Origin of the sequence: Pseudomonas lundensis, assembly GCF_015377145.2 — a bacterium.
Lineage (GTDB): Bacteria > Pseudomonadota > Gammaproteobacteria > Pseudomonadales > Pseudomonadaceae > Aquipseudomonas > Aquipseudomonas lundensis.
In genome coordinates this window covers 3,150,476-3,206,243 of record NZ_CP062158.2, presented here as the reverse complement: position 1 = coordinate 3,206,243, position 55,768 = coordinate 3,150,476, and the positions used below count along the sequence as shown (strand labels likewise).

The following is a 55,768-nucleotide window of genomic DNA, read 5'->3' as shown; positions in this document are numbered from 1 at the left end:
CGGCGGGGTTGAGGTGGCAGCCGGAGATATGGCCGATGGCGAAGGCCATTGTCAGTACTGTCAGACCAAATGCCAGCGCCACGCCGAGCAATCCGATGCCGACATCGGGGAAAGCAGCGGCGAGTACCGCGCTGCCACACCCGCCAAGGACTAACCAGAAAGTGCCGATCAACTCTGTGATGGAGCGTTTGAACAGGTTCATGTCAGGGTCCTGGATAGATGGCTTGATCTATCAGTGATCACTCGGTGCATCCTGCATGTTTGACGACAGAATTCCTCCGAATCCTTTTTTCATTACAGCAGGCGGCAGCGGATTTTCCATTGCCCAAAAAAAAGCCAGAGCCCTTTAAAACCGGGCGCTGGCGATGTGTTTCAGGGGGTTTACAGGAGCGGTTGGTTTGGATCAGTCGATGCCGACAAATCCCCCCGTTTGATGTTGCCAAAGCCGTGCGTACAAACCGCCGTGGGCGAGCAACTCGGCATGGGTGCCGCTTTCTGCGATGCGGCCTTTGTCCAGCACCACCAAACGGTCCATGCGGGCGATGGTGGATAGCCGGTGGGCAATGGCGATCACGGTTTTGCCTTGCATCAGGGTTTCAAGGCTTTCCTGAATGGCCGCTTCAACCTCGGAGTCCAGCGCTGAGGTGGCTTCGTCCATGATCAGGATGGGCGCGTTTTTCAGCAGCACCCGCGCAATGGCTATCCGCTGGCGCTGGCCGCCTGACAATTTGACCCCGCGTTCGCCCACATGGGCGTCAAAGCCGGTGCGGCCCTGGGCGTCGGACAGCAGCGGGATGAACTCGTCGGCTCGCGCTTTGTGCGCGGCGGCCCACAACGCGTCGTCGGTGGCATCCGGTTTGCCATACAGCAAGTTGTCGCGAATGGAGCGGTGCAGCAACGAAGTGTCCTGAGTAATCATGCCGATTTGTTCACGCAGGCTTTCCTGCGTCACTTCGGCAATGTTCTGATCGTCGATCAGGATGCGTCCGCCTTGCAGGTCATACAAGCGCAGCAACAGGTTGACCAGCGTTGATTTGCCCGCGCCTGAAGGGCCGATCAGGCCGATTTTTTCGCCAGGTTTGATGGTCAGGTTCAGGTCGCTGATGATCCCGCTGCGTTTGCCATAGTGGAAATCCACATGCTCAAAGCGCACTTCGCCGCGCGTGACGGTGAGGCGGGGCGCATTTTCGCGGTCGGTGACGGCCAACGGCTGAGCAATGGTTTGCAGGCCGTCCTGAACCATCCCGATGTTCTCGAAGATGCCGTTGACCACCCACATGATCCAGCCGGACATGTTGACGATGCGAATCACCAGGCCCGTGGCCAGGGCAATGGCGCCGACGCTGATCAGCGACTGGCTCCACAACCACAAGGCCAGGCCGCTGGTAGTGACGATCAGCAGGCCGTTCATGGCGGTTATGGTGACGTCCATGCTGGTCACGACACGGCTGGCCAGTTGAGTTTTTTCGGTTTGCTCGACGATGGCTTCGCGCGCGTACTCTTGTTCGAAGTGGGTGTGGGCAAACAATTTGAGGGTGGTGATGTTGGTGTAGCCATCGACGATGCGGCCCATCAGTTTGGAGCGCGCGTCGGAGGACACCACCGAGCGCTCCTTGACCCTGGGTACGAAGTAATAGAGCGCGCCGATATACAGCCCGATCCAGGTCAGCAGTGGAATCATCAGGCGCCAGTCCGCCTCGGCAAACAGCACCAGCGAGCTGATGGCGTAGATCAGTACGTGCCAGAGCGCGTCGACGGCTTGCACCAATGAGTCGCGCAACGAGTTGCCGGTTTGCATGATGCGTTGGGCGATGCGCCCGGCGAAATCGTTCTGGAAGAAGTTCAGGCTCTGCCTGAGCACGTAGTTGTGGTTCTGCCAGCGGATCATGCTGGTCATGCCGGGGCTCAGGGTTTGATGCACCAGCAAGTCGTGCAGGCCGAAAAAAACCGGACGAATGATCAGCGCAACCACGGCCATCCAGATCAGCTCGGTGCTGTGGACCCTGAAAAAATCAGTGTTGGGCGTGCCTTGGGCCAGGTCGATCAAGGTACTCAGGTAGCTGAACAGGGAAACTTCAATCAGCGCCGCCACCAGCCCGATCAACAGCAAGGCGGCAAAAATCGGCCAGACCTGACGCAGGTAATACAGATAAAACGCCCAGACCGTCGAGGGGGGCGCCGGGGTGGGCGGTTCGCGGAAGATATCGATCAGTTTTTCGAAGCGGCGATAAAGCATGGGCACTGACGCCCGCAGCGCGGGCTCTCCTTTCGTGGTGTGACCACTGACCCGATGAACACGCAAGGACTCAAACGTGCGAGCTGTTCCGGCAGGTGTAACAGCTCGCAGGTTTGGCAGCAGCTACGTTCAGGGGGAGCGGTCTACGCTTCCTGCAAGGCTCAATCGGTCAATCAATGCGCTTGGCAGATTTGATAACGACCGGGTCGATGGGCACGTTTTGCATGCCTTGTTTGGTGGTGGTTTGCGAGTTGACGATTTGGTCCACAACGTCCATGCCACTGACCACCTTCGCGAACACGGCGTAACCGGCATCGCGGCCCGGGTCAAGGAACGCGCTATCGGCCACGTTGATAAAGAACTGGCTGGTGGCTGAATTCGGGTTGGAGGTGCGTGCCATCGACAGCGTGCCGCGCACGTTGTGCAGGCCGTTGCTGGCTTCATTCTTGATCGGGTCGCGGGTCGGCTTTTGCACCATCTGGGCCGTAAAACCGCCGCCTTGCGCCATAAATCCTGGAATCACGCGGTGGAAAATGGTGTTGGTGTAAAAGCCGCTGTCGACGTATGCCAGAAAATTCTTGCTGCTGATCGGGGCCTTGACCGGGTCCAGCTCAATTTCTATTTTGCCGAAGCTGGTATCCAACAGCACATGGGGCGCCTTGGCCGATGCAGGCGTTGCTGCCATCAGGTTGGCGGCAAACAGCAGGGCGCCAGCGGCGAGGGCAATTTTTTTAAGCATGGGTGTGTGATCCTGAAAAAGTGGGGTGACGGTTGAAGGTCACGCAGACAGCAAAGCAGATGTCGCGAGTGTTGGACAGGATATGCCCGAATCCGGTTCCTGCCCACCGCTGTCATGCTTGCAAGGGCGCTGCAAAGGCGGCGTCGAGTGGGGCCGTGTCGAAGGTGCGTAACAACTCGACAAGAATTTGCGTCGCAGGCCCCAGCGGTTTGTCTTTGTTGGAATACAGGTAAAACACCGGGTGACGGTTGCCGCCTTGATGAAGGGGCAAGGGTTTAAGCACGCCTTCGTTGATTTCCCGCTCAATCATGTGCCGTGGCAGCCAGGCAAAGCCCAGTCCGCTGCCGACAAACGCCGCCGCGGTGGCCAGGCTGCCGACGGTCCAGCGCTGTTCAGCCCCCAGCCAGCCCATGTCGCGGGGTTGCTGGCGTCCCGAGTCGCGGATTACCACTTGCAGTTGGCTTTCCAGGTCCTGAAATTGCAACTCGCGCTGCAAGCGATGCAACGGATGGTCGGGATGGGCCACGGCCACAAACTCCACCGCGCTCAGTTCGGTGCCCAGGTAACCCGGAATGTTGAAGCTGCTGATGGCCAGATCGGCCACGCCTTCGAGCAACACTTCTTCAACCCCGGACAAGACCTCTTCGCGCAACCGCACCCGGCAGCCGCGGCTCTGCGGCATGAAGGCGGCCAAAGCACGGACCAGGCGTGCGTTGGGGTAGGCGGCATCCACGACCAGGCGTACCTCTGCTTCCCAGCCTTGCTCCATGTGGTGGGCGAGGTCTTCGAGCTGGCTGGCTTGTTTGACCAGTTGCCGGGAGCGGCGCAACAACACGCCGCCAGCCTCCGTGAGCACGGCTTTGCGCCCATCGATGCGCAGCAGTGGCACGCCGAGCTGGTCCTGCATGCGGGCCACGGTGTAACTGACTGACGATTGCGAGCGGTGCAGCACTTCGGCGGCCTGTGCAAAGCCGCCATGGTCGACCACCGCTTGCAAGGTGCGCCATTGGTCAAGGGTCACGCGGGGCGCTTTCACGATGAGTACCTCTGAGAATGAATAGATGACTGCGCTGGTAGCCACGTTGGGCCAAGGCACGTGGGCCTGATGTTCGCACCGGCACAACGATTAATAAACAACTTTATAGATAGGTTGTAGCAGGTATTTGCGCTTTTTCATCGAAGCTGTGGCCTTTAACCTTCACTCCATCGCCTTACAGCATTTAGAGATGGAGCCTACCTATCATGTCCCGTGTTCTGATCATCGAAAGCAGTGCCCGCCAGCAGGATTCCTTTTCCCGTCAACTGACCCGGCAGTTCATCAGCCAATGGCAAGCGGCGCATCCAGCTGACCTGATCACGGTCCGCGATGTGGCGCGTAACCCGGTTCCGCACCTGGATGCCAACCTGTTGGGTGGCTGGATGAAGCCTGAAGCGCAACGCAGCGAGGCGGAACAGGCATCGTTGCAGCGCTCCAACGAACTGACCGATGAATTGCTGGCCGCCGACGTGCTGGTCATGGCCGCACCGATGTACAACTTCGCCATTCCCAGCACCCTCAAAGCCTGGTTGGATCACGTGTTGCGGGCGGGTGTGACGTTCAAATACACCGACACCGGGCCGCAAGGGCTGCTAACCGGCAAAAAAGCATACGTGTTGACGGCACGGGGCGGCCTATACGCGGGTAGCACCACGGACCACCAAGAACCCTACCTGCGTCAGGTGATGGCGTTTATCGGGATCCACGATGTGACCTTTATCCACGCAGAGGGTATGAATTTGGGTGGTGACTTCCAGGAAAAAGGATTGAACCAAGCCAGATCCCGGATTTCAGAAATTGCGTGACGCCTTAATCGGCAGGTAATCGCCAGCGGGCTTAATCGCTTCATTGCTCCTTCAAGCATGCGGTTCGCGCATCGAACCTCCCTTTGCACTTTGCTTCTGAGTGCTCCAGCCCGATCAGCTTTTTAGCTGTATCGGGTTTTTTTTGCCCGGGATTTCGCTGCCGGTGGAAAACCGCTAAGGTCGCCCTCATTCCGTTGGGCGGCAGGCGAAAAGTAATGGGCTATTTATTGATTGTTACGCTGATACAGGCGTTTTCCTTCAGCCTGATTGGCGAGTATCTGGCAGGGCATGTCGACAGTTACTTTGCAGTGCTGGTACGGGTGGTGCTGGCGGGGCTGGTGTTTATCCCCTTAACTCGCTGGCGCACGGTTGAGCCGGGCTTTATGCGCGGCATGTTGTTGATCGGCGCGTTGCAGTTCGGCATCACCTATGTCTGCCTGTATTTGAGTTTTCGCGTCCTGACCGTGCCGGAAGTGTTGCTGTTTACCATCTTGACGCCGTTGCACGTGACGCTGATTGAAGACGCGCTCAATCGCCGCTTCAACCCGTGGGCGCTGGTGGCGGCACTGGTGGCCGTGAGCGGTGCGGCGGTCATTCGTTTTGACAGCATCAGCCCGGACTTTTTCAAAGGCTTCCTGCTGCTGCAACTGGCCAACTTTACTTACGCCGCCGGGCAGGTGATGTACAAGCATTTGGTGGCGCGTTACCCCAGCGATCTGCCGCACTACCGGCGTTTCGGTTATTTCTACCTGGGCGCACTGGCCGTGGTGTTGCCAGCTTTCCTGCTGTTCGGCAAGGCCCACTTTCTGCCCGACGCGCCGTTGCAGTGGGGTGTGCTGCTGTTTCTGGGCTTGGTATCCACCGCGCTGGGCATGTACTGGTGGAACAAGGGCGCTTGCCTGGTCAGCGGGGGCACGCTGGCAGTGATGAACAACCTGCATGTGCCGGTGGGCTTGTTGCTCAACCTGTTGATCTGGAATCAGCACGAGCCGCTGGGGCGGCTGTTTTTGGGTGGATTAGTGATACTCGTCGCCGTGTGGATCAGTCGCCTCGACCGCAGGCCAGTGAGCAGCTAAGGTCACGGTGACTATCCAGCATCCAGAGGAGAGCAGGGATGACCGTCAGAGTGTTGATATTGCCCGGGCTACTTGATTCAGGCCCCGATCATTGGCAATCCCATTGGGAACAGCGTTTCAGCGGCTTGAAGCGCGTTAAACAGACCGACTGGCAGACGCCATCCTGTGACGACTGGGTGCAGCGGTTGCATGAAAAGGTCACCGCCAGCCCGCGCCCGGTGGCGCTGGTGGCCCACAGCCTGGCCTGTACCCTGATTGCCCGCTGGGCACACGAACACCCGGAGGCGGCCAAGCAGGTGAGAGGCGCGTTGCTGGTGGCGCCCAGCGATACCGAAGCGGACAGTTACCCGTCAGGCACCCGGGGGTTTACCCCCATGCCCCTGAACAAGCTGCCGTTTGAGTCCATCACCGTTGCCAGCACGGACGATCCTTTTGTTGCGCTTGAACGGGCACAGGCCTTTAGCGAGGCGTGGGGCAGCAAAAGGTTGGAGACATTGGACAATGCGGGGCATATCAATGCCGACAGTGGCCTGGGGTATTGGCCACAAGGGGTGGGGTTATTGTTTGAGTTGACGGGCGATCCGCAATTCAAAACGGCAGCCGGGCACTGACAGTCCCCGCCGTGCAGGAGCGCCCGCTGGCAGCTCCTGCACGCCCGCACAGGGCGATCAGTCGTCGGCGTTGGCCGCTTCAGCCACCACCAGGGGCGTTTTGAGCTTGTTCAGCAGCCCGTTGCGCAAGTCATTGCCGCTCGGTTGCTGATACACGCTGAGGCCGAACTCCGGCATCACCGACAGCAAATAGTCAAAAATATCGCCCTGGATTTGCTCGTATTCGTCCCACACCGTGGTGCGGGTGAAGCAGTACACTTCCAACGGCACGCCCTGAGCGGTGGTCTGCATCTGGCGCACCATGCAGGTCATGTTCGGCTGAATCTCGGCATGGCTTTTCAGGTAAGCCAGCGCGTAGGCGCGGAACGTACCGATGTTGGTCATGCGTCGACGGTTGGCTGACAGCTCGGCGACGTTGCCCTGGGCCTCGTTCCAGCTCTTGAGTTCGGCTTTTTTACGCGTCAGGTAGTCGCGCAACAAACGCACTTGCTCCAGCCGCTGTTCTTGTTCATCGGTGAGAAAGCCGATTTCGGCTGCATCGATAAACAGGCTGCGCTTGATCCGGCGCCCACCGGACTGCTGCATGCCGCGCCAGTTTTTAAACGACTCGGACATCAGGCGCCAGGTCGGAATCGAGACGATGGTTTTGTCGAAGTTCTGCACCTTGACCGTGTGCAGGGTGATGTCGATGACATCGCCGTCGGCACCCACTTGCGGCATTTCGATCCAGTCGCCCACGCGCAGCAGGTCGTTACTGGTCAACTGCACACTGGCGACAAACGACAGCAGGGTGTCTTTGTAGACCAGCAAAATGACCGCAGACATCGCCCCCAGGCCCGAGAGCAGCAGCATTGGCGAGCGGTCGATCAGGGTGGCGACGATGATGATTGCCGAAAACACATACAGCAGCATTTTGGTCAGCTGCACATAGCCCTTGATCGGGCGGGTCTTGGCGTAGTTGGTGCGCGAGTAAATATCGAGCATCGCGTCCAGCAGCGCGCTGATGACCCGCGTCAGGACGAAAATGGTAATGGCCAGCGCCAGGTTGCCGAGAAAGTGGCGACCGTTGTCGCTCATGTCCGGCACCAGATTGCGCCCGAACTGCACCATCAGCGATGGCGTCAGTTGTGCCAGTCGGTGGAACACCTTGTGTTCGCGCAAGTCGTTGATCCAGTGCAGCGCCGGTTGGCGAGCGAGGATCTTGGTCACGCGCAAAATGAGGATGCGTGCAATGTGGCCGGCGATCAGCGCGATGCTCACCAGTACGATCAGGCCGAGCAGTGCCGACAGCCAGGGATGATCGTCAAGGTTGGCCCAAAGGGTCTGGAACTGAACCCAGAGTTGTTGAATATCCATAAGCGAAAACGTTACCCCAAAAGTAAATGGCTCATGGATTAGAGCATTTACAGGCGCTTTATGGGCTGACGTGGGACTAAAGACCCTAAAAAAGCAGTTGTTTCACACCGTTGGTGCAAAGAAACTCGGCCTGAGCGCTCGAAACCGTTACTCTATGCCGCTGATTTTTTGCATTTCTTCGAGGTAGCACCCGTGTTTTCCGATTTCGCCCTGCACGAACGCCTGCTTAAAGCTGTGGCCGAGCTTAAATTTGTCGAGCCTACGCCTGTGCAAGCAGCGGCCATTCCGCTCGCGCTCGAAGGGCGTGACCTGCGGGTAACAGCTCAGACCGGGAGTGGCAAGACCGCCGCTTTCGTCCTGCCGATCCTGAACCGCCTGATCGGCCCGGCCAAAATCCGCGTCAGCATCAAAGCCCTGATCCTGCTGCCGACCCGCGAGCTGGCACAGCAAACGCTGAAAGAAGTGGAGCGTTTTTCGCAGTTCACGTTCATCAAATCCGGCCTGATCACCGGGGGTGAAGACTTCAAGGTTCAGGCGGCCATGTTGCGCAAGGTGCCGGATATCCTGATCGGTACGCCGGGTCGTCTGCTGGAGCAACTGAACGCGGGCAATCTGGACCTCAAGGAAGTTGAAGTGCTGGTGCTCGACGAAGCCGACCGCATGCTCGACATGGGGTTCTCCGAAGACGTCCAGCGTCTGGTGGACGAATGCCCTAACCGCCAGCAGACCATGCTGTTCTCGGCCACCACCGGTGGTTCGGGCCTGCGTGACATGATTGGCAAGGTGCTGACCAACCCCGAGCACTTGCAGCTCAACCAGGTCAGCCAGTTGAACGCCACCACGCGTCAGCAGATCATCACCGCCGACCACAACCAGCATAAAGAGCAGATCGTTAACTGGTTGCTGGCGAACGAGACGTATCAGAAGGCCATTGTTTTCACCAATACCCGTGCCATGGCCGACCGTATCTACGGCCGTCTGGTGGCGCAGGAGTACAAGGCGTTTGTCTTGCACGGTGAGAAAGACCAGAAAGACCGCAAGCTGGCCATTGACCGCCTCAAGCAGGGCGGCGTGAAGATCCTGGTGGCGACCGATGTGGCAGCCCGTGGTCTGGACGTTGAAGGCCTGGACCTAGTGATCAACTTCGACATGCCGCGCAGCGGCGACGAATACGTGCACCGTATCGGCCGTACCGGCCGTGCAGGTAACGATGGCCTGGCGATCTCGCTGATCTGCCACGGTGACTGGAACCTGATGTCCAGCATCGAACGCTACCTGAAGCAAACCTTTGAGCGTCGCACCATCAAGGAAGTCAAAGGCACGTACGGCGGACCGAAAAAGGTTAAGGCCTCGGGCAAAGCGGTCGGCGTGAAAAAGAAAAAGACCGACGCCAAAGGCGACAAGAAGAAATCAGGCGCCAAGGCGCCTACCAAGCGCAAGATCGCCAATCGCCCGAAGACCGACGCCCTGTCGCTGGTCAGCAAGGACGGTATGGCGCCGCTCAAGCGTCGCAAGCCAGAAGCGCCGGCAGCGGAATAACCCCCCCGCAAGCGCTGTCAAAAACCCGGCCCAGGCCGGGTTTTTTTGCGCCTGTAAAACTGCGTCTGAACGTCTGTGGGGTTTGTCAGTCACTACTCATGAAGGATCTTTTATCCCACCGTACGGAGAGTGAAGCTGATGACCACTTATAACTGGACACTGATTGAGCGTCTTCTGCATGAAGTGCAAAACGGTGCTGGCGAGCCGTTCGCGCCGCGTCAGTATGCAGAGGATTACGCTGTTGAAATGGCTAATGAAGCCCAAAAACTAGGCAGTCTCGATGATTTGAAGAAATTGGCCTCGGATTATGAAGCCTTGTTGTTGAAGCAGGGCTACATCGAGCCGCGTCCCGAAGACGAAGGCGGCACGGGTGAAAATTTTGTCCTGACGGAACGTGGATCTCGCCTGCTATGCATGATCGACAGCTCAAATCCGGGCAGCGAGCACCCGATACAGGTGTTGAATGAGCAAGTGGATCCCCTTGATCCCGAGACCTTCGATAGCGTCGCCGCCAAGCCTCAAATTGCTTGAGTCACCTTGCGTTTAACGCGGGTTCAGTAAAACGCGCGCTCGGCCTTGAGGGTGACCAGTCCGTCACATTGCGCGTTTTGCCCCGAATAGGCCGAGCATTGCGTGCCGTCCAGGTTGGAGTCGCTGTAGATCAGGTTGAGGTCGATGCCCATAAAGGGGCGTGAGAACTTGATGGACCAGTCATTGAAGGCGCGCACGCTGCCGCCCTCGGCAATCGATACCGGGGTGCCGAGCTGGTGGGTGGTGTATTTCATGCTCACGCCAATGCCGAAGGGCTGATTGACGCCCAGGTCGGCAAACAGGGTGGTGTCCTGTCGATCCGGGTCATTGCTGAAGGCCGCGCCGAAGCGAGTGCCCAGAATGGTCAGCCCGGCATAGAACTGCTGGCTGTCGAGGGGGCTGAGTGCGGGGTAGCTGTAGTGAATCATCCCCAGTTCATAGCTCAGGGTCTGATCGAACGGGTGCTTGTAGCCCATGTAAGTGTCGACTTCGAGGTTGGTGCCGGGCTTGATGCCCATGGTCGGCGCCCATTGGCCGACGTACCAGCCGCTGTCGTGGGTCAGGTCCAGGCCGCCGTGGAAGGTGGAACCGGCACTGGTGGGTTTGACCAGGCCCTGTGCCATGCTGCGGCTGGGTTGAGTGGCCAGTTTGAGGTCGAAATCCCCCAGCTCGCGGGAGAAAACGTGTGCATCAACTAACGTACTGGTCAACAGGGTGCTGGCCAGTAGGAATGCCCGGGTGAGCATGGGTCCCTCCTGTATGGGCTCAGAGGCTTGATCTAGAGGCCTTAGAGGATACGGGTACGCGTCGGCCACAGGGTGCCGTTGGTCGATTTCTCGAAGATGGGGGTGAAGCAGGGGAGTACAGCTCGGTAGTCCTAGCGCTTTGTGGGCAAAGCGCAAAAGGACCAGGTCATGCGAGGGGTATTACTTTTTGCCGAGCGTGATCTGCTTGGACGGGCCGAACGTTTGACCGCTGACGCCTTTATCAATTTGCTGAATTTCGCCACCGGACTTCAGGAAGGCGGCAATTTGTGCATTGATAGAATCACTGGTTTCAACAGCAGGAGCTGGCTTTGCTTTGCTGGCGGATGCTTTTACACGCATGGCGGCTATTGACCTGTAGAAAATAACTTGGCCAGCGATAATACCTGAAAGGCTTGACAATTGCTTGTTAAATATCGGCGTAAAATAATTATCGGCACCGCTGATAATTATCGCGAACGGCTTATTAACCCGCTAACTCGCTGTTTTAATTCATAACAGCCGGGCATTTTTTAGCCTTGGGTTGCCACCGTGGAGTGGCTGCGCACTGACGAGCGGCAGCCGGAAATGCCCGTACATGCCGCTAAATCAGGCGTGGCGCAGATTTTTTCAGGCCTGGCCCTTGCCGCTTCGGTGTGCCCGCCCAAACTCGGGTAGAATGCCGCCCACGTAATGAGGGTATTGGACATGGCTTTAATCGGTCGCTACAACAGTTTGCAAGTGGTTAAACACACTCACTTTGGTTTGTATCTCGATGGCGGGGCTGACGGGGAAATCCTGTTACCCAATCGTTATATTCCCAAAGATATTCCCAGTGAAGATGAAGATTGGCTCAACGTATTTGTTTATTTAGACAGCGATGACAAGTTAATTGCCACCACTGAAAAACCAAAAGTTCAGGTGGGTGAATTCGCCAGTCTTAAAGTGGTGGAAGTTAATAGCATCGGCGTTTTCCTGGATTGGGGCTTGCCCAAGGATTTGCTGCTGCCGTATTCGGAAGAAAAACGCCAGATGAAGGCGGGCGAATACGTGGTGGTGCATGTCTATCTGGACAAACACACCCGTCGTATTACGGCCACTGCGCGTCTGGATCGCTACCTGGATAAAACCCCTGCCAACTATCAGGTGGGTCAGGAAGTCGACTTGCTGGTGGCTGAAGCCACTGACATGGGTTTCAAGGCAGTGATCAACAACAAGCACTGGGGCTTGATTCACAAGAATGAAATCTTCAAGTTCATGCGTGCAGGCAAGCAAGAGAAAGGCTTCATCAAAGAGATTCGCGCCGATGGCAAGATCAGCCTCAGCTTGCAGCCCGTCGGTCAAGAAGCCGCCAGCAGCCTGAATTCCAAGATCCTCGGCAAGTTGCGTGAACATGATGGCGTGCTCCCGGTGAGCGACAAGAGTGCCCCCGAGTTGATCAGCAGCCTGTTTGGTGTGAGCAAGGGCAACTTCAAGAAAGCCATCGGTTCGTTGTACAAGGAAGGCAAGATTACGATCCATCCGGACCGTATCGAATTGATCTGATCCACCTGCCAAGAGGGCTGTCGAGATGAGGAAAAGTGTGTGGGCGTACAGCGGCGTATTACTGGCTTTTCTGATTCTCGACGGCCTTTGGTTGGGTGTGCTCATGAGCTCTACCTATAAAGAGCTGTTCGGCCCCCTGATGCTGGCATCTCCCAATTGGGGGCCGGCAGCCGTGTTTTACTTGTTGTATGTGGCGGGCGTGGTGTTTTTTGTCGTGCGCCCGGCGCTGGCCCAGGGCAGTGCGCGCAGGGCGGCGGTCACCGGCGCGTTTTTCGGGTTGATCGCCTACGGCACCTATGACATGACCAACTGGGCCACCCTCAATGGCTGGTCGGCGCAGTTGGCGTTGATGGACATGGCCTGGGGGACGCTGTTGACCTGCCTGGCCTCACTTTCCGGTTATTGGACTGCCCGCAAAATGGCCGCGTGATGCACACGTGGTGGCCCGATGCGTTTGTTGATGGATCCAGGGTGTTGATATGAGTGTTTCGCGGCGGCCTACGGATTCGTTTGCCTTGCAAGTGATGCTGGGCCTTTGTTTGATCTGGGGCGTGCAGCAAGTGGTCATCAAAATGGCCGCTCCCGATATTGCGCCCGTGATGCAGGCGGCCGCCCGCTCGGGCATTGCGGCATTGCTGGTGGGTGTGCTGATCTGCTGCAAAGGCGGCTGGAGCCAGGTGCCTTCCACGTGGCGCGCCGGTTTGCTGGCCGGCAGTTTGTTCGGTCTGGAGTTTTTCTTCATTGCCGAAGGTCTGCAATTGACCAGCGCTGCGCATATGTCGGTCTTCCTTTACACCGCCCCTATTTTTACTGCACTGGGTGTCAACTGGCTGTTGCCCAGTGAGCGCTTGCGCCCGTTGCAGTGGCTGGGGATCTTTCTCGCGTTCCTCGGCATCGTGTTTGCTTTCGCGGGCGGCGTGTCGTTGGCCGACATGGATCGCAACATGCTGCTGGGCGATGCCTGCGGGATTTTGGCCGGCATGGCCTGGGGTGCGACGACGGTGGTGGTGCGGGGCTCGCGACTGTCTGAAGCACCGGTCACCCTGACGCTGTTTTACCAATTGATGGTCGGCTTTGTCGGGTTGTTGGTGATCGCGGCAGCCAGTGGCCAGATCAGCCACGTCAGCCTCAGCACCGTGGCGGTGGCCAGTGTGCTGTTTCAAGGGCTGGTGGTGTCGTTTTTCAGCTATTTGGTGTGGTTCTGGATGCTCAAACGTTATCTGGCGTCCAACCTGGCGGTGTTCTCGTTCATGACCCCACTGTTTGGCGTGACCTTTGGCGTGCTGGTGCTCGACGAACCGCTGAGTTTCAATTTTGTCGTGGGTGCCATTCTGGTGCTGTTCGGTATCACATTCGTCAGTGCTGAGCAGTGGTTGCGTCGGCGTCTGCGCACGCTGCTGGGCCATTGACCGATGGCATCGCCGGCCGCGGAGTCGGTGGCTGCAACATGGCGTAATGCCTTCAGTGCAACTTGCTGCCCCTGCATGAGTCAGAGTGGGGCGAGATTAGCCTAAAGTTCATTGACTTCGGGCAAGCATTGCGTAGGACTTAGGACTATTATCTGTACGAAGCGACCAAAGATTGAAGGTCGCCGTTGTCACCCCAAGGGGGATCTATGAAAGACAAACTGCAAAGCTGGCTCCATGACGTGGGCGTAGCGCTGGGCCTGATCGAGCCGCCGCTGCAACCTGTGCCGATTCCTGTCGACGAACCGCGTCGCCCCCCGCAACGCCGCCGCTAAGCTCACGCCTGCGCTCGACGCAGGGGTTGGCTGTCTTGAAAAAACGGGAGCGACCTCCGTTGTCGCACCCGCTGCCGTTGGTATTGAGCCAAACACATTCATCACCTTGCGTCGGATACTGGGGGCAGGGCGCCCGTAGGCTGACCCGTACGAAACCCGCCCCGATAACGACCAGGCCGTAGCCGATCGGCGTCTTGGCATGCAGGCCCTCCTTGTAAAAAACACCCGCGCTGTAATAAAACCCAGGCTCATGTGGCTGATGGCGCATGAACCGCTGGCCTGTTTCCTGTAAAAAGCGCCGAGTAACGGCGCCCGCGATTCAACCGATCCACGATCCACGATCCACGATCTGCTGAATGCGCAGCGCTATCCATCCTGAAGAGTTTTTGCCCCATGTCCCGAGCCCAATGCCCTCGTTGCTTGCGCCCCCAATCCCACTGTCTGTGCGAACTGATCCCACAGCTGGACAGCCGCACCCGGGTCTTGCTGTTGCAGCACCCGAGCGAAGTCAACCATGCCCTCAACACGGCACGCCTGGCCGCGCTGGGGCTGAAAAACGCCGAACTGCGGGTCGGTGAAACATTTGACGATCTGGACGTGCTGCTCAACCCGCCGGGTTATCAGGCGCGGCTGTTATTTCCGGGGGACGATGCGCAGTTGATCGAAACGCCATCGTCTTCAGAGGACAGTCAGCCGTGGTTACTGGTGGTGCCGGACGGCACGTGGCGCAAAGCGCGCAAGCTGCTGCACCTCAACCCGCTTTTGGCGCAACTGCCGCGGGTGACGCTGGCGCCGGGGGCTGTGTCGCGGTATCGCTTGCGCAAGGCACCGGGGCCAGGGGCGCTGTCCACGCTGGAAGCCATTGTGCAAACCCTGGACATTCTTGAAGCTCCCCACTCTTTCACACCCCTGCTGCGCCCGTTTGAAGCATTGATCGAGGGGCAGATTGCCGCCATGGGCCACGACACCTTCCAGCGTAACCATGGGCAGACTTAATCAGGTGCGGTCGAGGGCGAGGGCGTGTCAGGGCTTTTCGAGGGTTTTTTGCCGCAGGATGTAAAGGCTGACCAGCACGGCGCTGAGCAGCAAGAAGCCGCGCGCCCAAGGGAGCGGCACCAGGTAGCACGACACGCCAATGCTCAACCACATCAAACCGATGGCATAGACTTTGCCTTTGAGCGGGATACCGTTGCCGTCCAGGTAATCGCGTATCCACGGGCCCAGTCGCGGATGATCCACCAGCCACTGATAAAAGCGCGGGGAGCTGCGGGCGAAACAGGCGGCGGCCAATAGCAGAAACGGCGTGGTGGGTAAAACGGGGAGGAAAATACCGATAACCCCCAGCGCTACACTCAGCCAGCCGATGGCGAACAGTGTGTAGCGCAGCAACCGGGGCCGGTTGCCGGGTAAGGGGTTAGTCACTGATCTCTCAGTGATGGCGAGGCTTGAGAATCGCCGGTTTTTCGTCAGGTGCCTGGCACAACAGGTACAGGGCGGTCAGCGCTTCGGGGATCTGAACGATCATGTCGTCCATCAGGTTAGCGTCCTTGGCGATGTCTTCGAACTCCGGTTGCTCGTCGAACAGGCCCGAACCCACCATGATCGGCAGAAGCATTTCGCTGACTTCATCTTCAGCGGTTTCAAACCAGGCTGCTTCACGCAAGAAGACGCCTTCCATGAAGCCGATGCACCAGCCGCGCAGCTCGGAATCGTCCGGATCATCGCCCAGGTCAAGGTCGCAGGGCAGCTCGAACTCTTCGTCCGACGCCAGTTGGCGGGCGATGTGAGCCTTGAGCTGAACCAGTGTGGTTTCGATTTCTTCGCGCTGGGCATCATCTTTGTACTGCGGCGACTCGGAGAAAACGGCGTCGATCCACTCGCGCTCCGGGACTTCCTCGGCGCAAATGGAGAGGGCGGTCAGAAAGCCGTGGGTGGCCACGTAGTCCAGCGCCTCGTCATGCAGATCGTCAGCGTCGAGGAAGACTTGCAGGCGGGTTAGTTGCTCAGCGAAGGACATTAGGACTACCTAGAAAATATACGATGCCGAATTCTAGGCTTTCTTGAGCCCGCAGGCCAGCCGCAGGGCGCATTTGCCATCACTTCCCGGTGATCGGTCATGCAATCACAAGGCCCTGCGCAGTAGAGCGCTCGGGTATACTGCCGCGTTTTGTGATGCCCTGCGCTGGATGCAGTGCGTCCCGCGCTGTGTGCCCGGGCCCTTGAACAGGCCCGAGGCCGCGCCGGACGCCCCGCGTGCGCAGGGGTGTTTCAGCGATTTCTGGAGTTTCTATGCTCGAACAGGCTCAACGCGTACTCAAAGACATCTTCGGCTACGACAGTTTCCGTGGCCGTCAGGGTGACATCATTGAGCGCGTGGCCAGAGGCGGCGACGCGTTGGTGCTGATGCCGACCGGCGGCGGCAAATCCTTGTGCTTCCAGGTCCCGGCCTTGTTGCGTGATGGTTTGGCGGTGGTGGTGTCACCTTTGATCGCCCTGATGGACGATCAGGTTGCCACCCTTGAAGAACTCGGTGTGGCAGCCGCGTCACTGAACTCGACGCTGAGCGCCGAGCAGCAGCGTGACCTGGCCAACCGCATCAAGCGTGGCGAAGTGAAAATGCTCTACCTGGCGCCCGAACGCCTGGTGCAGCCGCGCATGATGGCGTTTTTGCAGAGCCTTGATATCGCGCTGTTCGCCATCGACGAAGCCCATTGCGTGTCCCAGTGGGGCCATGACTTCCGCCCGGAATACCTGCAATTGGGCCAGTTGGCCGAGATGTTTCCCCAGGTGCCGCGCATCGCCCTGACCGCCACCGCCGACAAGCGTACCCGTGAAGAAATCGTCACCCGCCTGCACCTGCAAAACGCCGAGCGGTTTCTGTCGAGTTTTGACCGCCCGAACATCTTTTACCGCATCGTGCCCAAAGAGCAGCCGCGCAAGCAGTTGCTGGCATTTCTCTCCGAGCGGCGCAGTGATGCGGGCATTGTGTATTGCCTGTCGCGCAAAAAAGTGGATGAAGTCGCTCAATTTCTCTGTGATCAGGGCTTCCCGGCACTGCCTTATCACGCCGGATTGCCCAGCGAAACCCGTGCATCGAACCAGAAGCGCTTTCTGAACGAGGAAGGGCTGATCATGGTGGCGACCATCGCGTTCGGCATGGGCATCGACAAATCCAACGTACGTTTTGTCGCGCACCTGGATTTGCCCAAGTCCCTTGAGGCGTATTACCAGGAAACCGGCCGCGCCGGTCGTGACGGTTTGCCGGCCGATGCATGGATGGCTTATGGCCTGCAAGACGTGGTGATGCTCAAGCAAATGCTGCAAAACTCCGAGGGCGACGAGCGCCACAAGCGTCTTGAGCATCACAAGCTCGATGCCATGCTCGCCCTGTGTGAAGAAACCCGCTGCCGCCGTCAGACCCTGCTGGCTTACTTCGATGAAGACATGCCGCAACCTTGCGGGCATTGCGACAACTGTGTCGATGGCGTGCAAACCTGGGACGCCACCGAACCGGCGCGGCAGGCGTTGTCAGCGATCTATCGCACGGGGCAGCGTTACGGCACCGGTCATTTGATCGACGTGTTGCTGGGTCGTGACAATGAAAAGGTTCGCAGTTTCGGCCATCAGCATTTGTCGGTATTCGGCGTCGGCAAAGATCGCTCTGAAGGCGAGTGGCGCACCTTGTTCCGACAGCTGGTGGCCCGTGGTCTGGCTGACATTGATATCGAGGGCTACGGCGGGTTGCGCCTGAGCGACAGCTGCCGGCCGTTGCTGCGCGGGGAAGTGACCCTTGAACTGCGCCGCGAACTCAAACCGCAAACCACGGTGCGCAGCAGTTCTGCCAGCCCGGCCAGCCAGCTGGTGCGTGGCGAAGAGCGCGAACAATGGGAAGCACTGCGGGCATTGCGCCGCAAGCTGGCCGAAGAACACGGCGTGCCGCCTTACGTCATCTTCCCCGACTCAACCTTGCTGGAAATGCTGCGCAGCCAGCCCACCTCGTTGTCCGACATGGCCAAGGTCAGCGGCATTGGTGCGCGCAAGCTGGAGCGTTACGGCGAGGCGTTCCTTGAGGTGCTGGGCGGTCAGGCCGAAACGCCGAAAGTGGTGGCCGATATTCGCCACGAGCTGATTAGTCTGGCGCGCGCAGGCATGACGCCGATGCAGATCGCCGGTCAGTTGCAGTGTTCTGAAAAGAATGTTTACACAATGCTGGCCGAAGCCATTGGCCGTCAGGAACTCTCGCTTGAGCAGGCGCTGGACCTGCCAGAAGCGCTCATGGAAGAAGTCCAGGACGCGTTCCTCGACGGTGAAGGTGAGCTGCCGAGCGTGGCCAGCATCGCTGAGCAATTCAAAGGTCGCGTGCCGGAAGGTGTGCTGTATTGCGTGCGCGCTGCCTTGCAATCGGAGTTTGAAATTTAAATCAAATCGCGATAGGTAACGTTTCAGTGACTTCAGGGTCTTGCCTATTGACAAGCTCCATGCTTAGCTGGCTAACAATTAGTTTCACTCTATTTCAGTCTAATCATTGAGTTTTTTATGCCTTTAACCGATCAACACCGTTTCGGTATGCAACTGGCCCAAATGTCTCGCGGTTGGCGTGCCGAATTGGATCGGCGCCTCGCGGGTCTGGGGTTGTCGCAGGCGCGCTGGCTGGTGCTGTTGCACCTGGCCCGTTTTGAAGGAGCGCCCACTCAGCGTGAATTGGCGCAAAGCGTTGGCGTCGAAGGGCCAACACTGGCGCGTTTGCTTGACAGTCTTGAAGCCCAAGGCCTGGTGCAGCGCCATGCGGTGATGGAAGACCGGCGGGCGAAAAAAATCGTTTTGAGTGAAACCGCACGGCCGTTGATCGGCCAGATTGAGGCCATTGCTTCGGCCCTGCGCCAGGAGTTGTTCGTCGGCATTACCGAAGAAGAACAACGCATCTGCTTGCGGGTGCATAAGCGCATCCTCGACAACCTCGAAAAAAACTGAGTAGCTGCCTTCCCTGCGGGGGCTGGCACTGTCTGCGCCAGCCCCCGCATACAGACCTTAGAACGTCTGCCCCAGATTCAAATACAGCGCCTTCTGATCATCATCGTTAAAGCCATAGCTGAAGTTGAGCGGGCCGAGCGGTGTGTCGAACCCGATAAAAACGCTGGCTGCATTGATGTAACCGCTGTCGAATTCATTGTCGTTGTTCCAGGCGCGCCCGCGCTCCAGCGAGGCCCCCGCGTACAACGGGAAATCAAACGGCAAGTACGAGCGCGGCGTCAGCCGGCGGTAGTACACGGCGCGCATCAGGCTGATGTTTTGCCCCGAGAGGGCGTCCTGACGAAACCCTGACAGTTGCCGTGCGCCGCCCAGCAGGAAGCTGGAAGTCACCACTTCAGCCTTGTCCAGCGTGCGGCCGTAGCGGCCACCCAGAATCCAGGTGTTGGGCCCGGCACTCAGCGCTTTGTCCAGATGGAATTCCCACTGGCGGTAACGATCGTCCGAGCCCAGCGCCGGGTCGAACTGACGCACGCTCAGGCCAATGTCTTCGCCTTCATGGGGGAAGTACACGTTATCCAGCGAGTCAAATGAGTACTTAATGTCATAGAAGCCTTCGTTGAAGCTGGTGCTCGGCAGGTCGCGTTCGCCAATTCTCACGTCCGCTTTACCCCACGCCTCACCAACGCCCAGACGGATCTCACCGCTGTTGCCGATTTGACGTCCCAAATTCAGGCCAAAACCGTAGCGCTCCAGTCGGTATTCGGCGATCGGGTCGTTGTCCAGAATGGCTTCGACGTTCTGTGACTGTGCATGCAGGTAGGGGGCGACAAAGTACCGCGAGCCGGCGTCCAGCGGTTGGTAGAACTCGCTATAGAGCTCTTGCTGATCGCCGATCTGCACCCGGGTCAGCCATTCGGCGCCCAAGGTGTTGATGCCGTTTACCCGGTAACTGGCGCCGATGTTGAAGGCGCTGTCGCCGCGCATGTCGTCGGACAGGTTAAGCCCCAACCGCAGGTAGTCAGTGCCGCTGCGTTTGCCGCGTGCGCTGATGACCAGGGTTCGCTCTTTGCCCTTGTGCACCACGCGGTACTGCACTTGTTCGAAGTAATCCAGCCCGTACAACGTGCCCATGTCCCGTTGCAAACGGCCCAGATCCAGCGGCTCACCCACAGGTTGGCGGATGTAGTAGCGAATCACCGAGTCGCCAATTTTCGAATCGTTTTCGATCTTGATGGCGGTGATGACCGGGGTGCGCTCTTCAGGGGCACGCGCCGCATTGAGCTGGGCATCGGAAGGTTGGCGCATACCGCTCATGCGGTTGGCCAGAACCTGGGTGGCGCGGTAGCCGGCGTCGATGATTTCCTGCGAGCGGCCAAAGTCCGTCACGCCATAACTGGCCAGCGCGGGCTGGATCAGGATGTCGTTCGGGGTCAAGGAGGCCAATTGCACTTCGGAGTTGCTGCGGGTCATCAGCGTGATGGATTGATTGAGGATGTCGAATACCGTGTTCAGTTGCTTGCGGCCGCGTAATGGCGTGCCGATGTCGACCACGATCACAAGGTCTACCCCCATTTCGCGGGCAACATCCACCGGGATGTTGTCCACCATGCCTCCGTCCACCAGCAGTTGCCCGTTGATCTCGACCGGGGCGAACACGGCCGGGATCGACATGCTGGCGCGGATCACTTGCGGAAGATGGCCTTTGCGAAACACCACTTTCTCGCCGTTGACGATGTCAGTGGCGACGGCGCGAAACGGGATCGGCAGCTTGTCGAAATCGCGCACATCACTGCTGTGTGCCAGCAGGCTTTCAAGCAGCAATGACAGGTTTTGCCCCTGAATCACGCCGAGCGGCAGGCCCAGGCTGCCATCGTCACGGAAACTCAGTTTTTGCTTGACCAGAAAGTCGCGGTCATCCTGTTTGCGCCGGAATGGCACGTCCTCGCGCGCCGGTGCATCGGACAGGGCCTCTTGCCAGTCGATGCCCAGGGCGAGCTTTTCCAGCTCTTCAATCTTGTAACCCGAGGCATAGAGCCCGCCGATCACAGCGCCCATGCTGGTGCCGGCGATGGCATCAATGCGGACACCTTGCTCCTCCAGCGCCTTGAGCACACCGACGTGGGCCAGGCCGCGTGCGGCGCCGCCCGAGAGCACGAGCCCGATTTTCGGCTGCGTTTTTTCGGCGGCAAACAGCATCAGTGGGCACAGGCAAAGCAGTAAACAACAGAGCAGGCGGCGCATCGTGAATCTCTGGGCAAGCGACAAAGGCGGCTATTATAGCGGCGCCTTTCTTTCCACGAGCTTTCCAAATCATGTCAGTCAACAAGCCGTACATTGTCATCACCTATTGCACCCAATGCCAATGGCTGCTGCGCGCCGCGTGGCTGGCCCAGGAACTGCTCAGCACCTTTGCAGACGATCTGGGGCGTGTGGCGCTGGAACCCGGCACGGGCGGGGTATTTCGCATCACCTGTGACGGCGTGCAGATCTGGGAGCGCAAAGCCGACGGTGGCTTCCCGGAGGCCAAGGTGCTCAAGCAGCGGGTGCGGGACCAGATTGACCCGCAACGCGACCTGGGGCACAACGACCGGGTTCAGTGAGCGGCGTCGAGTTTTACCGTGGCCGGGGCAGGGCTGCTGGCCAGGCGGCTGGACACCACAATCGCGATGATGATCAGCGCACCGCCCAGCAACATGCGCAGGGTCGGGGTTTCGTGGAACAACAGCCACGCCAGCGTGATGCCATACACCGGCTCTAACGCGAACACCACCGCGGCTGTGCGGGCCTTGATCACCGCGAGGCTGGCCACGAACAGGCTGTGGGCGACGCCGGTGCACAGCACGCCGAGCAGCCCGATCCACAGCCAGTCGAGCGGGCGAACGCTGCTCAGTTGCGGGGCGGCAAACGGCAGCAGGCACAGGGCAACCACAGCGTTTTGCCACATGGCCGCTTGCACGGCGGGGACGCGACCGGCATTGGCGCGGTTGTTGAGGGACAACAATGAAAACGTCAGGCCGGAGGCGATGGCCCACAACAGGCCTTCTGTGGCCTGACTGGCCAGGTCAAAACTGGGGGTGACCAGAACTAGCCCGACGCTGACCAACATCACCAGCACCCCTTCGTTGAAGTGAATGCGCTCGCGAAAAATCAACCCTTCGAGCAACACGGTAAAGGCCGGAAAACTGGCAAAGCCCAGCGTGGCAATGGCAACCCCGGCCACTTTGACCGCGACAAAAAAACTCACCCAGTGTGCCGCCAGTAGCCCTCCGCTAATCAGCAGGCTGCGGGCGTCTTTGAGCGTCAGCGAATACCAGCGCGTACGTCTGGACAGGGCGGCAAAGCCGGCGAGGGCGATGACTGCAAAGCCGGCGCGTCCCAGCACAATCACAGCGGCCGAAGCCGCCGCGAGTTTGCCGAATACGCCGGTCAGGCCAAACATCAACGCGCCGATATGCAAGGCGCCCAGGGCAGTACGCGGAGTCATCACAGTCCTTGAGTGGTATGAGGCATGGCGTGCAGTCTAGAGCGTCGGGCGAGCCGTTGTCTGTCGCCAAACGGCGATCAATTGTCGTCAGGCTCGCGGCGCAATGCGCTGGGGGACGCGCCGAACTCGCGCAACATGGCAGCCGCAAAGGCGCTTTGTGAACCGTAACCGACGCGGCTGGCCACGTCACCCACTGCCAGCGAGGTCTGGCGCAACAGGTACAACGCTTGGCGCAGACGGCGCTGGCGTACATATTCCATGGGCGTTTGCCCGCATTCGCTGATAAAGCGACTGTGCAAGCGGGCGCAGGACAAATCTGCCACCTGCGCCAGATCCGCCACTTGTAACGGGTAAGCCGCATGCTGGTCGATGTAGGCATCAAGCCTGGCAAAAGGCAGGTGTGCACGGGGGCTCTGCGCGGGCGTGTTCAAACTGGCGAGCAACAGGATCGCCCCTTGCCGGGCGATCAACGGGTCCGCGACCGGGCTGGCGGCGAGCCACTGCACCAATTGCTCCTGGCGCGGGTCGAGGGTGTGTTGGCCCGCGGTGCCCAGCAGCCGTCGGCTGGCCTCGGCGTGGCTGCCCAGCGTGTCTTTCAGCCATTGCTCATCAGGCACATCCAGCACCAGGCAGCGACTGCCTTGTGCGCTGTCGCACGCATGGTGAGCACCGGCAGGGATCACCATGACGTGCTGCTGGCGTAACAGGCTGGCGCGGCCCTCGATTTCAACATCGAGGGCGCCGGACACATTGATCACCACTTGCGCATGGTCGTGGACGTGAGCAATCACGTCTTCACGGTAGTGGCGCAGCGAAAGAATGTGCCCCATGCCGACCTCTGATCAGTGCCGCCAGAAGGCCGGGATGCACAACACGAACACGGTAATGATCTCCAGTCGCCCCAGCAGCATGCCCAGCGACAAGATCCACTTGGCTGCATCGGGCAGGCTGGCGAAGTTGCCGGACGGGCCAATGGTTTCGCCCAGCCCCGGCCCCACGCCGGACACCGTGCTGGCTGCGCCGGTCAAGGCGGTCATCCAGTCCAGCCCCAGCAGCGACAGCGCCAGTGCAATCACGCAGATGGTGATGGCAAAGAAGAACGAAAACGTCAGAATCGAGCGCACGATTTCTTCGTCGAGCCGATGGCCGTTGTATTTCTGTTTGATGACGGCGCGCGGGTGAATCAACTGATTAAGGTTGGCCTTGAGCAGGATGTACGCAACCTGAAAGCGGAAGATTTTGATGCCGCCCGCTGTCGAGCCGGAACAGCCGCCGATGAAGCCCAGATAGAAAAACAGCATCAGGGAGAAATTGCCCCACAGGCTGTAGTCGCCCAGCGCAAAACCGGTGGTCGTGACCACTGACGTCACGTTCAGCGCCACGTGACGGAACGCGTCCCACCACGGCATGTGGGTGGTCCACCACAGCCACGCACTGAGCACCAGCCAAGTCACCACCAACAGGCCGAGCAGGCCTTGCACTTGCTGGTCCTTGATCAATGCCTTGCGGTGACCGCGCAGTGTGGCGACATAGAGCGTAAACGGCAGGCTGCCCATGATCATGACGCCGATGGCCACCCAGTGCACCGCCGGTTGCGACCATTTGGCCAGCGACTGATCGGAGGTCGAGAACCCGCCGGTGGAAATGGCGGACATGGCATGGTTGATCGCATCGAACACGCTCATCCCGGCCCACCAGAATGCGAGGCTGCCGATGATCGTAATGCCGACGTAGGTCGCCACAATCAGGCGCGCCACCATGTGGGAACGCGGCATGACTTTTTCGGAGCGGTCCGAGGATTCGGTCTGGAACAGGCGCATGCCACCGATGCGCAGCAACGGCAAGATCGCTACCGCCATGCCGATAAACCCGATGCCGCCGAGCCAGTGCAGCATGGAACGCCACATCAGAATGCCGGGGGACATGGTGTCCAGGCCGCTCAGGACGGTGGAGCCGGTGGCGGTGATGCCGGACATGCTTTCGAAGAACGAGTCGGTGTAACTGATGTGCTGGGTGAGCAAAAACGGCAGCGCGGCAAAGATGCACACGATGACCCAACTCGACACCGTCAGCAGGTACATGTCACGCGGGCGCAGGTGCACTTGCTCGGGACGACCCGGCAGTACCAGCGCAAGACCGGCGACGAAGGTAATCAGGCTGGCCCACAGAAAGGACGGCAGATCGCCCAGATGGTCATAAATGACCAGGGTGAGCATGGGCACGGCCATGCTGATTGCCAACGTAATCAGGAAGATGCCGATTACAAAACCGATGATGCGTAGAGTCGGCAACGCCATGAAGTCAGCTCGGGCATGAAAGAGGGGCGCCATTCTACCTGTGGGTCTGGCTATGTAAACCGCCAGACGTTGAGGAGATACCGTTAGAATAGCCGCACATTTTCTTCAGGAGGTGGCCAATGGAGGCTCTCGACGCTTTGCTCAATCGTGTTTCTGCCCCGCGCCTGGTTGAACCGGGGCCCACGGCCGAGCAACGTGACGTACTGTTTGCGGCCGCCCTGCGCGCGCCGGATCATGGGCAATTGCGCCCTTATCGGTTTTTGAGCATCGAAGGCCAGGCGCGCAACCGTTTGGGTGAGGTTCTGGCGCAGGCCGTGCAGGCCCAGGGTGGCGAAGTGACCGAGGCTGCGCTGGATAAAGCACGTGCCATGCCGCTGCGTGCGCCGTTGGTAGTGGTGGTGATTGCACGCTTGCAGGATCACTTCAAAGTGCCCAAAACCGAGCAGTTGATTACCGCTGGCTGTGCGGCGCACGCCATTGAGCTGGCGGCCTATGCTCAAGGCATTGGCGCTGTGTGGCGCACGGGCGAGTTGTCCCATGCCCCGTTGGTCACCGCCGCGTTGGGCTTGCAAGCAGGCGAAGAAATTATCGCGTTCCTCTACCTGGGCACACCGCTTAAAGAAATGCGCGATGCGCCCAAGGTCGATACGGCCGACTACGTCCAGGTGTGGTCAGCTGCCAACTGATCGCCAGCCCCCTCGCTGAGGGGCGGCGCAGGGCTGCGTCACAGGTTGCCGTCGGGGATGAGCGGCAACTCCAGCGTGGCGATAAACCCGCCTTCGGGATGGTTGGCCACCATCAGTCTTCCGCCATGGCGTTCGGCGGCGCGCCGCGCGATGGCCAGTCCAAGGCCATGGCCGGCGGCCGCCTGACCGGGCGCGCGAAAGAACGGCTCGCCCAGTTGTGCCAGGTGCTCGGGTGCTACCCCCGGGCCGTGATCGCGCACGCTCACGTTGATGTGTTCCCCTTCCCGATACGCCCTCAACTCAATCGGCTGGCCGGGCGGATTGAAGCGTTGCGCGTTACGCAGCAGGTTATCCACCGCGCGCTCAATCATGGTGGGCCAGCCTGTCAGGCTCAGCCCCGGCTCGGCCGCCACCTCAACCCGTTGCTCCGGTGCGCTCAGCGCCGCGTCTTTTTGCAGATTGTGCAGCAAGGGGTTGAGGTCAACGTGCTCGGCACTGGCCTGATCGGCGTCGACCCGGGCCAGCGTCAGGATTTCACTGATCAGGGACTCCAGCCGGTCACATTCACGGGTCAGGCGTGGCCATAGCTTTTCGCGTTCTTCGGGGCCCGCGCGTTCAGCCAGCGCCAATGCGATGCGCAAGCGCGCCAAGGGTGAACGCAGCTCGTGGGACACGTCGCGCAGCAGTTGACGCTGGCTGCTGATCAAACTTTGCAGGCGCGCGCCCATGCGGTTGAAGTCGGTGGCCAGTACGCCAAACTCGTCGCGCCGCGAAGCCAGTCGCGCCAGGCTGTTCTGCTGGTAGGTGGTTTGCCCCAAGTCATGCACGGCCACGCGCAGGCGGCTGAGCGGGCGGGTGATGGACAGGGTCACCAGCAGGCTGAAGAGGGTCAGCACCACCAGCGCAATGCCCAGCGCACTCAGCGGCCAGATCAGGCTTTGACGGTGCCAGGCGTCCAGTTCGGGGTGCGGGATGCGGTAAATCAGCAGGTACGTGTCGGCCGTTTGCGGGCTGGTGTATTCGACGGTCAGGCGACGCCATGGCAGCGGGTCTTCGCCCGGATGCTGGCGAGCCTCCCAGGCAGCCGCCCGGCGCGGGAAGGTGCCGCGCACCACGGGGTCGCCGCTTTCGTTGAGCACCTGCACGTCAATGTGATAGCGGCGCTTGCGCCGCTCAAGAAATTGCTGGGCAGCGTCTGCGCCCTGGGTTTCATAGCGCTGGGTCCATTCCTGAGCCAGATTTGAAATGCCGGGGTGACGGCTCAAAATCCACGCGTCCTGGTTGAGCATATGCCCCAGCAAGAGTGACAGCCCGGCGACCAAGGCTATCGCCAGCCAAAAGCTGGCTAAAATGCGCCAAAACAGTGATCGCACGGTAGGTCCTCATCGTGACGTGAGTGAAACGCGCAAAGCCCAACGGCTGGGGGGCCGTTGGGCTTGGCAAGTGCGCGGATTATTGCGCTTTTTGGTCTTTCTGTGCTTTCCAGTCTTTGAACTCTTTCCACTCAGCCTTGCGTTCGGCGCGCTGCTTTTGCATCTCGTCGAAGCGTTTTTGCTGTTCTGGCTTGAGCAGGGCACGAATGTCTTTCTGGGTTTTTTCGTGCCTGGCTGCGATTTCGTCTTTCAGCGCTTTTTGATCAGCGGCTGGCAGTTTTTCCAGGTATTTGTCGACCAACTGCTTGCGTTCGTGCATTTGCTCGCCCATCAGCTTGCCGATTTGCTGGCGCTGTTCGCGGGTCAAGTCCAGTTGGCTGTAAGGTGCGTCGCCGCGACCATGGTGTTCACCGCCGTGACGTGGCCCCATTGGGCCTTCGCCACCGGGCATGGCCATTGCGACGGTTGGCAGTGCTGCAGCAAACATCAAAGCAATAAGCGTCTTACGCATGGTGTGTCTCCTTTTAGTACGTTCCGGTGAATCCGGATGCGCTCAGTTTAGGGAGATCAAGGTCAAGCGCTGTCAGCCAAGCGTAAAGCTTGAGTAAAGAGGGGGTTGCGTCGGGTTTACACAGGCGCGTCAAGCGCTATAGAAATACCCGCGGCTGCGCAGCGCCACAATGCGCGGGCGTCCGTCGGGGTGCGGGCCGATCTTCTTGCGCAGGTTGCTGACATGCATGTCCAGGCTGCGGTCATACAGCGTCAGTTTGCGGCCCAGCGCCAGTTGCGCCAGTTCCTGCTTGTCCAGCGGCTCACCCGGCTGGCGCAACAGGGCTTCGAGGATGCGGCTTTCGGAGACGGTCAGGGTGATGTCATGTTGGTTGATGGTGACCACGCCGCGCATCGGGCTGAAGCACAGGTCGCCCAGCTCCATCTGGCTCGACGCGGGCGCCGGGTGGCTGCGGCGCAGCACGGCACGCAGGCGCGCGGTCAGTTCCCGTGGGTCGCACGGCTTGGCCAGGTAGTCATCGGCCCCCAGTTCCAGCCCCAGAATGCGGTCCAGCGGCTCGCCCCGGGCCGAAAGCATCAGCACCGGCAAGTCGGGATGGTCGTTGCGCAATTGTTTGAGCAGCTCCAGGCCGCTGCCGTCGGGCAGCATGACATCCAGGACCACGGCGTCAGGGCTTGATTCGCTCAACGCCTTGCGTGCGCTCAAACCATCGTGGCAGGCGCGCACGTGAAAACCTTCCTGGCTCAGCCAACTGGTCAGGAGTTCACACAACTCCTGGTCATCATCTATCAGTAACAGGTCGCTCATGACTCACTCTATTTATAGCCATTGCCGACGCTGTTTACGTCCGCCGCCGGCGAAGATACCGCAGAGTAGGGCCAATAGGGCAACTGCGCCACCAATCACAAACCACTGTTGCGAATCAGTCAGCAGTTTAAAACCGGGGTTGGAGGCGGTTTTGTCGAGCTGCTGCCGGAGCTGCTGGTTTTCCTTGCGCAGTTGCGCCAGTTGGCTGCTTTCGCGGGAGGCGTCGGCATTTTTCAGGGCCTGACTCAGCTCGCCGCGCAGGCGTTCACTGTCGTCCAGGCGCTGTTGCAAGTCAGTGATGCGCGCGCCAGCACTCAATGAGAGCGGCACGGAATTATCGGGGGCGGGAGCGTCTTCAGCTTGGGCGAGGTGGCCCAGCGAGAACATGATCAACAGCACACACAGCAAACCTTGGCGCATCGCAACTCCTCATTCCTGACGGGATTCGGAGAGGTTGTCGGCCGTTGATCGGGAATAATGAGGCGAGAAACATGCAGCGAGCCGCGAAGGCGGCTTCGCTGCATATCAGGTTTAAGGCAGGACTTGCTTGAACGGTTTGACGATCACATGGGCGTAGACGCCCGCTGCGATGTACGGATCGGCGTCGGCCCACGCCTGCGCGGCGCTCAGCGAGTCGAACTCGGCGACAATCAGGCTGCCGCTGAAGCCGGCCGCGCCCGGATCATTGCTGTCGATGGCCGGGTGCGGGCCAGCCAGGATCACCCGGCCTTCATTTTTGAGTTGCTGCAAGCGCTCAAGGTGCGCCGGGCGAGCCGCCAGACGTGCTTCAAGGGAGTTGGCGACATCAGTGGCAATGATTGCGTAGAGCATGTCAATCCTCGGTTTTGGAGGTTGGAGTGTCGGAATCATGCAGGTGGCGCGACAGGTAAATGCCCTGACCTACCAGGAACAGCACGGTCAGGCCGAGGCTGCCGAAGACTTTGAAGTCGACCCAGATGCTCTGAAAGGTGAACGCCACGAACAGGTTGGCGGCGCCGCAGAACACAAAGAAGGCGATCCACGCCAGGTTCAGGCGTGTCCACACCGCATCCGGCAGGGTCAGGGCGTGGCCCATGACGCGTTTGATCAGCAGGGTGTTGCCAATAAAGTGGCTACCGGCAAACACCAGGGCAAACAGCCAGTTCACCACGGGCGCTTTCCATTTGAGGAAGGTCTCGCTGTGGAACGCCAGCGTCAGGCTGCCGAATACCAGGCAGGCAATCAGCGTCAGCCATTGGCTTTTTTCGAGTTTGCGTTGTTTGAAAAACAGAATGCCGTACACCACCACAGAGCTGGCGATCAGCATGGCGGTCGCGCTGAAAATGCCGCCGAAGGTCAGGCTATGGCCGGCGATCTCGACGATGCGGGGTTCGATTTTGTAGACGATGAAAAACAGGAGCAGCGGGATGAAGTCGATGAATTGTTTCACAGTGGCAGCCAGAAGCAGGATGTGGCGGCATAATAACAAACATCAATGACAGCGAAAGCGTCAGCTAGAGGTTATTAAATTCCCGTGGAAATTGACTTGCATTGCCATAGCACAGCGTCGGACGGCGCTTTGGCGCCTGCGGTTCTGGTGGCGCGTGCGTACGAGAAAGGTGTGCGAGTCCTGGCCCTGACCGATCACGACACACTTGAGGGCCTTGATGAGGCCCGCACAGCGGCTCAGGCGCTGAACATGCAGCTGGTAAACGGCGTTGAACTGTCCTGCACCTGGGGCGGCGCCACGATTCATGTGTTGGGTTACGGTTTTGACGTGCAGGCCCCGGCGCTGGTGCAGGCCATTGCGGCGCTCCATGAAGGTCGTTGGCTGCGCGCCGAAGAGATCAGCCGCAAGCTGGCCCTTAAAGGTATGCCCGGCGCCCTCGAAGGCGCCCGCGCCATTCAGGCGGCGCTGGGTGACAGCGGTAATGCCCCGGCACGTCCGCATTTCGCTGATTTTCTGGTGGGCGCCGGTTACGTCAAGGACCGCGCCGAAGCGTTTCGCAAATGGCTGGGCGCGGGCAAGTTGGGCGACGTCAAGCAGCATTGGCCGACCCTGGAAGAGACCGTGGGCACTTTGCGGGCAGCCGGGGCCTGGGTCAGCCTGGCGCACCCCTCGCACTACGATTTCACCCGCAGCAAGCGTCGGCGTCTGATTGGCGACTATATTCAAGCGGGAGGTCACGCCATCGAGGTGGTCAATGGCTATCAACCTGCTGATCAAGTGGGCAGCCTGGCGATTCTCGCCCGTGAGTTCGGTTTGCTGGTGACGGCCGGCAGCGATTTTCATGGCCCGGGAGGCTGGTCCGAGATTGGCGAATACCGCCCGCTACCGGACGACCTGCCGCCTTTGTGGTCCCGTTTCAAACTGGACCCGCCCACAGCCAACGTCTGAACAGGTACACAACGTGAGTCAATTTTTCCATATTCATCCGGAGAATCCTCAGCCGCGTCTGATCAAACAGGCGGTCGAGATCATTAAAAAAGGCGGTGTGGTGATTTACCCCACCGATTCGTCCTACGCGGTCGGTTGCCAGATGGGCGACAAGCATGCGATCGAACGCATCAAGCGCCTGCGTAATCTGGACGACAAGCACAACTTCACTTTGATGTGCAGCGACCTGTCGCAACTGGGCCTGTTCGCCAAGGTCGATACCGGCACGTTCCGGTTGCTCAAGGCCCATACGCCGGGGCCGTACACCTTCATTCTCAACGCCACCCGTGAGGTGCCGCGCCTGCTGCTGCACCCCAAGCGGCGTACCATCGGCATGCGCGTGCCCAGCCATCCGCTGGCCTTGGCCCTGCTGGCTGAACTGGACGAGCCGTTGATGAGTGTGACGTTGATTCTGCCGGGTGAAACCGAGCCGATGGAAGACCCGTACGAAATCCGCGATGCGCTGGAAAAACAGGTCGACCTGATCATTGATGGCGGTTTCGGTGGGCACAAAGCCAGCACCGTGATCAGTCTGGTGGACGACGAGCCGCAGGTGGTACGGGTCGGCTGCGGTGATCCGACGCCCTTTATGGTCGAGGCCTGATGTCTGACGTTGAAGTGATTGAACCGGTAGACCCGCAAGCCGATGCGCAGCAAGAGCTGCCGTTCGCCATGGTCTACGGCCAGGCCGTCATTGAAATGCCGCAAGACCTGTACATCCCCCCGGATGCGCTGGAGGTGTTTCTCGACGCGTTCGAAGGCCCGCTCGACTTGCTGCTGTACCTGATCCGCAAACAGAACATCGACATCCTCGACATCCCGGTGGCGGAAATCACTCGCCAGTACATGGGCTATGTCGAGCTGATGAAGACCGTGCGCCTGGAGTTGGCCGCCGAATATCTGGTGATGGCAGCCATGCTGGCCGAAATCAAGTCGCGCATGCTGCTGCCGCGTTCGGCCGAGGTGGAAGAGGATGAGGGCGATCCGCGTGCCGAACTGATTCGTCGCTTGCAGCAGTACGAGCGTTTCAAAGCCGCGGCCGAAGGCATTGATGGCCTTGAGCGGGTAGGGCGCGACGTGTTTGTGCCCAAGCTTGATGCCCCCCAGGCCCGGGCGCGCAAGCTGGTGCCGGACGTGGCGCTTGAAGAGTTGTTGATGTCGATGGCCGAGGTGCTGCGCCGCACTGACATGTTTGAAAGCCATCAGGTCAGCCGCGAGGCCCTGTCCACCCGCGAGCGCATGAGCGATGTACTGGAACGCCTGAAGGGTGGTGGCTTTGTGCCCTTTGTCGAGTTGTTTACAGCGGAAGAAGGGCGTTTGGGGGTGGTGGTAACGTTTATGGCCATCCTGGAGCTGGTCAAGGAGTCCTTGATCGAGTTGGTGCAAAACGAGCCCTACGCGGCGATCCATGTGCGGGCGCGAGCCGAATAAAGAGCTGAAACCATGAATTTGACTGATCCCCGCGAGCTGGCCCCGTTGCTGGAGGCGTTTCTGTTGGCCTCGGGCAAGCCGCAAAGCCTTGAGCGTTTGTTTGAGCTGTTTGAAGAAGGCGAGCGCCCAGAGCCGCCGGTGTTCAAAAAAGCGCTGGAACTGCTGCGCAAATCCTGCGACGGCCGCTCTTTTGAACTCAAAGAGGTGGCGTCCGGTTACCGCCTGCAAATCCGCGACACGTTTTCGCCTTGGGTCGGGCGATTGTGGGAAGAGCGGCCGCAGCGTTACTCCCGCGCCATGCTCGAAACCATGGCGCTGATTGCCTATCGCCAACCGATCACCCGTGGCGAGATCGAAGACGTGCGGGGTGTGGCGGTCAATAGCCACATCGTCAAAACCCTGCTCGAGCGTGAGTGGATTCGCGTGGTGGGTTATCGCGAAGTGCCGGGCCGTCCTGCGATGTTTGCCACCACCAAGGCATTTCTCGACCACTTCAACTTGAAAAACCTCGACGACCTGCCGCCGCTGGCCGAATTGCGCGAGCTGGAGCCCGACCCGATTCTCGATTTCGACGATGCGCCTGTGCCCGAGCACATTCAGGCATTGGCGGACGAAAGTGCCGAGCCCGAGGAGCCAAAGGACGAAACCAGCTTCCGTACCTTGCTGACGGAACTGGACTCCATGGAGGAAGGTCTGAAAATCGACTTTGACGACTTGCTGCGTGAGGACCTGGCCAAAGAGGCGTTCACGCCTGACGGTGCGGTTGAGCCTCAAACCGCACCCGCCCTGCAGCCAAGCGATGCCGAGCAGGCGCGCAGCCAGTTGCTGGCGGCGGTGGCGGCGCTGGAGTTGCCGCCCGCGCTGAGCGACGAAGAGGCCGAAGCGAGGGCGCTGGCCGACGCCATCGAGCAGGAGCGTCTCGAACGCGAAGAGTGATCCGGCCTCGCGCCCGCACGTTCTCACCGACAACACGTAACGGGAGCACAGCTGATGAGTTCAATCAAAGATCCCTGCATCGGCGTCTGCAAGTTCTGCGAGGACGTCTGTATCGGTTGCGGACGCACCCAGCGTGAAATCAAGGCCTGGAAAAAGCTCGACAAAGACGAAAAGCGAGCCGTGCTGGCGCAAGCCGACCTGCGTTTGCTCACGCTTGACGCCACCGGCCGGCGGAAAAAGAAATAGACCGGGCAGAACAGGCCCGGCCTTTGATGCGAAACACGCAAGATCAGCGTATGATTCGCGACCCTTTGGCGCGCAGTCGTGTGCCAAGGCCCATTTTCAACACTTCAGGCGCCCGCCTGAATTGACACACCGGGAGGTGCCCAGATGAGTGATTTAACCCCTAAAGACGACCAGGAAATTGGCCCAGCAGGCGAGAAACTGCAAAAAGTCCTCGCCCGTATTGGCGTCGGTTCGCGCCGCGATGTAGAGGCCTGGATCAGCCAGGGCCGGATCAAGGTCAATGGCAAGGATGCAACGCTGGGTTTGCGCGTTGACCTGCATGACGCCATTTCCATCGATGGCAAAGTGATCAAGCGCGAAGAGGCCGCCGAATCGGTGCGCCGCGTGATCATGTACAACAAGCCCGATGGCGAGATCTGCACCCGTGACGACCCGGAAGGCCGTCCAACCGTGTTCGACAAGCTGCCGCGCCCTAAAGAAGGCCGCTGGATCAACATCGGCCGTCTCGACATCAATACCACCGGCTTGCTGATGTTCACCACTGACGGTGAGCTGGCCAACCGCCTGATGCACCCGTCCTACGAAATGGACCGTGAATACGCGGTACGTGTGCGTGGTGAAGTGGATGACGAGATGATCGAACGCCTCAAGGCGGGCGTGGTGCTGGAAGACGGCCCGGCGCGTTTTACCGACATCAAGCAGGCACCGGGCGGCGAAGGTTTCAACCACTGGTACCACTGCGTGGTGATGGAAGGCCGCAACCGTGAAGTGCGTCGTCTGTGGGAATCCCAGGGGCTGGTGGTCAGCCGCCTGAAGCGCGTGCGTTTCGGTCCGGTGTTCCTGAACTCGGACTTGCCGATGGGTCGCTGGCGTGAAATGAGTCAGTACGAGGTGGATATCCTCAGTGCTGAAGTCGGCCTCACGCCGGTGGCCATGCCTGAGATGAACGCCAAGAGCAAAGACAAGCTTGAGCGTATGCAGCGTAAGTCGTCGCGTCCTGTGGCACGCGCTGATCGTGTTGCCCGTACCTTGCGCCCTGCCAACGGTGAGCCTGCAGCCCCGCGTCCTGCGCGTCAGCCGCACATTGAAGGCGAGCGTCCGGGTCGCCCGGCCCGTGACGAGGCCGCGCGTCCTGCACGCAAGCCTGCCGGTCGCACGGACCGTGTGCCGGCCGGTCGCGGTGCGCCGGTTGCCGAGCGCCCGAGCGAAGTGAACAAGCGCCCGACCAAGCCGTCCCGTCAGGGGCCAAAGCTGGTTGACGATGCGCCGTCCGGCAAGCGTCGTGGCGCACCGGCAGGTTCCGGTCAGCGCCCTGGCTTCGGTCGTCGCAAGCCGCAATAAGCGTTTAACGCTGTTAAAAAAACGCCAACCTTCGGGTTGGCGTTTTTTTTTGCCTGCCCACGTCGTTCCGTGGGGGCATTGTGGTCGCGGCGTTGAAGCGCCCACGCAACGCCCGGTAATCATTGAAAATCAATGAATTAGGCCTGCGGCAATCGGTCGCTGAGCACCGCAGGGCGTTTAGGGTGGCAAAAAAACGTTACAAAGCGTCAAGTAAACGTGACGTTCTGCGCCGTTTATCGCCCTCGGCCGTGAATTATTCGGTTTGTGTATAGAAAATGTTCCGCGTTTTACAGATTTGTGACGTTTGAGGCCGCATCTGCGGCTTGTTTCGTGTTGCAAGCGGCGGTGTGATGGGATCTTGCCTTCGAGCAGGTGTACAATGCGCGGCGTTTTACCTGTGACTCAATTGCGTACCCGCGCATTTTGCGCTGCTCGGCGATGTGCTGATTGGCCAAAACCTCAAGGCAAACCCGCCTTGTAAACTCCGCAATGCCATAAGCATTGCGGGTTCGATTCCGTCACAGATAAAAACAAACAGGTGACGCATGACTCGTGAAACAACCTTGGATTCCTGGCGCCTGCGCTGGGGTTTGATTTGTGTTGTAGACCCTTCGATCACTGCCGGTGCTCAAGCGAAAACGCACTGAACGACATCAAACCTTGTGTGGGACCCTTTTCAATGAGTGGACAAACCTCGCATTCGGGCGAGCTTAAACGCGGCCTGAAAAATCGTCATATCCAACTGATCGCCCTCGGTGGCGCGATTGGTACAGGCCTGTTCCTCGGCTCGGCCGGGGTCCTGAAATCGGCGGGCCCGTCGATGATTCTGGGCTATGCGATCTGCGGCTTTATTGCCTTCATGATCATGCGCCAACTGGGCGAAATGATCGTCGAAGAACCGGTAGCCGGTTCTTTCAGCCACTTTGCACACAAATACTGGGGCGGTTTCGCCGGCTTCATGTCGGGCTGGAACTGCTGGGTGCTGTACATTCTGGTGGGCATGTCGGAGCTGACTGCGGTCGGTAAATACGTGCACTACTGGTGGCCCGAGATCCCGACCTGGGCCTCGGCGGCGGCGTTTTTCGTGCTGATCAACGTCATCAACCTGACCAACGTCAAAGTCTTTGGCGAGGCTGAATTCTGGTTCGCCATCATCAAGGTCGTGGCCATTGTCGGCATGATCGCGCTGGGCAGCTATTTGCTGGTCAGTGGCAGCGGCGGCCCGCAAGCGTCGGTCAGCAACCTGTGGGAGCACGGTGGCTTCTTCCCCAATGGCACCACCGGTCTGGTGATGGCCATGGCGTTCATCATGTTCTCTTTCGGCGGGCTCGAAATGCTCGGTTTCACCGCCGCTGAAGCCGACAAGCCGCGCACCGTGATCCCTAAAGCGATCAATCAGGTGATTTACCGCATCCTGATTTTCTACATCGGTGCCCTGGTGGTGCTGTTGTCCCTGACGCCGTGGGATTCGCTGCTTGAAACCCTGAACGCCGGTGGCGACAGCTACAGCAGCAGCCCGTTTGTGCAAGTGTTCTCGATGCTGGGCAGCAACACCGCGGCACACATCCTCAACTTTGTGGTCTTGACCGCAGCGTTGTCGGTGTACAACAGCGGCACGTACTGCAACAGCCGCATGCTATTGGGTATGGCCCAGCAAGGTGACGCGCCAAAAGTACTGTCCAAAATCGACAAGCGTGGCGTGCCGGTGAACTCGATTCTGGCGTCGGCGGCGGTCACGGTTATCGCGGTGCTGCTTAACTACCTGATGCCCCACGACGCCCTGGAACTGCTGATGTCGTTGGTGGTTGCCACCCTGGTGATTAACTGGGCGATGATCAGCTTCTCCCATGTCAAGTTCCGCCAGCACATGAACAAAACGGCGCAAACCCCGTTGTTCAAGGCCCTGTGGTACCCCTACGGCAACTACATTTGCCTGGCGTTCGTGGCGTTCATCCTGGTCATCATGCTGATGATCCCCGGCATCCGCGTGTCGGTTTACGCGATCCCGGTGTGGGTGATCTTCATGTGGGTCTGCTACCTGATCAAGAGCAAGCGCGAGGTACACGCCTCGGCAGCCGCTTACAGTTCAGCCAAATAAGCTGAGCGGTTGGTCATGACAAACCCGGCCATTGCGCCGGGTTTGTCGTTTGTGGGGTATCCTGCACGCCCTGATCAAGGACCCTTTTTAATGCTGGTCATCTCCAACAACGTCCACATCCCCGACGCCGAGATCGAACTCACGGCCATCCGCGCCCAAGGGGCGGGCGGGCAGAACGTCAACAAAGTTTCAAGCGCCATGCACCTGCGCTTCGACATCCCCAACTCGTCCTTGCCGCCGTTCTACAAAGAGCGGTTGCTGGCGCTGCGTGACAGTCGGATTACCGGCGATGGCGTGTTGATTATCAAGGCGCAGCAATACCGCACCCAGGAGCAAAACCGCGCCGATGCCCTTGAGCGGTTGCTTGAGCTGATCGTCAGTGCGACCAAGGTTGAGAAAAAGCGTCGCCCGACCAAGCCGACGTTGGGGTCAAAAACCCGTCGGCTGGAGTCCAAGAGCAAGCGCGGCAACCTAAAGGCGGGGCGCGGCAAAGTGGATTTCTAGGTGCTGCGCGTCAGCGACTGCGTGCCTGCCGGTACAAATACAGGCTGAGCATCAGCCCGCTGAACGCTGCCAGCGCGGCAAACAGGAAGATGGACGCAAAGCCGAAACCGGCCGCTACCGCGCCCACCAGCGGTCCGGTAATGCCCAGTGACAAGTCGATGAACAGCGAATAAGCCCCGACGGCCGCACCGCGACTGGAAGCAGGCACCAGGTTCACCGCTTCGACGCCCAAGGCCGGGAACACCAGCGAAAAGCCAAACCCGCTCAGCGCCGCGCCAGCCAGTGCCAGTTGCGGATTTGGCGCCAGCCACAGCAGCAGCAAGCCCACGGTTTCGACGCTCAGGCAGGCGATCGCTACTCGAAAGCCGCCCAGGCGATTGATCATGTTGCCGAACAGCAGTCGCGCGCCGATAAAGCTGGCACCGAACAGGCTCAGGCACAGGACGGCGTTTTCCCAGTGTTGGGTCGCGTAATACAGGGTGATGAACGTGGCGATGGTGCCAAAGCCGATGGAGCCCAGTGCCAGCCCGGTGCCGTGCGGCAGCACCCGGCCCAGCACATGCAGGAACGGCAGGCGCACGCCACTGACAATCGGCGCGGCCAGTTTGGGCCACGCCAGCAGCAGCCCCAGCGCGGCCAGGGCGATGATGCTGGCGCCCATGCTCCACATGCCCCAGTGGTTGACCATCATCACCCCCAAGGGTGCGCCGACGGCGATTGCGCCATAGCTGGCGATGCCGTTCCAGGAAATCACCTTGGCGGTGTTCTGCGCACCGACGCGGCCAATGCCCCAGCCGATGGAGCCCGAACCCACCAGGCTTTCAGCGCTGCCCAATACCAATCGCCCGATCAGCAGGCTGGCAAGGCTCAGTGCAGGCATGGCCGACAGCCAGCTGGACACCAGCATAAAAACGCCGCTCAGCCCGCACCCGGCCAGGCCATACATGACGGCACGTTTGCTGCCCAGGTTGTCGATGATGCGGCTGGCGTAAGGGCGGCTGAGCAGTGTCGCCAGGTATTGCACGCTGATTACCAGCCCGGCGATGACCGTGCCGTAACCCAAGTGGTTGTGCACGTAACCGGGCAAAACCGCCAGCGGGATGCCGATGTTCAGATAGCCAATAAAGGTAAACAGAACGATGGACACCACCTGCAGGGTGATCGCCAGTGGACGTTGTTCGGTCATGGGGCAGGTCCTGCGGGGTTAGAGCGGTGCAACCAGGCGGGTTGCGATCAGGGCGGCCAGGGCGTTTTCCCGGGTGCCGAACCGCTGGAGCAGGGTGGCTTGTTTTTCCGGTGTGAGGCGATCCCACAGCACGATCATTTGCTCGGCGGTGCCGATCAGTACGCTGGCCTGGGTGTCGTCGAAAGAGTCAGTCACGCTGTAATCCGGGGGAGTAAAAAGGTGGGGCGATTGTGTCAGGCGGTATGAAAAGCCGAAAGCTTTTCGCACCGCCTGAGTGCTAACCGTCAGTCTTCGCTGTCGGCCTTGAGGCTTTCAGGGGCCTCGTCCAGTGCGGGGTTTTCGCCACTGGTGTGTTGCGGGGTTGGCTGCTGAGTTTCATGCAGGCTTGGGAAGGGGAGGTTTGGGATTTCGTGCATCGTCGCGCTCCTCGCAAGGTGTGTTTTTAAATCGCTGGGTACATCCGCGCTTTTAAAAAGCTAGGGCAGGATACATGACCGGGTGTGACAATTTGTCTTTTTTTGTGTCTGGCGGGGGTGTGTGGCGAACTTTTCATCGTGCTGTTGTCGTGCATCTGCCGGAACGGACGCGGCCGTCCCGGCAGATTACGGCGTCAGTGCGTGCAGACCTGCGCGATGGCTTTGGCCAGCAGGCCCAGGCGCGTGCCGTCGACCCCGGCCATGTTGGCGCGGCCGGACCCGACCATGTACACACTGTGCTTCTCGCGCAGCAATTGCACTTGATCGGCACTCAATCCAGTGTAGGAAAACATCCCGCGCTGTTGAGTGATATGAGCAAAGTGCTCGGCCAGGCCAAACGGCGTCAGTGCCTCCACCAAGCCGCTGCGCAGTTGCGCGATACGGCTGCGCATGGCTTCGACTTCGCTGGCCCACAGGTGCTTGAGTTGCTCATCACCTAAAATGGTCGCCACCACCGCAGCGCCATGGTCCGGCGGGTTGGACCACAGGTTGCGCGCCAAATAGGCCAATTGACTGCGGATGTCCGTCAGTTTCTCGGCGTCACTGGCGCAGACGATCAGCGCACCCACACGTTCGCGGTACAGGCCGAAGTTTTTCGAGCAGGAGCTGGTGATCAGCAATTCAGGCAGTTCGCGAGCAAATAGGCGTGTGGACCACGCGTCCTGCTCCAGACCGTCACCGAAGCCCTGATACGCGAAGTCGATCAGCGGCAACAACTCACGCCGCTTGACGACGTCCAGTACCTGATGCCAATCGTCTTGCGACAGATCGAAGCCGGTGGGGTTGTGGCAACAGGCGTGCAACAGCACCACGTCACCTTTGGGCGCCTGTTCCAGCGCCGCCAGCATGGCGGCTACGTTCAGCGTGTTGTCGCTGCCCACATACGGGTAGTGGCTGATCTTCAGCCCTGCCGCGGCAAAGATGGTTTCGTGGATCGGCCAGGTCGGGTCGCTCAACCAGATGCCGCGCCCCGGCAAGCACTGTGCAATGAAGTCAGCACTCAAGCGCAACGCGCCAGTGCCGCCCGGGGTTTGGGTGGCCCCCGCACGTTTGGCGCTTAACAGGGGCGAATCGGCGCCCAGCACCAGTTCGCTGATCAGTTGGCCAAAACGGCTGTCGCCATGCCCGCCGATGTAGGTTTTGGTCTGCTGCTGGTCCACCAGGCGCTGTTCTGCCTGTTTGACCGACTGCAAAATCGGCGTCAGGCCGTTGGCGTCCTTGTACACGCCCACGCCCAAGTCGAACTTGTCCGGGTTGGTGTCCTGATTGTAGGCGTCCATCAGGCCCAGAATCGGGTCGCCCGGCACCCGGCCAATGGCCGCGAAGTGCTTCACTTGCGACCTTCAGCGGTGCTGGCCACTTCGTCAGTGCGCGCGGCCATGATGAAGTCATTGCGGTGCAGGCCCTTGATGCTGTGGCTCCACCAGGTCACGGTCACTTTGCCCCATTCCGTCAGCAGGCCCGGGTGATGGCCTTCAGCTTCGGAGATCTCGCCGACGGCATTGGTGAACGCCAGGGCGAACTTGAAGTTTTTGAACAGAAAGACCTTTTCCAGCTGCATCACGCCGTCGCGAACTTCGATGTTCCAGTCCGGGATCTGTTTGATCAGTACCGGCAGTTCTTCGTCGCTGACCTGTGGGGCATCGGCGCGGCAGGCTTCGCAGTGGGCTTGGTTCAGTGCGTTCATGGTGTGTTCCTGAAGTCAGTTTTTCTTATGTGTACAAAGAGAAGTCGTAAAGGCGTGCGTCACGCGGCCTTGGGTTTAGGCGGGAACTTGGGCGCATGCAGGCCCAGTGCCATGCCTTTTTCAACCATGCCCATGATGTCTTCGTGGGCCAGGTCGAACAGTCGCTTCAAATCAGGCAGCACAAAATACAGGGGCTGCAGGATGTCGATGCGGTAAGGCGTGCGCATGGCTTCCAGCGGGTCGAAGGTTTGATGTTCCGGTTCTGAAGACAGGCTGTAAACCGTTTCTTTGGGCGATGACAGAATCCCGCCGCCGTAGATGCGTTTGCCGTCGGGGGTGTCGACCAGGCCAAACTCAATGGTCATCCAGTACAGGCGGGCCAAATACACGCGCTGTTCCTTGGTGGCTTGCAGGCCAAGCTTGCCGTAGGTGTGGGTGAATTCTGCAAACCACGGGTTGGTCAGCAGTGGGCAGTGGCCGAAAATCTCGTGAAAAATGTCCGGCTCTTGCAGGTAATCCAGTTCTTCGGGGGTGCGAATAAACGTCGCGACCGGAAACTGTTTATTGGCCAGCAATTCGAAGAAGGTCTGGAACGGAATCAGGGCCGGTACACGGGCCACTTGCCAGCCCGTGGTTTCGCCCAGCACGTGGTTGATTTCGCTCAGTTGCGGAATGCGGTCGTGGGGCAGACCCAGCTTTTCGATGCCTTCCATGTACTCAGGGCAGGCACGGCCTTCGAGCAGCTTCAGTTGGCGGGTGATCAGCGTGTTCCACACGCCGTGCTCGGCAGGTGTGTAGTCGATAAAGCCATCGGCATCAGGCTCGCGGGCGACGTATTTCGTTTGCTTCATGGGGCTCTCCGCAAGGAAATCGTTTTTATTATTCGGTGTGTGGCGATGACCTAGTGATACCCCAAACCCCGCCCTTGTTGCACTGGCGCAAAGCCATGAATGCTGGGATGATGCCCGGCATTCGTAAAGTATTCGTTACGAGTTGAGTGCCGCGCCGAGGTTCTTGTGCTTGCCGACCCTCAAACTGTCACATAAACGTGACGTTGAAATCGTCGAACGGTGAAAAAGCCTACTGTTGTGGGACTCAACCGCCCACCTTATTGAGCCTGCGTCCATGCGTATCAAAGTTCACTGCCAAAACCGCATTGGCATCCTGCGTGACATCCTCAACCTATTGGTTGCCTACGGCATCAACGTCAAGCGCGGTGAGGTGGGTGGCGATCAGGGCAATGCGATCTACCTGTATTGCCCGAACCTGATCAACCTGCAATTTCAGGCGCTGCGCCCCAAGTTTGAGACCATCGCCGGTGTATTTGGCGTCAAGCGCGTCGGGCTGATGCCCAGCGAGCGTCGGCACATGGAGCTCAACGCGTTGCTCGGCGCGCTGGAGTTTCCGGTGTTGTCCATCGACATGGGCGGTTCCATCGTGGCGGCCAACCGCGCGGCGGCTCAGTTGCTCGGGGTGCGTGTGGATGAGGTGCCGGGTATTGCGTTGTCGCGCTATGCCGAAGACTTCGACCTGCCGGAACTGGTGCGCGCCAACAAATCGCGGATCAACGGGTTGCGGGTCAAGATCAAGGGGCACGTATTTCTGGCGGACATTGCGCCCCTGCAACTGGAAAGCGATGACAGCGAGGCCATGGCCGGTGCCGTTCTCACCCTGCACCGGGCTGATCGCGTGGGTGAACAGATCTACAACGTGCGCAAACAAGAGTTGCGCGGCTTTGACAGTATTTTCCAAAGCTCCAAAGTAATGGCCGCGGTGGTGCGCGAGGCGCGGCGCATGGCGCCGCTGGACGCCCCTCTATTAATAGAAGGCGAAACCGGCACAGGCAAAGAGCTGCTGGCGCGGGCCTGCCATCTCGCCAGCCCGCGCGGGCAATCGCCGTTGATGGCGCTCAACTGCGCCGGTTTGCCGGAGTCCATGGCCGAAACCGAGTTGTTCGGGTATGGCCCCGGCGCTTTTGAGGGCGCACGGGCTGAAGGCAAGCTCGGGCTGCTGGAGCTGACCGCTGGCGGTACATTGTTTCTCGATGGCGTGGGGGAAATGAGCCCGCGTTTGCAGGTCAAACTCCTGCGTTTCTTGCAGGACGGCTGCTTCCGACGCGTGGGCAGTGATGAAGAGGTCTACCTCGATGTGCGGGTAATGTGCGCCACGCAGGTGGATTTGTCCGAACTGTGCGCCAAGGGCGAATTTCGCCAGGACCTGTATCACCGCCTGAACGTGCTGTCGCTGCACATCCCGCCCTTGCGCGAATGCCTGGACGGGCTTGAGCCGCTGGTCGAGCATTTTCTGGATCAGGCCAGCCGTCAGATTGGCTGCGCGCTGCCGCGTCTGGCGCCCGCCGCGATGGATCGCCTGCGTCATTACCACTGGCCGGGCAATGTGCGCCAATTGGAAAACGTACTGTTTCAGGCTGTCTCGTTGTGTGACGGCGGCGTGGTCAAGGCTGAGCATATTCGCTTGCCGGATTACGGCGTGCGTCAGCCGCTTGGCGAGTTCTCGATGGAGGGCGGCCTGGACCAGATTGTCGGGCGTTTCGAGAAAACCGTGCTGGAGCGTTTGTACTGCGAACACCCCAGCAGCCGTTTGCTGGGCAAGCGGCTCGGTGTTTCGCACACCACCATCGCCAATAAACTGCGCGAATACGACATCCTCAAACCCGGCAAAGACTGAGCCGGGCGCGTCACGTCACCATCGGCAAGGGGTCGCATGGGCGACGCCTTGCCGCAAACGGCACCCTTGCGCCGTTTTTACGTCTTATCGCCGTCTTCACTTTCCTGCCTTTTACCGTCAGGCCCCGTCAAACCGGGCTTTTTCGCCGTCAAAAAAAAGTTGGTGCGCAAATTGCTTAGTGCTCTGCAGTACAGCGGTGGGCGGCAAGCGTCCGTCAGGCAGAGGAAAGACTGTGGACAAGTACCTTTATGTGGCAATGACCGGCGCCAGCCAGAACGCACTGGCGCAGAAGGCGCATGCCAACAATCTGGCGAACATCTCAACCAACGGTTTTCAGCGTGACCTGGAACAGGCGCGTTCGATGCCGGTGTTCGGTGACAGCTTTCCGGCGCGTGCCTTTGCACTGTCGGAACGCCCGGCCACGGATTTCACCCCCGGCGCACTGGTGGAAACCGGTCGCGACCTGGACGTGGCCGTGCAAGGTAATGGCTGGCTGGCCGTGCAGGCGCCCGACGGCAGCGAAGCCTACGTGCGCACGGCGAGCATGAACGTCGATGCCCTGGGCATTTTGCGAGCTGGTAACGGCATGCCGATCATGGGCAATGGCGGGCCGATTGCCGTGCCGCCGCAGCAACAGATTGAAGTCGGTGAAGACGGCACCATCAGCATCCGCGCCATGGGCGAAGGCCCGCGGGTGATGGCTGAAGTCGACCGGATCAAGATGGTGCAGCCCGACCTGAAAAACATGACCAAGGGCCTCGACGGTTTGATCCACACCAAAGACGGCCAGCCAGCGGTGGCCGATGCCAACGTGCGCGTGGTCTCGGGCTTCCTGGAAGCCAGCAACGTGAACGCGGTGGATGAAATGACCTCGGTGCTGGCCCTGGCCAAGCAGTTCGAGCTGCACATCAAGATGATGAACACCGCCAAAGAAGACGATCAGGCCATGACGCGCGTCCTGTCCATCAGCTAATTATTTAACGCGGCGCCGAAAAACCGGCGCGCGAGGAGAACTGCATGCTTCCGGCACTCTGGGTTGCTAAAACGGGTTTGGCTGCACAAGACACCAACCTGACCACCATTTCCAACAACTTGGCCAACGTATCGACCACGGGCTTCAAGCGTGATCGTGCCGAGTTCCAGGACTTGCTTTACCAGATCAAACGCCAGCCCGGCGCGCAATCGACCCAGGACAGCGAGCTGCCTTCGGGCCTGCAAGTGGGTACCGGTGTGCGCATCGTGGGCACCCAGAAGAACTTTCAGGCCGGTAGCCTGCAAACCACCGAGCAGCCGCTCGACCTGGCCATCAATGGCCGTGGTTTTTTCCAGATCATGCAGCCGGACGGCACTACGTCCTACACCCGTGACGGTACTTTCCACCTCGACTCCAACGGCCAGATCGTGACAGCCAACGGTTTCGCGCTGGAGCCGGCGATTGTGGTACCGCCTGATGCGCAGACCTTCACGGTCGGCCAGGACGGCACCGTGTCGGTGACCATCGCCGGCAACCCGGCCGCGCAAGTGATCGGCAACCTGCAAACCGCTGACTTCATCAACCCGGCCGGTTTGCAGGCACAGGGCGGCAACTTGTTCCTGGAAACCGCTTCCAGCGGCGCGCCGCAGATCGGTACGCCGGGCCTGAACGGTTTTGGTCTGACCATGCAAAGCATGCTTGAGACCTCCAACGTCAGCACCGTGGAAGAAATGGTCAACATGATCACCACCCAGCGTGCCTACGAGATGAACTCCAAAGTCATCTCCACCGCTGACCAAATGTTGTCGTTCGTTACGCAAAATCTGTAATCACGTAGACAAGGCGGCCTGAAGGTCGCCTGCACTCGCGGGAGAGGTCATGAAACGCTTGTTTTCTGTTCTGGCATTGGGCGGTATCACGTTGCTGGCCGGGTGCGTCAGCCCGCCACCACGGGCCAACGACCCGTACTATGCACCAGTGTTGCCGCGCACGCCGCTGCCGGCGGCGGCCAATAACGGCTCGATCTACCAGGCGGGCTTTGAGCAGAACCTGTACAGCGACCGCAAGGCGTACCGGGTGGGTGACATCATCACCATCACCCTGAACGAGAAGACCCAGGCGAGCAAAAACGCCAACTCGCAGATCGGCAAGAACAGCAACACCAGCATCGGCCTGAGCTCGTTGTTCGGCAGTGGCCTGACCACCAATAACCCGCTGGGCAGCGGTGACCTGAGCCTGAACGCCGGGTACAGCGGCAGCCGGGCGAGCAAGGGCGACAGCAAGGCCGGGCAGGGCAACAGCCTGACCGGTTCGATCACGGTGACCGTGGCTGACGTACTGCCCAACGGCATCATTGCCGTGCGTGGCGAGAAGTGGATGACCCTCAACACCGGTGACGAGCTGGTGCGTATTGCCGGTCTGGTGCGGGCCGATGACATCGCCACGGACAACACCGTGTCGTCGACCCGTGTGGCCGATGCGCGCATCACGTATTCGGGCACCGGCTCGTTTGCCGATGCGAGTCAGCCGGGCTGGTTTGATCGTTTCTTCCTGAGCCCGCTGTTCCCGTTCTAAGCGGACCTTTTATCAGTGTTTTTATTCAAGTGATGGCCCGAACCATGTTCAACCTCAAGCATCTGCTGGCAGCTGTACTGCTACTGTCCACAGCCCTTGGCGCGCACGCCGAGCGGTTGAAGGACATCGCCAGCATTTCTGGCGTGCGGTCCAACCAATTGATCGGTTACGGCCTGGTGGTCGGGCTTAACGGCACGGGCGACCAGACCACGCAAACGCCGTTCACCCTGCAAACGTTTAATAACATGCTCTCGCAATTCGGCATCAAAGTGCCGCCGGGTTCGGGCAACGTGCAGTTGAAAAACGTTGCAGCGGTGTCGATCAGTGCGGACTTGCCAGCGTTTGCCAAGCCGGGTCAGTTGGTTGATATCACCGTTTCCTCCATCGGTAACTCCAAAAGCCTGCGCGGCGGCACCCTGTTGCTGACCCCCCTGAAAGGTATCGACGGCAATGTGTATGCCATCGCCCAGGGCAACCTGGTGGTGGGCGGTTTTGACGCTGAAGGTCGCGACGGTTCGAAAATCACGGTTAACGTACCCTCAGCGGGTCGGATTCCGGGCGGTGCGTCGGTTGAGCGTGCCGTGCCAAGCGGTTTCAACCAGGGCAATAGCCTGACGCTGAACCTCAACCGCTCCGACTTCACCACCGCCAAGCGCGTGGTGGACAAAATTAACGACCTGCTCGGCCCTGGCGTCGCGCAAGCCATCGACGGTGGCTCGATTCGCGTCACCGCGCCCCTGGACCCTAGCCAGCGTGTCGACTACCTGTCGATTCTGGAAAACCTGGAAGTGGACCCCGGCCAAGCGGTGGCCAAGGTCATCATCAACTCGCGTACCGGCACCATCGTGATCGGCCAGAACGTCAAGGTATCGCCAGCGGCCGTGACCCACGGCAGCTTGACCGTGACCATCACCGAAGACCCGATTGTCAGCCAGCCCGGCCCGCTGTCCAACGGCCAGACGGCCGTGGTGCCGCGTTCGCGGGTCAATGCACAGCAGGAAGCCAAGCCGATGTTCAAATTCGGTCCGGGTACCACGCTGGATGAAATCGTGCGTGCCGTGAATCAGGTGGGGGCAGCGCCGGGTGACTTGATGGCGATCCTTGAAGCCCTTAAACAGGCCGGCGCGCTGCAAGCCGACCTGATTGTGATCTGAGGCCTGCGTCATGGATATGCGTAAGAGTGGCGTAGTCAGCGGCAGTGATTCGGGTGCGTTCACCGACCTGAACCGTCTGAACAACTTGAAAGTGGGCGACCGCGAAAGCGACGGCAACATGCGCAAGGTTGCGCAGGAATTCGAGTCGCTGTTCCTGAATGAAATGCTCAAGTCGATGCGCTCGGCCAACGAAGTGCTGGGCAAGGACAATCCGCTCAACACCCCGGCGGCCAAGCAATATCAGGAAATGTACGACCAGCAGTTGTCCGTGACCTTGTCGCGTCAGGGTGGCGGCATTGGCCTGGCTGACGTGTTGATGCGTCAGATGTCGAAAAACAAATCGGCGGTGCCGGGCGACACCCCGGCGGCCACCGCACTGACCCCTGAGGCCAAAGTCGCCACCCCAACCGCAGCGGTGACCCCGGCCGACAGCCCGTTTGTACGTTCCAATGGCCAGCGGCCGTTGTGGGCGGCGCGGGTGGCGCTGGCACCGGGTGCAGGGCAGGGCGGTCATCAAAATGACATGGCACTGCTCAATCAGCGGCGTCTGGCCTTGCCCACCAAGCTGACGGACCGGTTGCTGGCAGGCATTGTGCCCTCGGCAGATCCGGCGCGCGCCACGATCAATACGGCGCCCGTGCCGGATCGCACCAGTGCGTCGATGGACGCCGTGCTCAAGGGCAGTCGCCAGCCGATGGTCAGTGCCGCAGGTGCCCAGGGCCGGATGCAGGTGTATGGCCGTGCTGTGGCCCAGCCACCTTTGGCGCCCGCGAAAAAAGCCTTTGAATCGCCGGATGCGTTCGTTGCCACCATGTTGCCCATGGCCCAGCAAGCGGCCGACCGTATCGGCGTCGACCCGCTGTATCTGGTGGCGCAAGCGGCACTGGAAACCGGTTGGGGCAAATCGGTCATGCGTCAACAAGATGGCACCAGCAGCCACAACCTGTTCGGCATCAAGGCCACCGGCAGTTGGCAGGGCGCTCAGGCGCGCGCCATCACCAGTGAGTTCAAGGGCGGGCAGATGGTCAAGGAAACAGCGGCGTTCCGTTCCTACGACTCCTACCAGGACAGCTTCCACGATCTGGTCACGTTGTTGCAGAGCAACAATCGTTATAAAGAAGTGCTGAACGCTGCCGATAAACCAGAACAATTTGTACGCGAGCTGCAGAAGGCCGGTTACGCAACCGACCCGAATTACGCCAGCAAGATTTCGCAGATAGCCAAACAAATGAAGACCTACCAGAGCTATGCCTCAACAGGTTCCTTCGCGCATTTATAAGGTTTGAACCATGGCGAGTTTGATCAACATCGGGATGTCGGGGCTGAACGCCAGCCAAGGGGCATTGGCCACGGTCGGCAATAACATTGCCAACGCTAACGCGGCGGGCTATTCGCGCCAGCAAATCGTGCAGGGCACGGCTGGCTCGCAGCAAGTGGGCGGGGTCTTTATCGGCACCGGCACCACGCTGGCGGACGTGCGTCGCGTCTACAACGCCTACCTCGACGCCCAGTTGCAAACCACCACGTCGCTCAATGGCGACGCCCAAGCCTATCTTGACCAGATCGGCCCGATCGACAAATTGCTGTCGGATAAAAGCACGGGCGTTTCCGCCGCGCTGAGCAGCTTCTTCGCCTCGCTGCAAAGCGCTGCAGCGGCGCCGGGCGATGCCTCGTCACGGGACCTGCTGCTGGGCAACGCCAAGACCCTGAGCAACCGGTTCAACTCCATTGCCAGCCAGCTCAACCAGCAAAACGAAGGCGTGAACAGCCAGCTGGAAACCCTGACCTCCATGGTCAATCAGCACACGGCGACCATTGCGTCATTGAACAAGCAGATTGCCCAGGCGACGACCGGGGGCAATACCCCGAACGACCTGATGGATGCGCGCAACGAAGCCGTGCGTTCGCTTAACGAGCTGGTCGGCGTGACGGTGCAAGAACACGACAACGTGTACGACGTCACCCTCGGCACCGGTCAATCCCTGGTGCTGGGCAACACCTCCAACACGCTGTCGGCTGTGCCGGGTAAAACCGACAAGAGCCAGTACACGATTCAGATCAACTACCCGTCTTCCACCTCTGACGTCACCTCGGTGATCAGCGGGGGCAAGATCGGCGGCCTGATTCGTTACCGTGACGATGTGCTGGCCCCTGCGATCAATGAGCTGGGGCGCACCGCGCTGGTGGTTGCCGACGCGATCAATCAACAGTTGGGGCAGGGCCTGGATGCCAACGGCGAGTTCGGCTCGTCGCTGTTCAACAACATCAACAGTGCCAAAGCCATCAGTGAGCGCAGCCTGGCGTCGAGCGGCAACAGCGCGGGTTCGGGCAACCTGGATGTCACCATCACCAACAGCGGCGCGCTGACCACCTACGACTATCAGGTGACATTCAGCAGCAACAACGACTACACGGTGAAGCGCTCCGACGGCACGGTCATGGGGTCCTACAAACTGGACCAAAAACCGGCCCCGGAAATCGACGGTTTTACCCTCAAGCTCAATGGCGGCGGGCTGGACAAGGGCGACAGTTTCAAAGTCAGCCCGACCCGCAGTGGCGCGACCAACATGGGCGTGCAAATGACCGATTCCAGCACGTTGGCGCTGGCCGGCCCGCTGGTGGCGAGCAAGGGTGGCTCCAACAGTGGCACTGGCGTGGTCAGTGGTCTGGACCTGTCTCAGGCGCTGAACATCTACGGCGGCGCGGACCTAGGGCTGGCGCAAAGCGAAATTGAAGGCGCGATGCCCGTACGCCTGGCGTTTGACGAAGCGGTCAACGGGGTTCAGGGCTATCGCGTGCTGAACGAGAAAGGCGAAGAAATCGGCAAGGGCACGATCGTGCCGGGTCAGGACAACAAGGTCACGATCAATGTGCCGGTACTGGACGCCGCCGGTCTGCCGGTGACCAACCCGGACGGCTCGACCAAAACCGTCGGCTTTGAGACCACCATCAGTGGCTCGCCGGGCAAGGGCGACAGCTTCGACATCAAGTTCAACAAGGACGGCAAGGCAGACAACACCAACGCCAACAAACTGCTCGACCTGCAAACCAAACCGACCGTGGGCGTGAACAGCGGCGGGGGTGGCGTAAGCATGGCCACCTCGTACAGCCAATTGGTGTCCAAGGTGGGCGGCAAGGCCAGTCAGGCTCAGGTTGACGGCACGGCCACCAATGCCGCTCTGTCTTATGCAGCTGCCAGCCGCAGCTCGGTATCGCAGGTCAACCTGGACGAAGAAGCGTCCAACCTGGTCAAGTTTCAGCAGTACTACACGGCATCGTCGCAGATCATCAAGGTCGCGCAAGATACCTTCACGACGCTGATCAACAGTATTTAAGGGAGTCATCGACGATGCGTATTTCTACTGCCCAGTTCTTCGAGACCACGTCTTCCAAGTACCAGAGCAACTATTCTTCGGTAATCAAGACCCAGGAACAGATCGATTCCGGCGTGCGCATCCAGACCGCCGCCGATGATCCGGTCGGGGCCGGGCGCTTGCTGCAATTGCAGCAGCAGCAAGACATGCTGGCGCAATACACCACCAACATGAACAGCATCAAATCGTCGCTCGCCAATCAGGAATCGGTGCTGGACACGATCAACAATGCCCTGCAAAAAGCCAGTGAGCTGGCCCTGCAAGCGGGCGGCGGGGTGGTCAGTGATGCTGACCGGCTGTCGATTGCCAACGAATTGGGCAACATTGAAGAGCAAGTGTTCAGCTTGCTCAACAGCAAGGATGCATCGGGCAACTACATGTTCTCCGGCTCCAAGACCGATACGCCGCCGTATACCCGTAACAATGACGGCACTTACACCTATCAGGGCGATGACACACAGTTGAACCTGAAGGTGTCTGACACGCTGACCCTCGCGGGCAGTGACACGGCCAAAAGCATCTTTGATGGTGCTATCAATACCGGTCGCACGCAGGCTGAACTCACCACCAAACCCGCGACGGCTGTGGATGGCACGGTCTCGGTGTCGGGTGGCCTGATCACCTCAAGTCCTGTGTTCAACAAGGATTTTTCCCAGGGCCAGCCTTATCAGGTGGAGTTCCTCAGCAGCACGCAATACGTGGTGCGCGACGGCTCGGGCAACGACATCACCTCCGAGGTGCCGGGCAACGGCGTGTTCGACGCCACCAAGGAAGGCGCTCATAGCATCAGCCTGCGGGGGGTGGATTTTGATATCAACCTGAACCTCAAGGACATCGCGGCAGCGGATCAGGACGATGCGGTCAAGGGCCATATTTTCACCCTGGAAGCCAAGCCTGACTCGTTCAATGCTTCGCGCTCACCGGGCAATACCTCGACCGCACAAATCACCGGCAGCACGGTGGACGATGCCAAGGTCTATGGCGACAGCTTTCCGGCCAGCGGCGCGGTGATCAAGTTCACCAGCGATACCGAATATGAGATTTACGCGCAGCCGTTGACGGCCAACAGCAAGTCGATTGCCAAGGGCACCATGACAGGCGATTCGCTGACGGCCATGGGCGTGACCTTCGATTTCACCGGTGCGCGCGCGGCAGGTGATCAGTTTGTGGTCAGCGCCAATAATCACCAGAGCCAGAGTGCGCTCGACACCATCAGCCAGTTGCGCCAGGCACTGGCGACTCCAAGCGATGGCGATGTGCTTGCGCAGCAGAAACAGCGTGATGCCATCAACTCGGCCATCGGCAACCTGAAGAACGCCAGCGCAGGCGTGGATACAGCGCGTGGTTCCATCGGTGCGCGGTTGAAAGCGGTAGACACCCAGACGGCGGAAAACGACAGCATGGCCATGGCCAACAAGTCGACCATCGCCGCCATTGGCAACACAGATATGGCAACTGCATCCATCGATCTGGCGTTCCAGAAAGCCATGCTCGAAGCCTCGCAGCTGGCCTTCGTGAAAATCTCTCAGTTGAGCCTGTTCAACAAGATCTGATCCCGCCTTGTGTACCGTGACAGCCCACTCAATGAGTGGTCTGTCACGCTCCGCGCGCTGTAAATCCTCTCTTTCCCCTGACGGCTGGCCCCTGTGGCGGCCTCGGCGTGCGCGTGCTTATCTGAACGTCGCGTTGAAACGTTTTGTATAAACCACACAAAATAGAGTGACCTATGAGTCATAACGCGCATCTTCACTGTATCGTGTGAAACGTACGGGCGGATGCCGGGCCTTTCACAGGCTGTTTTGGGTATTTTCAGGCATCCACATTCGCTGCATTTCTTGCGCGGCGAAGCCCTTTTATTGTTAACGCCCCTCGATTCCAGAGCGGGTGATCTCCAGCTATTCAGTATTGGGAAGCCACCATGATTGGCATTAAAAGCATCGCCAGTTACGTGCCTGCAAACGGCGTAGACAACTATGCCCAGGGCGCGAAGTTCTCCAAGGACGAAGAATTTATTCTGGGCAAGATTGGTTCGGCATTCCTGCCGCGCAAAGATGCTGACCAGGAAACCTCGGATCTGTGTGTCGAAGCGGCCAATGCGCTGTTCGCCAATAACCCCCATCTCAAGCGCGAGTCCATCGACGCGCTGATCGTCATCACCCAGAACGGTGATGAAGAAGGCTTGCCCCACACCGCCGCCATCGTGCAGGACAAGCTCGGCCTGCCGACCCACGTCGCGGCATTTGATATTTCCCTCGGCTGCTCAGGCTATGTGTACGGCCTCTACGCGATGAAGGGCTTCATGGAAGCCACCGGCCTGAAAAACGGCCTACTGATCACCGCCGACCCGTACTCCAAAATCGTCGACCCTGAAGACCGCAACACCACCATGCTGTTCGGTGACGCCGCCACGGCCACGTGGATGGGCGAAGACGCGCTCTGGCAGCTGGGCAAGGCCAAGTTCGGCACCGACGGTTCGGGCGCGCCGCACCTGAAAGTCACCGATGGCGTGTTCTTCATGAACGGGCGTCAGGTGTTCAACTTCGCGTTGCTCAAAGTGCCGGCGCACCTGCACGAGTTGCTCGATGAATCGGAGCTCAAGGCTCAAGACATCGACGCGTTCTGTATCCACCAGGGCAGTGCGGCTATTGTGGATGCCGTGGCGCGGCGTTTTGAAGGTGAGCCCGAGAAGTTCATCAAGGACATGGTCGAGACCGGCAATACCGTGTCGTCGAGCATTCCGCTGCTGCTGGAAAAACACGCCATGGACACTACCTGGAAGCGCGTAGCGCTGAGTGGTTTCGGCGTGGGCTTGTCGTGGGGCTCGGCGATCATCTATCGCCCCTGAAACGTTTCACGCGGTACCCCAACGCCCGTGGCCGATAAAGCCATGGGCGTTTTACGTTCTGCGGGCGGTGCCTGATAGCGTTTTGGCGACAGGCTAACCCCCTGAAATACAAGGGATGGCACCCGGCCAGTAAAAAATTTCAAAAAAGCCCTCAAGCAACCTGCTTTCACGACGATAACTATTACGAAGGTTCTCTAGGCCACACCCGGCGGTTGCCAGGGCCGGAAGCCGCAGTATTCAACCCACGAGGAATTCGTCATGGCTTTATCAGTAAATACCAACATCACGTCGCTGGGTGTTCAGAAGAACCTCAACAAGGCTTCCGACGCTCTTAGCACCTCGATGAACCGTCTGTCTTCCGGCCTGAAAATCAACAGCGCCAAAGACGACGCGGCCGGCATGCAAATCGCCAACCGTCTGGGCAACCAGGTAAAAGGTCTGAACGTAGCCATCGCCAACGCCAACAACGGCGTATCGATTGCCCAGACCGCCGAAGGCGCAATGCAAGAGTCCACCAACACCCTGCAACGTCTGCGCGAGCTGGCTCTGCAAGCGGCGAACGGTGATAAAAGCGACGCTGACCGTGTGTCCCTGCAGCAAGAATTCACCGCTAAAGTGGGCGAGCTGACCCGTACCGCCAACACCACTACCTTCGGTGGTCGTAACCTGCTGGACGGCTCGTTCAGCAACGTGGCTTTCCAGATCGGTGCTGACGCCAACCAGACCATCTCGTTCGGCATGACCGACATCAGCGCCACTGGCCTGAAAGGTACTTACAGCGAAGCGTCGGTTGACGGCACGGCCATGTCGGGCCTGAGCGCTACTGCTGTAGGCTCGAACATCGGTGGTATGAAAGCGACCACGTCGGCTACTCCACCTGCAGCGGTGACCGCTGGTGGGAAGATTTCCATCAATGGCACTGAAATCACTCTGACGGGTGGTGCTGATGCGGCTACCAGTGGTGTTGCTACTGCCGCTGATATCAACAAGGTTTCGGGTACAACAGGTGTTACTGCCTCTGTTGATGCCGCAACTGGCAAAATGACTCTGACCTCTAAGTCTGACTTCACTATCGAAGACGGCGCTCCTGCAGGTGCTCTGGCTGAGACTGGCCTGACCGCTGCGCCAGCTGCTACCCCTGTCAAGGCTGTTGCGGTTACTGATGCAACTCTTATGGGCTCGGATGGTGGTGTCAGTGTTAACGGCACTGAAGTCAAGTGGGGTGCTGCTGACAGCATTAAAACTGTTATTGATAAGTTGGCTGCTGAAGCCGGTACCGGCGCTACTGCTTCCTTCAAGGATGGTCGTGTAACTCTGACCTCGGGTGACGGTAAAGACATCAAGCTGGCTAACACCGAAAGCGGCTCGCTGTCGCAGTTGGGTCTGTCTGCCGGTACTTCGCAAGCCAAGCTGACTGCTGACACTTCGATCGAACTGAATGGCGTTGAGGTCAAGTTCAAAAAAGGTGACACCTCTGACGCGATCGTTGCTTCGATCAACAGCGCCAGCACCGGTGTAACGGCCAGCAAGAATGCTGACGGCACCCTGAAGCTGTTTGCCGACAAAGACATCACTGTCAAAGACGGTAGCGCGGGCACTGGCTTGGCTGCACTGGGTCTGAAAGATGTTTCTACGGCTGGCACTAAATCTGCCACCACCATGGAAACCACTGTTGCCGATCTGAGCGTTCTGTCTGCAGCTTCTGCCCAGCAAGCAATCCAGGCTCTGGACGGCGCCATGCAGCAGATCGACAGCCAGCGTTCGCAGCTGGGTGCTGTACAAAACCGTTTCGCCAGCACCGTGTCCAACCTGCAAAGCATCGCGCAGAACTCCGCTGCTGCCAAAGGCCGCGTAGAAGACGCCGACTTCGCCGCTGAAACGGCTGAGCTGACCAAGCAGCAAACCCTGCAACAGGCTTCCACTGCGATCCTGTCTCAGGCTAACCAATTGCCATCCTCCGTACTGAAACTGCTTCAGTAATCACGGCGCTTGGTCAATAACGGAAGGGCGCGTTTACGTGCCCTTTCGTTTTTTCAGTGTTGAGGTGATGACATGGACATGAGCGTCAAGCTGAACGCGGCTTACGCCGCCACTGTTGCACAACAGGCTGCCACGCCATCGACGCCGGCTCCTGCCGCGCCGTCCACGGTTCAAGACGCAATGACCCCTGCGCCAGCGCCCAAGCGCGAAGACCTGGAAAAGGCCGTCAACGACATTCGCGAGTTTGTGCAGTCCACCCAGCGACAGCTGGATTTTTCGATTGATGACTCCACCGGTGTGGTCGTGGTCAAGGTAATCGCCACGCACAGTGGTGAAGTGATACGTCAACTCCCCTCAGAAACCGCATTAAAGCTGGCTCAAAGCCTGAGCGATGCCGGTAGTTTGTTATTTCAGACAAATGCCTGAGGTGGCATGAATTTTGTTGTTGTCTGCCGAGAAGGCGCAGTTAGCCAATAAACCGGCAGCCAACGAAAAGGAGATAAAAGATGGCCAGTTCAACGATAAGCGGCGTCGGTTCGGGGGTTGATACGCAATCCATCGTTAAGGCCTTGGTCGCTGCCGAAAAGGCACCCAAGCAGGCGCAAATCACTGCCCAACAAACCAACACGACTATCCAGTTGTCGTCGTTAGGGACGGTGAAAAGTGCGCTGGAGGCTTATCGCACGGCCATCGACAAGCTCAAGGATCCCTCCAGCTTTAGCGGTATGGCGGGTTCGAGCTCGGACGACAAGAAGTCCAAGGTGACGATT

Annotated in this window: 59 protein-coding genes (2 of these 59 cut by a window edge); 34 read left to right on the top strand and 25 right to left on the bottom strand. The window is 59.6% G+C overall.

The features are described 5' to 3' along the window. The 4 genes from aqpZ to IF654_RS15045 form a co-directional block, all read right to left on the bottom strand. A protein-coding gene (gene aqpZ / locus IF654_RS15060) for an aquaporin Z (RefSeq protein WP_047276069.1) crosses the window boundary here: on the bottom strand, nt 1-202 show its start. Its footprint begins 500 nt before the window's first position; only the first 202 of its 702 coding nucleotides appear in the window; it begins with the start codon at nt 200-202; its stop codon lies beyond the left edge, outside the window. Nucleotides 203-403: 201 nt separating this feature from the next. Then, entirely contained in the window at nt 404-2,236 is a 1,833-nt protein-coding gene (locus tag IF654_RS15055; RefSeq protein WP_047280900.1) for an ABC transporter ATP-binding protein, read from the bottom strand. Nucleotides 2,237-2,405: 169 nt separating this feature from the next. Then, on the bottom strand, nt 2,406-2,975 hold the full coding sequence (locus IF654_RS15050; protein WP_194862272.1) for a peptidylprolyl isomerase: 570 nt from the start codon (nt 2,973-2,975) through the stop codon (nt 2,406-2,408). A 112-nt stretch (nt 2,976-3,087) separates the two neighbouring features. Then, nucleotides 3,088-4,011: a LysR family transcriptional regulator gene (locus tag IF654_RS15045; RefSeq protein ID WP_047276063.1), complete on the bottom strand. Its 924-nt coding sequence runs from the start codon at nt 4,009-4,011 to the stop codon at nt 3,088-3,090. A gap of 206 nt (nt 4,012-4,217) precedes the next feature. Here IF654_RS15045 and IF654_RS15040 point away from each other — a divergent pair, with 206 nt between their 5' ends. From IF654_RS15040 to IF654_RS15030, 3 genes are all read left to right on the top strand, one after another. Continuing rightward, complete coding sequence (locus IF654_RS15040; RefSeq protein ID WP_047280898.1) at nt 4,218-4,817, top strand: FMN-dependent NADH-azoreductase; 600 nt, start codon at nt 4,218-4,220, stop codon at nt 4,815-4,817. 215 nt (nt 4,818-5,032) lie between these two features. Further along, nucleotides 5,033-5,893, top strand: a complete 861-nt coding sequence (locus tag IF654_RS15035) for a carboxylate/amino acid/amine transporter (protein ID WP_083333445.1) — start codon at nt 5,033-5,035, stop codon at nt 5,891-5,893. 38 nt (nt 5,894-5,931) lie between these two features. Next, entirely contained in the window at nt 5,932-6,504 is a 573-nt protein-coding gene (locus tag IF654_RS15030; protein ID WP_047276057.1) for an RBBP9/YdeN family alpha/beta hydrolase, read from the top strand. Between the two features lie 57 nt (nt 6,505-6,561). Here IF654_RS15030 and IF654_RS15025 read toward each other — a convergent pair whose 3' ends face one another. After that, complete coding sequence (locus tag IF654_RS15025; protein WP_047276055.1) at nt 6,562-7,860, bottom strand: mechanosensitive ion channel family protein; 1,299 nt, start codon at nt 7,858-7,860, stop codon at nt 6,562-6,564. Between the two features lie 192 nt (nt 7,861-8,052). Here IF654_RS15025 and IF654_RS15020 point away from each other — a divergent pair, with 192 nt between their 5' ends. Beyond that, the gene (locus tag IF654_RS15020) at nt 8,053-9,399 is read left to right on the top strand and encodes a DEAD/DEAH box helicase (RefSeq protein ID WP_047276053.1); all 1,347 of its coding nucleotides are present in this window, start codon (nt 8,053-8,055) and stop codon (nt 9,397-9,399) included. Between the two features lie 138 nt (nt 9,400-9,537). Continuing rightward, nucleotides 9,538-9,930 (top strand): hypothetical protein, encoded by a 393-nt coding sequence (locus tag IF654_RS15015; RefSeq protein ID WP_047276051.1) that lies wholly within the window; start codon nt 9,538-9,540, stop codon nt 9,928-9,930. A gap of 23 nt (nt 9,931-9,953) precedes the next feature. Here the strand turns inward: IF654_RS15015 and IF654_RS15010 are convergent, their stop codons facing one another. After that, nucleotides 9,954-10,676 carry a TorF family putative porin gene (locus IF654_RS15010; RefSeq protein WP_047276114.1) on the bottom strand — a complete coding sequence of 241 codons (723 nt, stop codon included), beginning with the start codon at nt 10,674-10,676 and terminating at the stop codon, nt 9,954-9,956. Between the two features lie 180 nt (nt 10,677-10,856). After that, entirely contained in the window at nt 10,857-11,036 is a 180-nt protein-coding gene (locus IF654_RS15005; RefSeq protein WP_019410559.1) for a hypothetical protein, read from the bottom strand. A 345-nt stretch (nt 11,037-11,381) separates the two neighbouring features. Between IF654_RS15005 and IF654_RS15000 the strand changes: the two genes are divergently transcribed. The 5 genes from IF654_RS15000 (at nt 11,382) to IF654_RS14985 (ending at nt 14,955) form a co-directional block, all read left to right on the top strand. Then, entirely contained in the window at nt 11,382-12,218 is an 837-nt protein-coding gene (locus tag IF654_RS15000) for a CvfB family protein (protein ID WP_047276046.1), read from the top strand. 25 nt (nt 12,219-12,243) lie between these two features. Continuing rightward, nucleotides 12,244-12,648 carry a DUF2177 family protein gene (locus IF654_RS14995; protein ID WP_047276044.1) on the top strand — a complete coding sequence of 135 codons (405 nt, stop codon included), beginning with the start codon at nt 12,244-12,246 and terminating at the stop codon, nt 12,646-12,648. A 49-nt stretch (nt 12,649-12,697) separates the two neighbouring features. Next, a complete protein-coding gene (locus IF654_RS14990; protein ID WP_047276042.1) occupies nt 12,698-13,627 on the top strand; it encodes a DMT family transporter in 930 nt (309 codons plus the stop codon). Nucleotides 13,628-13,833: 206 nt separating this feature from the next. Beyond that, complete coding sequence (locus IF654_RS23130) at nt 13,834-13,959, top strand: PA1414 family protein (protein ID WP_255163935.1); 126 nt, start codon at nt 13,834-13,836, stop codon at nt 13,957-13,959. A gap of 393 nt (nt 13,960-14,352) precedes the next feature. Then, on the top strand, nt 14,353-14,955 hold the full coding sequence (locus IF654_RS14985; RefSeq protein ID WP_047276041.1) for a tRNA-uridine aminocarboxypropyltransferase: 603 nt from the start codon (nt 14,353-14,355) through the stop codon (nt 14,953-14,955). Nucleotides 14,956-14,982: 27 nt separating this feature from the next. Here IF654_RS14985 and IF654_RS14980 read toward each other — a convergent pair whose 3' ends face one another. Both IF654_RS14980 and IF654_RS14975 read right to left on the bottom strand, forming a co-directional pair. Then, nucleotides 14,983-15,381 carry a YbaN family protein gene (locus IF654_RS14980; protein ID WP_194862273.1) on the bottom strand — a complete coding sequence of 133 codons (399 nt, stop codon included), beginning with the start codon at nt 15,379-15,381 and terminating at the stop codon, nt 14,983-14,985. A 7-nt stretch (nt 15,382-15,388) separates the two neighbouring features. Continuing rightward, on the bottom strand, nt 15,389-15,976 hold the full coding sequence (locus tag IF654_RS14975; protein WP_194862274.1) for a UPF0149 family protein: 588 nt from the start codon (nt 15,974-15,976) through the stop codon (nt 15,389-15,391). Between the two features lie 272 nt (nt 15,977-16,248). On the opposite strand from IF654_RS14975, the gene recQ reads away from it, so the two are divergent. Together recQ and IF654_RS14965 are read left to right on the top strand one after the other, a co-directional pair. Beyond that, complete coding sequence (gene recQ, locus IF654_RS14970) at nt 16,249-18,378, top strand: DNA helicase RecQ (protein ID WP_194862275.1); 2,130 nt, start codon at nt 16,249-16,251, stop codon at nt 18,376-18,378. Nucleotides 18,379-18,495: 117 nt separating this feature from the next. After that, the gene (locus IF654_RS14965; protein ID WP_194862276.1) at nt 18,496-18,930 is read left to right on the top strand and encodes a MarR family transcriptional regulator; all 435 of its coding nucleotides are present in this window, start codon (nt 18,496-18,498) and stop codon (nt 18,928-18,930) included. A gap of 57 nt (nt 18,931-18,987) precedes the next feature. Here IF654_RS14965 and IF654_RS14960 read toward each other — a convergent pair whose 3' ends face one another. Continuing rightward, on the bottom strand, nt 18,988-21,171 hold the full coding sequence (locus tag IF654_RS14960) for a patatin-like phospholipase family protein (RefSeq protein ID WP_194862277.1): 2,184 nt from the start codon (nt 21,169-21,171) through the stop codon (nt 18,988-18,990). 71 nt (nt 21,172-21,242) lie between these two features. Here IF654_RS14960 and IF654_RS14955 point away from each other — a divergent pair, with 71 nt between their 5' ends. Further along, entirely contained in the window at nt 21,243-21,530 is a 288-nt protein-coding gene (locus IF654_RS14955; RefSeq protein WP_047276030.1) for an Rdx family protein, read from the top strand. Here IF654_RS14955 and IF654_RS14950 read toward each other — a convergent pair. From IF654_RS14950 to IF654_RS14940, 3 genes are all read right to left on the bottom strand, one after another. Further along, complete coding sequence (locus IF654_RS14950; protein WP_094987479.1) at nt 21,524-22,414, bottom strand: DMT family transporter; 891 nt, start codon at nt 22,412-22,414, stop codon at nt 21,524-21,526. The two genes, IF654_RS14955 and IF654_RS14950, sit on opposite strands and share 7 nt — an antisense overlap. Before the next feature lie 77 nt (nt 22,415-22,491). After that, nucleotides 22,492-23,244, bottom strand: a complete 753-nt coding sequence (locus IF654_RS14945) for a helix-turn-helix transcriptional regulator (protein WP_047276027.1) — start codon at nt 23,242-23,244, stop codon at nt 22,492-22,494. A gap of 12 nt (nt 23,245-23,256) precedes the next feature. Then, the gene (locus IF654_RS14940; protein WP_047276025.1) at nt 23,257-24,711 is read right to left on the bottom strand and encodes a TrkH family potassium uptake protein; all 1,455 of its coding nucleotides are present in this window, start codon (nt 24,709-24,711) and stop codon (nt 23,257-23,259) included. Between the two features lie 119 nt (nt 24,712-24,830). Between IF654_RS14940 and IF654_RS14935 the strand changes: the two genes are divergently transcribed. Continuing rightward, nucleotides 24,831-25,397 carry an NAD(P)H nitroreductase gene (locus IF654_RS14935; RefSeq protein ID WP_094987480.1) on the top strand — a complete coding sequence of 189 codons (567 nt, stop codon included), beginning with the start codon at nt 24,831-24,833 and terminating at the stop codon, nt 25,395-25,397. A gap of 38 nt (nt 25,398-25,435) precedes the next feature. Here the strand turns inward: IF654_RS14935 and IF654_RS14930 are convergent, their stop codons facing one another. The 6 genes from IF654_RS14930 to IF654_RS14905 all read right to left on the bottom strand — a co-directional run bounded on the left by IF654_RS14930 (nt 25,436) and on the right by IF654_RS14905 (nt 29,517). Continuing rightward, entirely contained in the window at nt 25,436-26,770 is a 1,335-nt protein-coding gene (locus IF654_RS14930; protein WP_047276022.1) for a sensor histidine kinase, read from the bottom strand. 79 nt (nt 26,771-26,849) lie between these two features. Further along, nucleotides 26,850-27,281 carry a Spy/CpxP family protein refolding chaperone gene (locus IF654_RS14925; protein ID WP_047282797.1) on the bottom strand — a complete coding sequence of 144 codons (432 nt, stop codon included), beginning with the start codon at nt 27,279-27,281 and terminating at the stop codon, nt 26,850-26,852. Nucleotides 27,282-27,410: 129 nt separating this feature from the next. After that, nucleotides 27,411-28,088 carry a response regulator transcription factor gene (locus IF654_RS14920; protein ID WP_047276018.1) on the bottom strand — a complete coding sequence of 226 codons (678 nt, stop codon included), beginning with the start codon at nt 28,086-28,088 and terminating at the stop codon, nt 27,411-27,413. 12 nt (nt 28,089-28,100) lie between these two features. Then, complete coding sequence (locus IF654_RS14915) at nt 28,101-28,508, bottom strand: SH3 domain-containing protein (protein WP_047276016.1); 408 nt, start codon at nt 28,506-28,508, stop codon at nt 28,101-28,103. A gap of 111 nt (nt 28,509-28,619) precedes the next feature. Further along, on the bottom strand, nt 28,620-28,919 hold the full coding sequence (locus tag IF654_RS14910) for a YciI family protein (RefSeq protein WP_194862278.1): 300 nt from the start codon (nt 28,917-28,919) through the stop codon (nt 28,620-28,622). Between the two features lies 1 nt (nt 28,920). Further along, on the bottom strand, nt 28,921-29,517 hold the full coding sequence (locus tag IF654_RS14905) for a septation protein A (RefSeq protein WP_047276011.1): 597 nt from the start codon (nt 29,515-29,517) through the stop codon (nt 28,921-28,923). 84 nt (nt 29,518-29,601) lie between these two features. Here IF654_RS14905 and IF654_RS14900 point away from each other — a divergent pair, with 84 nt between their 5' ends. The 8 genes from IF654_RS14900 (at nt 29,602) to arfB (ending at nt 37,060) form a co-directional block, all read left to right on the top strand. Beyond that, nucleotides 29,602-30,465, top strand: coding sequence for a PHP domain-containing protein (locus IF654_RS14900; RefSeq protein ID WP_047276010.1), 864 nt, complete (start codon nt 29,602-29,604; stop codon nt 30,463-30,465). Between the two features lie 13 nt (nt 30,466-30,478). After that, nucleotides 30,479-31,108: an L-threonylcarbamoyladenylate synthase gene (locus IF654_RS14895; protein WP_047276008.1), complete on the top strand. Its 630-nt coding sequence runs from the start codon at nt 30,479-30,481 to the stop codon at nt 31,106-31,108. Nucleotides 31,109-31,236: 128 nt separating this feature from the next. Next, nucleotides 31,237-31,935 carry a segregation and condensation protein A gene (locus tag IF654_RS14890; RefSeq protein WP_162841639.1) on the top strand — a complete coding sequence of 233 codons (699 nt, stop codon included), beginning with the start codon at nt 31,237-31,239 and terminating at the stop codon, nt 31,933-31,935. A 12-nt stretch (nt 31,936-31,947) separates the two neighbouring features. Beyond that, nucleotides 31,948-32,871, top strand: coding sequence for an SMC-Scp complex subunit ScpB (scpB, locus tag IF654_RS14885; protein ID WP_047276004.1), 924 nt, complete (start codon nt 31,948-31,950; stop codon nt 32,869-32,871). Nucleotides 32,872-32,925: 54 nt separating this feature from the next. Then, nucleotides 32,926-33,117 carry a DUF1289 domain-containing protein gene (locus IF654_RS14880; protein WP_047276002.1) on the top strand — a complete coding sequence of 64 codons (192 nt, stop codon included), beginning with the start codon at nt 32,926-32,928 and terminating at the stop codon, nt 33,115-33,117. A 144-nt stretch (nt 33,118-33,261) separates the two neighbouring features. Continuing rightward, on the top strand, nt 33,262-34,458 hold the full coding sequence (gene rluB / locus IF654_RS14875; RefSeq protein WP_047276000.1) for a 23S rRNA pseudouridine(2605) synthase RluB: 1,197 nt from the start codon (nt 33,262-33,264) through the stop codon (nt 34,456-34,458). 679 nt (nt 34,459-35,137) lie between these two features. Next, a complete protein-coding gene (locus tag IF654_RS14870) occupies nt 35,138-36,556 on the top strand; it encodes an amino acid permease (protein ID WP_047276137.1) in 1,419 nt (472 codons plus the stop codon). A 90-nt stretch (nt 36,557-36,646) separates the two neighbouring features. Next, nucleotides 36,647-37,060 (top strand): alternative ribosome rescue aminoacyl-tRNA hydrolase ArfB, encoded by a 414-nt coding sequence (gene arfB, locus IF654_RS14865; protein ID WP_047275997.1) that lies wholly within the window; start codon nt 36,647-36,649, stop codon nt 37,058-37,060. A 10-nt stretch (nt 37,061-37,070) separates the two neighbouring features. Here arfB and IF654_RS14860 read toward each other — a convergent pair whose 3' ends face one another. From IF654_RS14860 to phhA, 6 genes are all read right to left on the bottom strand, one after another. Beyond that, nucleotides 37,071-38,246, bottom strand: a complete 1,176-nt coding sequence (locus IF654_RS14860) for an MFS transporter (protein WP_047282795.1) — start codon at nt 38,244-38,246, stop codon at nt 37,071-37,073. An 18-nt stretch (nt 38,247-38,264) separates the two neighbouring features. Further along, nucleotides 38,265-38,441, bottom strand: coding sequence for a hypothetical protein (locus IF654_RS14855; protein WP_088500190.1), 177 nt, complete (start codon nt 38,439-38,441; stop codon nt 38,265-38,267). An 89-nt stretch (nt 38,442-38,530) separates the two neighbouring features. Continuing rightward, nucleotides 38,531-38,662, bottom strand: coding sequence for a hypothetical protein (locus IF654_RS23125; RefSeq protein WP_255163946.1), 132 nt, complete (start codon nt 38,660-38,662; stop codon nt 38,531-38,533). Nucleotides 38,663-38,856: 194 nt separating this feature from the next. Further along, the gene (locus IF654_RS14850; RefSeq protein WP_162493708.1) at nt 38,857-40,056 is read right to left on the bottom strand and encodes an amino acid aminotransferase; all 1,200 of its coding nucleotides are present in this window, start codon (nt 40,054-40,056) and stop codon (nt 38,857-38,859) included. After that, nucleotides 40,053-40,409: a 4a-hydroxytetrahydrobiopterin dehydratase gene (locus IF654_RS14845; protein WP_047275993.1), complete on the bottom strand. Its 357-nt coding sequence runs from the start codon at nt 40,407-40,409 to the stop codon at nt 40,053-40,055. The genes IF654_RS14850 and IF654_RS14845 overlap by 4 nt, the downstream gene beginning before the upstream one ends. Nucleotides 40,410-40,468: 59 nt before the next feature. Then, nucleotides 40,469-41,260, bottom strand: a complete 792-nt coding sequence (gene phhA / locus IF654_RS14840; protein ID WP_047282794.1) for a phenylalanine 4-monooxygenase — start codon at nt 41,258-41,260, stop codon at nt 40,469-40,471. A 274-nt stretch (nt 41,261-41,534) separates the two neighbouring features. On the opposite strand from phhA, the gene IF654_RS14835 reads away from it, so the two are divergent. The 12 genes from IF654_RS14835 to fliD all read left to right on the top strand — a co-directional run. Further along, a complete protein-coding gene (locus tag IF654_RS14835) occupies nt 41,535-43,097 on the top strand; it encodes a sigma-54-dependent phenylalanine hydroxylase transcriptional regulator PhhR (RefSeq protein ID WP_047280889.1) in 1,563 nt (520 codons plus the stop codon). 232 nt (nt 43,098-43,329) lie between these two features. Continuing rightward, nucleotides 43,330-44,070 carry a flagellar basal body rod protein FlgF gene (locus IF654_RS14830; protein WP_047275987.1) on the top strand — a complete coding sequence of 247 codons (741 nt, stop codon included), beginning with the start codon at nt 43,330-43,332 and terminating at the stop codon, nt 44,068-44,070. A 44-nt stretch (nt 44,071-44,114) separates the two neighbouring features. Further along, on the top strand, nt 44,115-44,900 hold the full coding sequence (flgG, locus tag IF654_RS14825; protein ID WP_047275985.1) for a flagellar basal-body rod protein FlgG: 786 nt from the start codon (nt 44,115-44,117) through the stop codon (nt 44,898-44,900). A gap of 49 nt (nt 44,901-44,949) precedes the next feature. Beyond that, nucleotides 44,950-45,645: a flagellar basal body L-ring protein FlgH gene (gene flgH, locus IF654_RS14820; RefSeq protein ID WP_047275983.1), complete on the top strand. Its 696-nt coding sequence runs from the start codon at nt 44,950-44,952 to the stop codon at nt 45,643-45,645. 44 nt (nt 45,646-45,689) lie between these two features. Then, nucleotides 45,690-46,799: a flagellar basal body P-ring protein FlgI gene (locus IF654_RS14815; RefSeq protein ID WP_047275981.1), complete on the top strand. Its 1,110-nt coding sequence runs from the start codon at nt 45,690-45,692 to the stop codon at nt 46,797-46,799. A gap of 10 nt (nt 46,800-46,809) precedes the next feature. Continuing rightward, nucleotides 46,810-48,078, top strand: a complete 1,269-nt coding sequence (gene flgJ / locus IF654_RS14810) for a flagellar assembly peptidoglycan hydrolase FlgJ (RefSeq protein ID WP_047275979.1) — start codon at nt 46,810-46,812, stop codon at nt 48,076-48,078. Nucleotides 48,079-48,088: 10 nt separating this feature from the next. Further along, complete coding sequence (gene flgK, locus IF654_RS14805) at nt 48,089-50,134, top strand: flagellar hook-associated protein FlgK (RefSeq protein ID WP_047275977.1); 2,046 nt, start codon at nt 48,089-48,091, stop codon at nt 50,132-50,134. A 14-nt stretch (nt 50,135-50,148) separates the two neighbouring features. Then, a complete protein-coding gene (locus IF654_RS14800) occupies nt 50,149-51,726 on the top strand; it encodes a flagellar hook-associated protein 3 (protein ID WP_047275976.1) in 1,578 nt (525 codons plus the stop codon). Nucleotides 51,727-52,091: 365 nt separating this feature from the next. Next, on the top strand, nt 52,092-53,018 hold the full coding sequence (locus IF654_RS14795) for a ketoacyl-ACP synthase III (protein WP_047275974.1): 927 nt from the start codon (nt 52,092-52,094) through the stop codon (nt 53,016-53,018). Nucleotides 53,019-53,276: 258 nt separating this feature from the next. Further along, nucleotides 53,277-54,998: a flagellin N-terminal helical domain-containing protein gene (locus IF654_RS14790; protein WP_047275971.1), complete on the top strand. Its 1,722-nt coding sequence runs from the start codon at nt 53,277-53,279 to the stop codon at nt 54,996-54,998. Between the two features lie 72 nt (nt 54,999-55,070). Then, nucleotides 55,071-55,424, top strand: coding sequence for a flagellar protein FlaG (locus IF654_RS14785; RefSeq protein ID WP_047275969.1), 354 nt, complete (start codon nt 55,071-55,073; stop codon nt 55,422-55,424). An 80-nt stretch (nt 55,425-55,504) separates the two neighbouring features. Then, on the top strand, nt 55,505-55,768 hold the start of the coding sequence (gene fliD / locus IF654_RS14780; RefSeq protein WP_047275967.1) for a flagellar filament capping protein FliD. Its footprint extends 1,092 nt past the window's final position; only the first 264 of its 1,356 coding nucleotides appear in the window; it begins with the start codon at nt 55,505-55,507; its stop codon lies beyond the right edge, outside the window.

Excerpts from the sequence above, each read along its gene's own strand:
- IF654_RS14985 (WP_047276041.1), top strand. The coding sequence starts at position 14,353 with ATGTCCCGAGCCCAATGCCCTCGTTGCTTGCGCCCCCAATCCCACTGT.
- IF654_RS23125 (WP_255163946.1), bottom strand. The coding sequence starts at position 38,662 with ATGCACGAAATCCCAAACCTCCCCTTCCCAAGCCTGCATGAAACTCAG.
- IF654_RS14800 (WP_047275976.1), top strand. The coding sequence starts at position 50,149 with ATGCGTATTTCTACTGCCCAGTTCTTCGAGACCACGTCTTCCAAGTAC.
- rluB (WP_047276000.1), top strand. The coding sequence starts at position 33,262 with ATGAGTGATTTAACCCCTAAAGACGACCAGGAAATTGGCCCAGCAGGC.
- IF654_RS14935 (WP_094987480.1), top strand. The coding sequence starts at position 24,831 with ATGGAGGCTCTCGACGCTTTGCTCAATCGTGTTTCTGCCCCGCGCCTG.
- flgG (WP_047275985.1), top strand. The coding sequence starts at position 44,115 with ATGCTTCCGGCACTCTGGGTTGCTAAAACGGGTTTGGCTGCACAAGAC.
- IF654_RS14920 (WP_047276018.1), bottom strand. The coding sequence starts at position 28,088 with ATGAGCGACCTGTTACTGATAGATGATGACCAGGAGTTGTGTGAACTC.
- IF654_RS15050 (WP_194862272.1), bottom strand. The coding sequence starts at position 2,975 with ATGCTTAAAAAAATTGCCCTCGCCGCTGGCGCCCTGCTGTTTGCCGCC.
- IF654_RS14995 (WP_047276044.1), top strand. The coding sequence starts at position 12,244 with ATGAGGAAAAGTGTGTGGGCGTACAGCGGCGTATTACTGGCTTTTCTG.
- IF654_RS14880 (WP_047276002.1), top strand. The coding sequence starts at position 32,926 with ATGAGTTCAATCAAAGATCCCTGCATCGGCGTCTGCAAGTTCTGCGAG.
- IF654_RS14790 (WP_047275971.1), top strand. The coding sequence starts at position 53,277 with ATGGCTTTATCAGTAAATACCAACATCACGTCGCTGGGTGTTCAGAAG.
- recQ (WP_194862275.1), top strand. The coding sequence starts at position 16,249 with ATGCTCGAACAGGCTCAACGCGTACTCAAAGACATCTTCGGCTACGAC.
- arfB (WP_047275997.1), top strand. The coding sequence starts at position 36,647 with ATGCTGGTCATCTCCAACAACGTCCACATCCCCGACGCCGAGATCGAA.
- IF654_RS15055 (WP_047280900.1), bottom strand. The coding sequence starts at position 2,236 with ATGCTTTATCGCCGCTTCGAAAAACTGATCGATATCTTCCGCGAACCG.
- IF654_RS14870 (WP_047276137.1), top strand. The coding sequence starts at position 35,138 with ATGAGTGGACAAACCTCGCATTCGGGCGAGCTTAAACGCGGCCTGAAA.
- IF654_RS15015 (WP_047276051.1), top strand. The coding sequence starts at position 9,538 with ATGACCACTTATAACTGGACACTGATTGAGCGTCTTCTGCATGAAGTG.
- IF654_RS15010 (WP_047276114.1), bottom strand. The coding sequence starts at position 10,676 with ATGCTCACCCGGGCATTCCTACTGGCCAGCACCCTGTTGACCAGTACG.
- IF654_RS14945 (WP_047276027.1), bottom strand. The coding sequence starts at position 23,244 with ATGGGGCACATTCTTTCGCTGCGCCACTACCGTGAAGACGTGATTGCT.
- IF654_RS14940 (WP_047276025.1), bottom strand. The coding sequence starts at position 24,711 with ATGGCGTTGCCGACTCTACGCATCATCGGTTTTGTAATCGGCATCTTC.
- IF654_RS14950 (WP_094987479.1), bottom strand. The coding sequence starts at position 22,414 with ATGACTCCGCGTACTGCCCTGGGCGCCTTGCATATCGGCGCGTTGATG.
- IF654_RS14975 (WP_194862274.1), bottom strand. The coding sequence starts at position 15,976 with ATGTCCTTCGCTGAGCAACTAACCCGCCTGCAAGTCTTCCTCGACGCT.
- IF654_RS14785 (WP_047275969.1), top strand. The coding sequence starts at position 55,071 with ATGGACATGAGCGTCAAGCTGAACGCGGCTTACGCCGCCACTGTTGCA.
- IF654_RS15005 (WP_019410559.1), bottom strand. The coding sequence starts at position 11,036 with ATGCGTGTAAAAGCATCCGCCAGCAAAGCAAAGCCAGCTCCTGCTGTT.
- IF654_RS14815 (WP_047275981.1), top strand. The coding sequence starts at position 45,690 with ATGTTCAACCTCAAGCATCTGCTGGCAGCTGTACTGCTACTGTCCACA.
- IF654_RS14990 (WP_047276042.1), top strand. The coding sequence starts at position 12,698 with ATGAGTGTTTCGCGGCGGCCTACGGATTCGTTTGCCTTGCAAGTGATG.
- IF654_RS14915 (WP_047276016.1), bottom strand. The coding sequence starts at position 28,508 with ATGCGCCAAGGTTTGCTGTGTGTGCTGTTGATCATGTTCTCGCTGGGC.
- IF654_RS14845 (WP_047275993.1), bottom strand. The coding sequence starts at position 40,409 with ATGAACGCACTGAACCAAGCCCACTGCGAAGCCTGCCGCGCCGATGCC.
- IF654_RS15040 (WP_047280898.1), top strand. The coding sequence starts at position 4,218 with ATGTCCCGTGTTCTGATCATCGAAAGCAGTGCCCGCCAGCAGGATTCC.
- IF654_RS14910 (WP_194862278.1), bottom strand. The coding sequence starts at position 28,919 with ATGCTCTACGCAATCATTGCCACTGATGTCGCCAACTCCCTTGAAGCA.
- IF654_RS14925 (WP_047282797.1), bottom strand. The coding sequence starts at position 27,281 with ATGCGTAAGACGCTTATTGCTTTGATGTTTGCTGCAGCACTGCCAACC.
- IF654_RS15035 (WP_083333445.1), top strand. The coding sequence starts at position 5,033 with ATGGGCTATTTATTGATTGTTACGCTGATACAGGCGTTTTCCTTCAGC.
- IF654_RS14860 (WP_047282795.1), bottom strand. The coding sequence starts at position 38,246 with ATGACCGAACAACGTCCACTGGCGATCACCCTGCAGGTGGTGTCCATC.
- IF654_RS14835 (WP_047280889.1), top strand. The coding sequence starts at position 41,535 with ATGCGTATCAAAGTTCACTGCCAAAACCGCATTGGCATCCTGCGTGAC.
- IF654_RS15025 (WP_047276055.1), bottom strand. The coding sequence starts at position 7,860 with ATGGATATTCAACAACTCTGGGTTCAGTTCCAGACCCTTTGGGCCAAC.
- flgJ (WP_047275979.1), top strand. The coding sequence starts at position 46,810 with ATGGATATGCGTAAGAGTGGCGTAGTCAGCGGCAGTGATTCGGGTGCG.
- IF654_RS14955 (WP_047276030.1), top strand. The coding sequence starts at position 21,243 with ATGTCAGTCAACAAGCCGTACATTGTCATCACCTATTGCACCCAATGC.
- flgH (WP_047275983.1), top strand. The coding sequence starts at position 44,950 with ATGAAACGCTTGTTTTCTGTTCTGGCATTGGGCGGTATCACGTTGCTG.
- IF654_RS23130 (WP_255163935.1), top strand. The coding sequence starts at position 13,834 with ATGAAAGACAAACTGCAAAGCTGGCTCCATGACGTGGGCGTAGCGCTG.
- IF654_RS15000 (WP_047276046.1), top strand. The coding sequence starts at position 11,382 with ATGGCTTTAATCGGTCGCTACAACAGTTTGCAAGTGGTTAAACACACT.
- scpB (WP_047276004.1), top strand. The coding sequence starts at position 31,948 with ATGAATTTGACTGATCCCCGCGAGCTGGCCCCGTTGCTGGAGGCGTTT.
- phhA (WP_047282794.1), bottom strand. The coding sequence starts at position 41,260 with ATGAAGCAAACGAAATACGTCGCCCGCGAGCCTGATGCCGATGGCTTT.
- IF654_RS14965 (WP_194862276.1), top strand. The coding sequence starts at position 18,496 with ATGCCTTTAACCGATCAACACCGTTTCGGTATGCAACTGGCCCAAATG.
- IF654_RS14960 (WP_194862277.1), bottom strand. The coding sequence starts at position 21,171 with ATGCGCCGCCTGCTCTGTTGTTTACTGCTTTGCCTGTGCCCACTGATG.
- IF654_RS14795 (WP_047275974.1), top strand. The coding sequence starts at position 52,092 with ATGATTGGCATTAAAAGCATCGCCAGTTACGTGCCTGCAAACGGCGTA.
- flgK (WP_047275977.1), top strand. The coding sequence starts at position 48,089 with ATGGCGAGTTTGATCAACATCGGGATGTCGGGGCTGAACGCCAGCCAA.
- IF654_RS15030 (WP_047276057.1), top strand. The coding sequence starts at position 5,932 with ATGACCGTCAGAGTGTTGATATTGCCCGGGCTACTTGATTCAGGCCCC.